This is a genomic window from Albibacillus kandeliae (genome assembly GCF_003116585.1).
Taxonomy (GTDB): Bacteria; Pseudomonadota; Alphaproteobacteria; order Rhodobacterales; family Rhodobacteraceae; genus Albibacillus; species Albibacillus kandeliae.
This window is the reverse complement of record NZ_QEHM01000007.1, coordinates 55,326-111,534: the sequence shown is the minus strand read 5'-3', so window position 1 is coordinate 111,534 and position 56,209 is coordinate 55,326. Positions and strand designations below refer to the sequence as shown.

At 66.4% G+C, this 56,209-nt stretch carries 52 protein-coding genes (2 of these 52 only partly in view); 24 read left to right on the top strand and 28 right to left on the bottom strand.

Annotated elements, in window-relative coordinates:
- Positions 1-793, top strand: partial view of a BKACE family enzyme gene (locus tag DDT93_RS16385; protein WP_109466948.1) — the 3' portion only. Its footprint begins 47 nt before the window's first position; the window shows 793 of its 840 coding nt (coding positions 48-840); the start codon falls outside the window, past its left edge; the stop codon is at positions 791-793.
- 6 nt (positions 794-799) lie between these two features.
- Here DDT93_RS16385 and DDT93_RS16380 read toward each other — a convergent pair whose 3' ends face one another.
- Together DDT93_RS16380 and DDT93_RS16375 are read right to left on the bottom strand one after the other, a co-directional pair.
- Entirely contained in the window at positions 800-1,696 is an 897-nt protein-coding gene (locus DDT93_RS16380; RefSeq protein ID WP_109466947.1) for an alpha/beta fold hydrolase, read from the bottom strand.
- A 74-nt stretch (positions 1,697-1,770) separates the two neighbouring features.
- A complete protein-coding gene (locus tag DDT93_RS16375; RefSeq protein ID WP_109466946.1) occupies positions 1,771-2,760 on the bottom strand; it encodes a LacI family DNA-binding transcriptional regulator in 990 nt (329 codons plus the stop codon).
- Positions 2,761-2,964: 204 nt separating this feature from the next.
- Here DDT93_RS16375 and DDT93_RS16370 point away from each other — a divergent pair, with 204 nt between their 5' ends.
- The 6 genes from DDT93_RS16370 to DDT93_RS16345 are packed head-to-tail and all read left to right on the top strand — an operon-like array spanning position 2,965 to position 8,811.
- A complete protein-coding gene (locus tag DDT93_RS16370) occupies positions 2,965-3,981 on the top strand; it encodes a TRAP transporter substrate-binding protein (RefSeq protein WP_109466945.1) in 1,017 nt (338 codons plus the stop codon).
- Positions 3,981-4,511 carry a TRAP transporter small permease gene (locus DDT93_RS16365; protein WP_109466944.1) on the top strand — a complete coding sequence of 177 codons (531 nt, stop codon included), beginning with the start codon at positions 3,981-3,983 and terminating at the stop codon, positions 4,509-4,511. Before DDT93_RS16370 ends, DDT93_RS16365 begins: the two co-directional genes overlap by 1 nt.
- Positions 4,508-5,785 (top strand): TRAP transporter large permease, encoded by a 1,278-nt coding sequence (locus DDT93_RS16360; RefSeq protein WP_109466943.1) that lies wholly within the window; start codon positions 4,508-4,510, stop codon positions 5,783-5,785. The genes DDT93_RS16365 and DDT93_RS16360 overlap by 4 nt, the downstream gene beginning before the upstream one ends.
- Positions 5,786-5,793: 8 nt before the next feature.
- Entirely contained in the window at positions 5,794-6,333 is a 540-nt protein-coding gene (locus tag DDT93_RS16355) for a VOC family protein (protein WP_109466942.1), read from the top strand.
- A 4-nt stretch (positions 6,334-6,337) separates the two neighbouring features.
- Positions 6,338-7,603 (top strand): ribulose-bisphosphate carboxylase large subunit family protein, encoded by a 1,266-nt coding sequence (locus DDT93_RS16350; protein ID WP_109466941.1) that lies wholly within the window; start codon positions 6,338-6,340, stop codon positions 7,601-7,603.
- Positions 7,603-8,811 carry a four-carbon acid sugar kinase family protein gene (locus DDT93_RS16345; RefSeq protein ID WP_232825480.1) on the top strand — a complete coding sequence of 403 codons (1,209 nt, stop codon included), beginning with the start codon at positions 7,603-7,605 and terminating at the stop codon, positions 8,809-8,811. Before DDT93_RS16350 ends, DDT93_RS16345 begins: the two co-directional genes overlap by 1 nt.
- Position 8,812: 1 nt before the next feature.
- Here the strand turns inward: DDT93_RS16345 and DDT93_RS16340 are convergent, their stop codons facing one another.
- Positions 8,813-10,090 (bottom strand): flavin-dependent oxidoreductase, encoded by a 1,278-nt coding sequence (locus tag DDT93_RS16340; RefSeq protein ID WP_109466940.1) that lies wholly within the window; start codon positions 10,088-10,090, stop codon positions 8,813-8,815.
- A 160-nt stretch (positions 10,091-10,250) separates the two neighbouring features.
- Here DDT93_RS16340 and DDT93_RS16335 point away from each other — a divergent pair, with 160 nt between their 5' ends.
- Both DDT93_RS16335 and DDT93_RS16330 read left to right on the top strand, forming a co-directional pair.
- Entirely contained in the window at positions 10,251-11,057 is an 807-nt protein-coding gene (locus tag DDT93_RS16335) for a polysaccharide pyruvyl transferase family protein (RefSeq protein WP_109466939.1), read from the top strand.
- Positions 11,058-11,173: 116 nt separating this feature from the next.
- Positions 11,174-13,150 (top strand): 2Fe-2S iron-sulfur cluster-binding protein, encoded by a 1,977-nt coding sequence (locus DDT93_RS16330; RefSeq protein ID WP_109466938.1) that lies wholly within the window; start codon positions 11,174-11,176, stop codon positions 13,148-13,150.
- A gap of 4 nt (positions 13,151-13,154) precedes the next feature.
- Here DDT93_RS16330 and DDT93_RS16325 read toward each other — a convergent pair whose 3' ends face one another.
- The 7 genes from DDT93_RS16325 to DDT93_RS16295 form a co-directional block, all read right to left on the bottom strand.
- The gene (locus DDT93_RS16325) at positions 13,155-13,985 is read right to left on the bottom strand and encodes an AraC family transcriptional regulator (RefSeq protein ID WP_109466937.1); all 831 of its coding nucleotides are present in this window, start codon (positions 13,983-13,985) and stop codon (positions 13,155-13,157) included.
- Positions 13,986-14,005: 20 nt separating this feature from the next.
- Positions 14,006-14,875, bottom strand: a complete 870-nt coding sequence (locus DDT93_RS16320; RefSeq protein ID WP_198654875.1) for an AraC family transcriptional regulator — start codon at positions 14,873-14,875, stop codon at positions 14,006-14,008.
- Positions 14,876-14,961: 86 nt separating this feature from the next.
- Entirely contained in the window at positions 14,962-16,374 is a 1,413-nt protein-coding gene (locus DDT93_RS16315) for an amidase (RefSeq protein ID WP_232825479.1), read from the bottom strand.
- Positions 16,375-16,417: 43 nt separating this feature from the next.
- Positions 16,418-18,061 (bottom strand): ABC transporter ATP-binding protein, encoded by a 1,644-nt coding sequence (locus DDT93_RS16310; RefSeq protein WP_109466934.1) that lies wholly within the window; start codon positions 18,059-18,061, stop codon positions 16,418-16,420.
- Entirely contained in the window at positions 18,058-18,888 is an 831-nt protein-coding gene (locus DDT93_RS16305) for an ABC transporter permease (protein ID WP_109466933.1), read from the bottom strand. Before DDT93_RS16305 ends, DDT93_RS16310 begins: the two co-directional genes overlap by 4 nt.
- The gene (locus tag DDT93_RS16300) at positions 18,885-19,862 is read right to left on the bottom strand and encodes an ABC transporter permease (protein ID WP_109466932.1); all 978 of its coding nucleotides are present in this window, start codon (positions 19,860-19,862) and stop codon (positions 18,885-18,887) included. Before DDT93_RS16300 ends, DDT93_RS16305 begins: the two co-directional genes overlap by 4 nt.
- Positions 19,859-21,457, bottom strand: coding sequence for an ABC transporter substrate-binding protein (locus tag DDT93_RS16295; RefSeq protein ID WP_109466931.1), 1,599 nt, complete (start codon positions 21,455-21,457; stop codon positions 19,859-19,861). Before DDT93_RS16295 ends, DDT93_RS16300 begins: the two co-directional genes overlap by 4 nt.
- 242 nt (positions 21,458-21,699) lie before the next feature.
- On the opposite strand from DDT93_RS16295, the gene DDT93_RS16290 reads away from it, so the two are divergent.
- On the top strand, positions 21,700-22,623 hold the full coding sequence (locus DDT93_RS16290; RefSeq protein ID WP_109466930.1) for a 2-hydroxyacid dehydrogenase: 924 nt from the start codon (positions 21,700-21,702) through the stop codon (positions 22,621-22,623).
- A gap of 71 nt (positions 22,624-22,694) precedes the next feature.
- Here the strand turns inward: DDT93_RS16290 and DDT93_RS16285 are convergent, their stop codons facing one another.
- From DDT93_RS16285 to DDT93_RS16260, 6 genes are all read right to left on the bottom strand, one after another.
- Positions 22,695-23,825: a C4-dicarboxylate TRAP transporter substrate-binding protein gene (locus tag DDT93_RS16285; RefSeq protein ID WP_157960198.1), complete on the bottom strand. Its 1,131-nt coding sequence runs from the start codon at positions 23,823-23,825 to the stop codon at positions 22,695-22,697.
- Positions 23,826-23,852: 27 nt separating this feature from the next.
- Positions 23,853-25,160, bottom strand: a complete 1,308-nt coding sequence (locus DDT93_RS16280; protein WP_109466928.1) for a TRAP transporter large permease — start codon at positions 25,158-25,160, stop codon at positions 23,853-23,855.
- Between the two features lies 1 nt (position 25,161).
- Positions 25,162-25,650 carry a TRAP transporter small permease subunit gene (locus DDT93_RS16275; protein WP_109466927.1) on the bottom strand — a complete coding sequence of 163 codons (489 nt, stop codon included), beginning with the start codon at positions 25,648-25,650 and terminating at the stop codon, positions 25,162-25,164.
- Between the two features lie 191 nt (positions 25,651-25,841).
- Positions 25,842-26,615: an enoyl-CoA hydratase/isomerase family protein gene (locus DDT93_RS16270; protein ID WP_109466926.1), complete on the bottom strand. Its 774-nt coding sequence runs from the start codon at positions 26,613-26,615 to the stop codon at positions 25,842-25,844.
- Position 26,616: 1 nt separating this feature from the next.
- Positions 26,617-27,861, bottom strand: a complete 1,245-nt coding sequence (locus tag DDT93_RS16265; RefSeq protein ID WP_109466925.1) for a CaiB/BaiF CoA transferase family protein — start codon at positions 27,859-27,861, stop codon at positions 26,617-26,619.
- Positions 27,862-28,120: 259 nt separating this feature from the next.
- On the bottom strand, positions 28,121-29,500 hold the full coding sequence (locus DDT93_RS16260; protein WP_109466924.1) for an aminotransferase-like domain-containing protein: 1,380 nt from the start codon (positions 29,498-29,500) through the stop codon (positions 28,121-28,123).
- Between the two features lie 126 nt (positions 29,501-29,626).
- Here DDT93_RS16260 and DDT93_RS16255 point away from each other — a divergent pair, with 126 nt between their 5' ends.
- From DDT93_RS16255 to DDT93_RS16200, 12 genes are all read left to right on the top strand, one after another.
- Positions 29,627-30,928, top strand: coding sequence for a hydroxymethylglutaryl-CoA reductase, degradative (locus tag DDT93_RS16255; RefSeq protein ID WP_109466923.1), 1,302 nt, complete (start codon positions 29,627-29,629; stop codon positions 30,926-30,928).
- Positions 30,929-31,283: 355 nt separating this feature from the next.
- Positions 31,284-31,463 (top strand): Flp family type IVb pilin, encoded by a 180-nt coding sequence (locus DDT93_RS16250; RefSeq protein ID WP_109466922.1) that lies wholly within the window; start codon positions 31,284-31,286, stop codon positions 31,461-31,463.
- A gap of 107 nt (positions 31,464-31,570) precedes the next feature.
- Complete coding sequence (gene cpaB / locus DDT93_RS16245) at positions 31,571-32,374, top strand: Flp pilus assembly protein CpaB (RefSeq protein ID WP_109466921.1); 804 nt, start codon at positions 31,571-31,573, stop codon at positions 32,372-32,374.
- A 30-nt stretch (positions 32,375-32,404) separates the two neighbouring features.
- Complete coding sequence (locus DDT93_RS16240) at positions 32,405-33,850, top strand: TadE/TadG family type IV pilus assembly protein (protein WP_109466920.1); 1,446 nt, start codon at positions 32,405-32,407, stop codon at positions 33,848-33,850.
- Between the two features lie 5 nt (positions 33,851-33,855).
- Positions 33,856-34,359 (top strand): TadE/TadG family type IV pilus assembly protein, encoded by a 504-nt coding sequence (locus tag DDT93_RS16235; RefSeq protein ID WP_109467209.1) that lies wholly within the window; start codon positions 33,856-33,858, stop codon positions 34,357-34,359.
- Positions 34,356-35,009 (top strand): TadE/TadG family type IV pilus assembly protein, encoded by a 654-nt coding sequence (locus tag DDT93_RS16230; RefSeq protein ID WP_109466919.1) that lies wholly within the window; start codon positions 34,356-34,358, stop codon positions 35,007-35,009. Before DDT93_RS16235 ends, DDT93_RS16230 begins: the two co-directional genes overlap by 4 nt.
- Before the next feature lie 18 nt (positions 35,010-35,027).
- Positions 35,028-36,236: an AAA family ATPase gene (locus DDT93_RS16225; protein WP_109466918.1), complete on the top strand. Its 1,209-nt coding sequence runs from the start codon at positions 35,028-35,030 to the stop codon at positions 36,234-36,236.
- 11 nt (positions 36,237-36,247) lie between these two features.
- Positions 36,248-37,648 carry a CpaF family protein gene (locus DDT93_RS16220; protein WP_109466917.1) on the top strand — a complete coding sequence of 467 codons (1,401 nt, stop codon included), beginning with the start codon at positions 36,248-36,250 and terminating at the stop codon, positions 37,646-37,648.
- Between the two features lie 3 nt (positions 37,649-37,651).
- Positions 37,652-38,623: a type II secretion system F family protein gene (locus DDT93_RS16215; RefSeq protein WP_109466916.1), complete on the top strand. Its 972-nt coding sequence runs from the start codon at positions 37,652-37,654 to the stop codon at positions 38,621-38,623.
- Between the two features lie 10 nt (positions 38,624-38,633).
- A complete protein-coding gene (locus tag DDT93_RS16210) occupies positions 38,634-39,638 on the top strand; it encodes a type II secretion system F family protein (protein ID WP_109466915.1) in 1,005 nt (334 codons plus the stop codon).
- Positions 39,639-39,887: 249 nt separating this feature from the next.
- Positions 39,888-40,664, top strand: coding sequence for a helix-turn-helix transcriptional regulator (locus DDT93_RS16205; RefSeq protein WP_109466914.1), 777 nt, complete (start codon positions 39,888-39,890; stop codon positions 40,662-40,664).
- Between the two features lie 9 nt (positions 40,665-40,673).
- Entirely contained in the window at positions 40,674-41,135 is a 462-nt protein-coding gene (locus DDT93_RS16200; protein WP_109466913.1) for a prepilin peptidase, read from the top strand.
- Between the two features lie 10 nt (positions 41,136-41,145).
- On the opposite strand, the gene DDT93_RS16195 is transcribed toward DDT93_RS16200, so the two are convergent.
- The 3 genes from DDT93_RS16195 to DDT93_RS16185 form a co-directional block, all read right to left on the bottom strand.
- Positions 41,146-42,213 carry a hypothetical protein gene (locus tag DDT93_RS16195; RefSeq protein ID WP_109466912.1) on the bottom strand — a complete coding sequence of 356 codons (1,068 nt, stop codon included), beginning with the start codon at positions 42,211-42,213 and terminating at the stop codon, positions 41,146-41,148.
- Positions 42,214-42,397: 184 nt separating this feature from the next.
- Positions 42,398-43,507: a ParB/RepB/Spo0J family partition protein gene (locus tag DDT93_RS16190; protein ID WP_109466911.1), complete on the bottom strand. Its 1,110-nt coding sequence runs from the start codon at positions 43,505-43,507 to the stop codon at positions 42,398-42,400.
- Positions 43,500-44,921 carry an AAA family ATPase gene (locus tag DDT93_RS16185; protein ID WP_109466910.1) on the bottom strand — a complete coding sequence of 474 codons (1,422 nt, stop codon included), beginning with the start codon at positions 44,919-44,921 and terminating at the stop codon, positions 43,500-43,502. Before DDT93_RS16185 ends, DDT93_RS16190 begins: the two co-directional genes overlap by 8 nt.
- Positions 44,922-45,451: 530 nt before the next feature.
- Here DDT93_RS16185 and DDT93_RS16180 point away from each other — a divergent pair.
- A complete protein-coding gene (locus DDT93_RS16180) occupies positions 45,452-46,636 on the top strand; it encodes a replication initiation protein (protein WP_109466909.1) in 1,185 nt (394 codons plus the stop codon).
- Here the strand turns inward: DDT93_RS16180 and DDT93_RS16175 are convergent.
- Genes DDT93_RS16175 through DDT93_RS16165 form a run of 3 tightly spaced genes read right to left on the bottom strand, consistent with a single transcriptional unit; the run spans position 46,627 to position 49,271 of the window.
- Positions 46,627-47,439: a site-specific integrase gene (locus tag DDT93_RS16175; protein WP_157960197.1), complete on the bottom strand. Its 813-nt coding sequence runs from the start codon at positions 47,437-47,439 to the stop codon at positions 46,627-46,629. The two genes, DDT93_RS16180 and DDT93_RS16175, sit on opposite strands and share 10 nt — an antisense overlap.
- Before the next feature lie 48 nt (positions 47,440-47,487).
- Positions 47,488-47,667, bottom strand: coding sequence for a DUF2783 domain-containing protein (locus tag DDT93_RS16170; RefSeq protein WP_109466907.1), 180 nt, complete (start codon positions 47,665-47,667; stop codon positions 47,488-47,490).
- Complete coding sequence (locus DDT93_RS16165) at positions 47,664-49,271, bottom strand: FAD-dependent monooxygenase (protein ID WP_109466906.1); 1,608 nt, start codon at positions 49,269-49,271, stop codon at positions 47,664-47,666. The genes DDT93_RS16170 and DDT93_RS16165 overlap by 4 nt, the downstream gene beginning before the upstream one ends.
- An 89-nt stretch (positions 49,272-49,360) precedes the next feature.
- Between DDT93_RS16165 and DDT93_RS16160 the strand changes: the two genes are divergently transcribed.
- The gene (locus DDT93_RS16160) at positions 49,361-50,056 is read left to right on the top strand and encodes a helix-turn-helix transcriptional regulator (RefSeq protein WP_109466905.1); all 696 of its coding nucleotides are present in this window, start codon (positions 49,361-49,363) and stop codon (positions 50,054-50,056) included.
- Between the two features lie 218 nt (positions 50,057-50,274).
- On the opposite strand, the gene DDT93_RS16155 is transcribed toward DDT93_RS16160, so the two are convergent.
- The 6 genes from DDT93_RS16155 to DDT93_RS16130 all read right to left on the bottom strand — a co-directional run.
- Positions 50,275-51,873 (bottom strand): acyl-CoA synthetase, encoded by a 1,599-nt coding sequence (locus tag DDT93_RS16155; protein ID WP_232825478.1) that lies wholly within the window; start codon positions 51,871-51,873, stop codon positions 50,275-50,277.
- Positions 51,874-51,914: 41 nt separating this feature from the next.
- Positions 51,915-53,222, bottom strand: coding sequence for a TRAP transporter large permease (locus DDT93_RS16150; RefSeq protein ID WP_109466904.1), 1,308 nt, complete (start codon positions 53,220-53,222; stop codon positions 51,915-51,917).
- Complete coding sequence (locus DDT93_RS16145; protein ID WP_109466903.1) at positions 53,215-53,751, bottom strand: TRAP transporter small permease; 537 nt, start codon at positions 53,749-53,751, stop codon at positions 53,215-53,217. The genes DDT93_RS16150 and DDT93_RS16145 overlap by 8 nt, the downstream gene beginning before the upstream one ends.
- 66 nt (positions 53,752-53,817) lie before the next feature.
- Positions 53,818-54,957: a C4-dicarboxylate TRAP transporter substrate-binding protein gene (locus tag DDT93_RS16140; RefSeq protein ID WP_109466902.1), complete on the bottom strand. Its 1,140-nt coding sequence runs from the start codon at positions 54,955-54,957 to the stop codon at positions 53,818-53,820.
- Between the two features lie 171 nt (positions 54,958-55,128).
- Positions 55,129-55,911: an enoyl-CoA hydratase-related protein gene (locus tag DDT93_RS16135; RefSeq protein ID WP_198654874.1), complete on the bottom strand. Its 783-nt coding sequence runs from the start codon at positions 55,909-55,911 to the stop codon at positions 55,129-55,131.
- A gap of 28 nt (positions 55,912-55,939) precedes the next feature.
- Positions 55,940-56,209: the 3' portion of a crotonase/enoyl-CoA hydratase family protein gene (locus tag DDT93_RS16130; protein ID WP_109466901.1), read on the bottom strand. The gene runs 615 nt beyond the window's last position; the window shows 270 of its 885 coding nt (coding positions 616-885); its start codon lies beyond the right edge, outside the window; the stop codon is at positions 55,940-55,942.

The following is a 56,209-nucleotide window of genomic DNA, read 5'->3' as shown; positions in this document are numbered from 1 at the left end:
GACCAAGGAAAACAACCCGGCAGTTCCGATCACCGTGGCCGAGCAGGTCGAAAGCACGCAGGAGGCCTTCGAGGCGGGCGCCACCATCGTCCACGCGCATGTCCGCAACGACGATCAGACGCCCTCCTCCGACCCGGAAAAGTTCGCCCGCCTCAAGGAAGGGCTGGAAAAGCACTGCCCCGGCATGATCATCCAGTTCTCCACCGGCGGGCGCTCGGGCGCGGGCAAGACGCGCGGCGGCATGCTACCGCTGGCGCCTGACATGGCCTCGCTCTCGGTCGGGTCCAACAACTTCCCGACGCGGGTTTACGAGAACCCGCCCGATCTGGTCGATTGGCTCGCCTCCGAGATGGTGGCGCATGGCGTGAAGCCCGAGATCGAGGCCTTCGATCTCAGCCACATCTTTCAGGCCGCCAAGCTCCATGCCGAGGGCAAGATCGCGGCAACGCCCTATGTCCAGTTCGTGATGGGGGTGAAGAACGCCATGCCGGTCGACCGCGAGGTCTTCGACTACTACATCCACACCGTCAAACGCCTGTTTGGCGAGGACACGCCGTGGTGCGCCGCAGGCATCGGTGCGCAGCAGCTCACCCTGAACGAATGGGCGGTCGCCTCGGGCGGCCATGCGCGCACCGGTCTGGAAGACAACGTGCGCCTCGACCGCGACCGGCTCGCCCCCTCCAACGCCGCACTGGTTCAGCGCGTGGTCGAGATCTGCGACCGCAACGAACGCCCGGTGGCCACCTGGCAGCAGGCGCGCGACATTCTCGGCTTGCGCCAGCCCGCCGCCTGAGCGGGGTCAGTCCCGCCCGGCGACAAAGCCGCTGACGGCATCCACGATCAGCGGCGCCAGCGCCGGGGTGATGATGTGCCCCATGCCCGCGACCGGCAGAAACCGGCTGCCCGGTACGGCATCGGCGATCTCCTGTCCGTGATCCAGCGGCAGCAGCGCATCGTTCTCGCCGTGAATGACAAGGCAGGGCAGGTCGGTTTCGGCCAGCCCCGGGCGCCGGTCCGGCGCGCCTGCCAGCGCGACGATCTGCCGGTTCATCCCATCCGCATCAACGCCGCGATCATAGGCGATGGCACCCATCGCCCGGATGTCGGCCTCGGGCATCGGGTAGCCCGGGCTGCCCCACATGGCATGTTCCCGCACCTGGTCGTCCAGGTATTCCTCGCGGCTGCGCGGCCGCACCAGCAGCCGTTCCGCCCGGTCGACCATCGCCGAAAGGTCGGACTCCTCCGCAGCGATGTTCGGGCGGCACGACGACATCACGATGATCGCCGACAGCAGCCGTCCGGGCGCATCCAGCATGATCTGCTGGGTGATCATCCCGCCCATCGAAATGCCAAAGACATGGGCCCGCGCGATCCCGAGCGCATCCATCAGCCCGGTGACGTCCTGCGCCATGTCCCCGATCAGGTAGGGAGGTTCCAGCAGCTTGCCGCGCTGCAGCCGTTCCAGAATCGCATCGGCATCCGCCGGGACACCCGGCTTGCCGCAACGCTGCGACAGGCCCACGTCGCGGTTGTCGAAGATCACCGTGCGGAACCCGGCAGCGACAAACCCGTCGATCAGCGAGGCGGGCCAGTGCGCCATCTGGCTCCCCTGCCCGCGCACTAGGATCAGCGGAACCCCGTCCGCTGGCCCGTGGTCTTCCACTTCGAGGGTGATCCCGTTCGCGTCGATCTGCATGTCTGCTCTCCGTTCTGAACCCCGTGACTCGCGCAGCGCGGGCCCGATTGCAACCGGCTTTCGATTGCATTCCCCTAAGGAAGGTTCTCGCGAAAGATGATCTCGAGCTTCATCGGCGCGACCGGCCGCCCGGGCTGGCCGATGGCGTCAATGGCCCGCTCCACCAGCGTCTCGGGATCGGTGTTGAACACTGCGTCCATGGTGCCGTCGACCAGCGCGTTGCGGGTGTCCCGCGTCAGCCCGTGCCCGATGAACACCACATCGGGCCGGTCCCGCTCCAGCAGCGCCCGCGCGATGCCGCCCGAGGACCCGCCGACGTTGTAGATGCCCAGAAGGTCCGGGTTCTGATCCAGCAGCGCGATGGTGTGGCGATAGTTCTGCGCGCTGTCGTCGTGCCCCTCGCGCATCCCGACCAGCCGCAGATGCGGAAACAACTCTTCCTGGATCGAGAGGAACCCCGCCTCGCGTTCGCTGTGCGCCCGGTAATGGCGCGATCCGGCTACCAGCGCCACCGAGCCCTCGCGTCCGGCGACGAACCGTCCGATCAGCAGGCCCGCCGTACGCCCCACCGAGCGGTTCTCGTGCCCCACGTAGGCGTCGCAGTCCGCATGGCCGAGGTCCGACACGATGGTCACCAGCCGGACTCCACGCTGGGCCACCTCCGCCACGGCCTCGCGCACCTCGGGGTGGTCGATGGCAAAAAAGGCGATCCCGTCCGCCCAGTCCGCGTTGCGCCGGATCGCCTCGGCCAGCGCCCGCGCGTTGAACCCTTCGATAAAGAAACAGCGGATGCGCGGCCCGCTGTCCTCGCGCTCGGCGACCCGCGCGCGCAGGTGCTCGCCCAGATCCCGCAGGTAGGGGTTGGTCCCGGCGGGCAGCAGGAAGACGATCTTGTCTTGTTGCCCCGCGTTGAACCTGCCCATCTCGGCCGTGCCCAGAAACCCCAGCTCGACCGCCGCGTCCAGCACCTGCTGACGCGTCCTTTCCTTCACGCCCTTGCGGCGGTTGATCACCCGGTCAACCGTCGCCAGCGACACGCCCGCGCGCTCGGCAACGTCGGTCATCTGCACCCGGGTCCCGGAGGACGTTTTTTCACTACACATCAAAACACCTCAAAACCCATCATGAGTTTTGTTTTGACTCAGCATGAAGTGGAAACCTAATTTGGTCAACAATTGTGGTGTTTTTGATAAAATGCATTTCAGAACACCTGGAGGAGATGGCATATTGCCATCAAAACACATCAGAATTCTGAGGGAGGAATTCACATGACCCACGCTTCGACTCGGCTTGGCCGCCGTTCTGTCCTCGCCCTTGGCGGGGCCGCCGCCGTCAGCGCCGCGCTGCCCATGCGCGCCCGCGCCCAGACCACTCTGCGCTATGGCCACAACAACGAGCCCGCCTCGGTCGCCGGTGCGCAGGCCGACTGGTTCGCCGAGGCACTCGGCGCGGCATCCGGTGGTGACATCAAGGTTGACGTCTACCCGGCAAGCCAGCTCGGCAAGCTGCAGGAACTGGCCGAGGCCGTCTCGCTCGGCACCATCGCCTTCTCGCACAACACCGCCGGCGCGCTCGGGTCGCTCTACGAACCCTTCGCCGCGCTCGACACGCCCTACCTCTACCGCGACATCGACCACCTGATGGCGGTGACCGATGTGAACTCGCCGGTGATGCAGGAACTGAACGAGGGCCTGATTGCAGCCGCCAACGTGCGGGTGATCTATGCCCACTACTTCGGCCGCCGGAACCTGACCTGCAACAAGGCCGTGATGTCGCCCGCCGACCTCGCAGGCGTGAAAATCCGCGCCGTGCCCTTCCCGATCTACACCACCGCCGTCGAGGGCATGGGCGCTGTCGCCGTGCCGGTCGATTGGTCCGAGGTGCCGACCGCGCTCGCCACCGGCGTCGTGCAGGGTCAGGAGAACCCGGTGAACGTGGTCCTCAAGGTCAAGCTGTTCGAAGTCCAGTCGCACCTCATGCTGACCGGCCACATGTCGAACGCCGAGGTCGTCGTGATGAACGAAGACGTCTGGCAGGGCATGAGCGACGAACAGAAGGCCGCCGTCGAAAAGGCTGCCAGCGAGACCCGCGAAAAGGCGACCAAGGCGATCCTCGACAACGAGGAAGCGGAAACCCAGCAACTGCGCGACGCGGGCATGACCGTGATCGGCGAAGAAGACGGGCTCGACCTCGCCGCCTTCCGCGAGAGCGTGAACAAGCTGGTGCAGGAACGCTTCGGCGAGAAGTTCGGCGACCTCTACGAAAAGATCGCGGCAGTCTCCTGATGACATCCGAAAGCAAGGGCCGCGCGATTCTCGCGCGGCTTTCCCTCGTCGGCATCTGGCTCGGCATGGCGCTTCTGGCGCTCATGGCCGGGCTGGTGGTCCTGCAGGTCGGCGCACGCAACTTCGCCGACTTGGGCCTGCCCTGGGCCGACGAACTGGCGCGCTTCTGCTCCATCGGCCTCGTCTTTGTCGGCATCCCCGCGCTCGCCGGTCGGCAGGCGCTGGTCTCGGTCTCGATCCTGCCCGACATGCTGGGCGGGCGCGGAAAGACCGGCCTCACGCTGGTCTCGGACCTCGCCACACTGGCGTTCTGCATCCTCCTGCTCTGGGGCTTTGCCGAATTCCTGCCCCGCGCGGGCAAGTTCCTGACACCGGCGATGCGCCTGCCCAACTACTTCTACTACTCCCTCGCCCTGCTCGGCTCGGCCTTCCTTGCCCTCGTCACGCTCTATCGCCTGGCGAACCTCGCCCGGGGCCGCGCGCCCTCTGCCGGTTTCCCCGACGACGCCGAGATCGGACCCATCGAATGACCGCCCTCCTTCTCGCCATCTTCATCGTGCTGCTGATCTGCGGTGCGCCCATCGCGGTCTGCCTCGGGCTGTCCTCGGCCATCGTGATCGTGACCCAGGGCCTGCCCGTCTCGGTCCTCGCCCAACGCAGCCTGAACGCGCTCGACAGTTCTCCGCTGCTCGCCGTGCCGCTGTTCATCCTCGCGGCCAGCCTGCTCAACGCCATCGGCGTCACGACCCACCTCTTCGACCTCGTGCGCATGCTCTTCGGCCGCATCCGGGGCGCAGTGGCGCAGGTCAGCATCTTTGTCTCGCTGATCTTCTCGGGCATCTCCGGCGCCGCGCTGGCCGATATCGGCGCGCTCGGCGCGGTGCAGATCAACCAGATGACCGCACAGGGCTACCGCAAGGAATTCGCCTCGGGCCTCACCATCGCCGCCGCCACAATCGGCCCGATCTTTCCGCCCTCGATCCCGATCATCATCTACGCCTCGGTCGCCAATGTCTCGACCGTGCAACTGCTGCTGGCGGGCATCGTCCCGGCGCTCGTCATCACCGCGCTTCTGATGATCCAGGTCGCGATCATCGCCCGCGTCTCGAACCTGCCGCGCGACGACATCCGCCCGCAGGCCGCCGACGTGGCCAAGAAATTCGTGGTCTCCTTCCCGGCCCTGCTCGCCCCCGTGCTGCTGATCGGCGGGCTGATGTCCGGCTGGTTCGGCCCGACCGAGGTCGCGGGCATGACCGTGGCCTATGCCCTGCTGATCGGCGTCTTCGTCTATCGGAGCCTCTCCTTCCGCGCGACCCTGCTGGCCCTGCGCGAGACGGTCGAGGCAACCGCCAACATCCTGTTCATCGTCTCCGCCGCCGCGCTCTTCGCCTGGGTTCTGACGCTCGACCAGGTGCCGATGAAGGCCTCGGCCTTCCTGCTGTCGCTGTCCGACAACCCGCTGGTCCTGCTGCTGCTGGTCAACATCCTGCTGCTGATCGTCGGCATGGTGCTGGAGAGCATCGCGGCCATCCTCATCATCGCCCCGATCATCGCACCGGCCCTCACCGCCGCCGGGGTGGACCCGCTGCAACTCGGCATCGTCTTTGTCCTCAACCTGATGATCGGCCTGCTGACCCCGCCCGTCGGCATGAGTCTCTACATGGTCTCGATCATCACGCGGATGCCGATCACCCGTGTCATCGCCGGGGTGATGCCCTTCTTCATCCCGCTGTTCCTGTCGCTGCTGGCCGTCTCCGCCGTTCCGGCGATCTCGACCTGGCTGCCCAACCTCCTAATGAAGTGAGCCCTATCATGAGTACCTTTCTCGGCCCCATCCGCCAGCTCGGCTATGTCGTCGACGATATCGAAGCCGGTATGAAGCACTGGTCCGAGGTCATGGGCGTCGGCCCGTGGTTCTACAACCCGCAGGTCCCCATCGAGGACTACCAGTACGACGGCCAGAGCTATCAGCCGCACAACTCCGTGGCGCTGGCCAACTCCGGCCCGATGCAGGTGGAACTGATCCAGACCCGCAACGACGTGCCCTCGATGTATCGCGACTTCAAGGAAAAGGGCCTGCGCGGGCTCCAGCATGTCGCCTTCTGGACGACGCAATATGACGAGGATCTGGCAATGATGCTGGGCCGGGGCTTCACCCTCAGGATGTCCGGCTGCGTCGGCGTGAACGGGCGGTTCGCCTATTTCGCCGAGGAACATCATCCGGGCACCGTCATCGAACTCTCCGAGGTCATGGGGCCGAAGGGCAAGATGTTCGACATGATCCGCGCCGCCTCCGAAGGCTGGGACGGGTCCGACCCGATCCGCCCCTTCCCCGACCTCAGCAAGCTCTGATCCGATGACCCGCGTCACTGCCGAATACCTGCTGGAAACCCCCTTCCCGCCCGAAGAGGTCGCCGCCACCATGGCTGGCGAACAGTCGAGCGGCACCTTCGTCCGCGTCGCGGGCGAGACGGATGAACTGCGCGCCCGTTCCGCCGCCGAAGTGCTCTCGGTCGAGGCCCTTGGCGATGGCGACACGCCGACGCTCGCCTCGGCCTACCTTGAGCGCAAGAAGATCGGCGGGCCCTACCACCTCGCCCGCGTGCGCATCGCCTACCCGACCGGCAACATAGGCAAGAACCTCGCGACTCTGGCCTCCACCGTCTCGGGCAACCTCTACGACATCGGCGAGGTGACCGGGCTCAAGCTGATGTCGCTCTCGATCCCGGCCGAGTACCGCAACCGCTACGCCCTGCCGACGCAGGGCATCGTAGGCTCGCGCGCGACGATGGGGGTCGAGGGGCGGCCTGTCTTCGGCACCATCATCAAGCCCAACGTCGGCATGACACCCGAGGACATCGCCGCGCTGGTCGACAGGCTCTGCGCGGCGGGCGTCGACTTCATCAAGGATGATGAGGTCTGCGCCAACCCCGATATCGCGCCTATCGCGGAACGCGTGCCCGCCGTCATGGCCGTGATCCGCAAGTGGCAGGAGAAAACCGGTCGGCAGGTGATGATGGCCTTCAACATCACCGACGAGACCGACGCCATGCGCCGCCATGCCGACCTTGTTGCGGCGGAAGGTGGCTCCTGCGTCATGGCCAGCCTCAACTGGTGCGGTCTCTCTGGCATGGAAACCCTGCGCGCCCACACACCGCTCGCCATCCACGCCCACCGCAACGGGTTCGGCGCGATGAGCCGCCACCCCCGCCTCGGCATGGGGTTTCAGGCCTACCACGCGCTCTACCGCCTCGCCGGGATCGACCACATGCACGTCCACGGCATCGGCGGCAAGTTCGTCGACAGCGCCGAGGAAGTGACCGAAGCCGCCCGCGACTGCCTCGCCCCGCTGTCCGAGGGCGGCCCGGACGACCGCGTCATGCCCGCGTTCTCCTCCGGTCAGTGGGCAGGCACCCTGCCCTCCACGCTGGAAGCCGCCCAGGGCCCCGACCTCATGTTCATGTGCGGTGGCGGCATCCTTGCCCACCCGCAGGGGCCGGAGGCCGGGATCGCCTCGCTGCGCGAAGCCTACGAGGCGCTGACGGCGGGCGAGACACTGGCGGAGGCGGCGAGAACCCGTCCGGCCCTCGCCGCGGCCATCGACTTCTTCGGCAAACGCTGATGGTTCGCGCCGTCTTCATCGGCGACGATTTCACCGGGGCGTCCGACACGCTGGCGACCTTCGCCAGCGCGGGCTGGCGCACGCGGTTGTTCCTGCGCGCGCCCACGCCAGCCGAATGCGAGGGCCTCGATGCGGTCGGCATCGCCACCGCCCTGCGCGCCCTGTCCCCGGAGGCCGCGCTGCAGGTGATTGAAGACCTCTGGCCCGCCATCGCGGTGCTCGATCCGCAGACGGTCCACTACAAGGTCTGCTCCACCTTCGACTCCTCGCCCACAATCGGCTCCATCGGGGCAGTCACCAACGACCTCGCCCGCCGGTTCTCCCCCGAGCATCTGGCGGTGATCGGTGGGCAACCGAACCTCGGGCGCCACTGCGTCTATGGTAACCTGTTTGCCCGCGCGGCCGATGGCGTCACCTATCGCATCGACCGTCACCCGGTCATGGCGCAGCATCCGGTCACCCCGATGACCGAGGCCGACCTGCGCCTCCTGCTGTCCGCGCAGGGCCTCGACGATCTCGCGCTGGTGACCTGCGCCGGCACACCGACCCTCCCGCTGCGCGCCCTCTTCGACGTGCTCGATGGCAACGATATCACCCGCATCGCGCGCGGAGTCGGCCCCCTGTCCGGTCGCCGCCTGCTGGTCGGTGCCAGCTCGGTCGCTCAGGTTCTCACCGCAGCCGACCCCGGCTCCGGAACCCCGGAGCCCGCCGCGCCGCCCGCCAATCGCCGGGTTCTGGTCTTTGCCGGCAGCCGGTCCTCGGTGACCCGCGCACAGGTCGAGGCCGCCGACGGCTTCAGCAAGATCCGCATCCTGCCCTCCGATCTCGCGAACAGCTGGCAGACCATCGCCACCGCCGCCGCGGCACTGGCCTCGGACACGCCCGTCCTGCTGCACACCGATCCGGAACTCGACTACAACATGTCGCCCGACCACCTCGCGCTGGCCTCTGGCGAGCTGCTGGCCAAGATCGTCACGACCTCCCCCGTCGGCTGGCTGGGGATCGCGGGCGGCGACACATCGAGCCGCATCTGCGGGCTTCTCGGCTTCACCGCCATCGACTACCTCGAGGCCTTCTCGCCCGGCGTCGGACTGTGCCGCGCGCGCCATGACACGCCCGACCTTGACGGAATGCGTCTGATCCTGAAGGGCGGACAAATGGGCGAGGCCGACCTCTTCACCCGGTTCCGGGCCGCCGCGCGATCCTGACTCAGGCCGCCTTTGCCCCCGGCGCGATGGTCGGCGGCGCCTCGTTCAGCGCCTCGATCGCGAAGCCTGCGGCGGCCTTGTAGCCCGCCATGAAGGCCGCGCGTTCCTCCGCCGGGATCACGTCGTCGATGGACTCGAATTCCCCGCCACAGCGTTCGTCGACCATGTTCAGCAGCCCGAAGGGCCCCGCGCCCCGGTTGCGCAGCACCAGTTGCGACACCGGCCCGCACAGCGCCTCGTCGTAGGCCGCCAGCGCCTCGGGCGTCACGCCCAGCTCGACCATCCGGGCGCCCAGCGTCCGCGCATCGATCACCGCCTGGCTCGCCCCGTTCGACCCGGTCGGGTACATCGCATGGGCCGCATCGCCCATCAGCGCGACGCGCCCGTCCTGCCACGTCGGGATCGGGTCGCGGTCGATCATCGGATTCTCATAGGTAACATCGGCCCCGCGCAGCAGCGCGGGCACATCCAGCCAATCCCATGTCCAGCCATCGAAATGATGCGCGAAATCGTCGATGCCCACCGGCTTGAACCAGCCCGTAGGCCGGTCGGGCGGCGAGTCATAGGTCACCTCGGCAATCCAGTTGATCATCGCCATGCCCTCCGCGTCCGGCTGCGAGATCGGATAGATCACCATCCGCTGCCGGTGCGTTCCCAGCCCGACAAAGGACGAACCAGACCGGATCGGCTTCGCCCGGGTCGTGCCACGCCACATCACCGCGCCGCCCCAGTGGATCGGCGGCTGATCGGGATGCATCTGCGCCCGGATGTTGGAATGGATCCCGTCCGCCCCGATCAGCAGCGTGCCGGTCTCTTCCGTGTTGCTGCCATCGGCCTGTGCGATGATCGCGGTCACCGTGCCGTCGTCGTTGTTGCGATAGCCGGTCACCCGGGCACCCAGCCGCACCGCGTCCGCCCCCGCGCGCTCCACGAACTTGCGGTGCAGCAGCATGTGGAACTGCCCGCGATGCACGGCATACTGCGGCCAGTTGTAGCCCGCCAGCAGCCCGCGCGGCTCGGCATAGATATCGTTGCCGTTCAGCCCGACCAGGGCCCACTCCTTCGCGGGCAGGCCGACGCCATCGAGGTCTTCGCGGGTGATCCCGAGGTCCAGCAGTTCGCGCACCGCGTTCGGCTGGATGTTGATCCCGACGCCCAGCGGTCGCAGCTCCTGCACCGCCTCGAACACGACACAGTCCACGCCGATCTGCTCAAGCGTCAGGGCCAGCGCCAGCCCGCCGATTCCGCCGCCCGCAATAAGGACCTTCCGCTCGCTCATTCCCTGCTCCCCAGCATTCCGGTGCGACTTGATAGATCCGTTCCGCCGCCTTGCCCAGAGCGGCGCGCAAAACAGGCACTGGACACCCCGCGCGCTGGTATCCAGACTGGACCCTCGAAAGCGGGCCGCCCCGCGTTGCAACTTCGGGTCCGACCACGTCATGTCAGGTGAAATCAAGCTCTTCTACAGCAGACGTCGGAACCGAGAGGTCAACTTCGGCGACGACATCTCGCCCATGCTGGTGGCCGAACTCACCGGCCGCAAGGTGGTGCACGCCCGCGTTTCCGGCTGCGACATGGCGGCGATCGGCAGCATCATCGAGATGATCGCGGAACGGCGGATGAAGCGCGTCCTGCATGGCCGGTTCGACCCTGTCCTCGTCTGGGGCTCCGGCTGCCTGATGCCGGGCAAGCCGATCTCGCGGCTCTACATGAAGCCCCTCGCCCTGCGCGGGCCGCGCACCGCACAGCGGCTCGGCAACCCTGCCGTGCCCTTCGGCGACCCCGGCCTGCTGTTCGACCGGCTCGTTCAGCCAGGGCCGGAAAAGAAGTACCGCTGGGGTGTCATCGCCCATTACACCGATGCCGATGCGCCGGGCCTCGCCAAGGTGCTGGAGAACACGCCCCGCGCGGTAAACATTCCCGTCAACGCGCCGCCGCTCGAAACCCTGCAGCGGATCGGCGAATGCGATTTCATCGCTTCCTCCAGCCTGCACGGACTCATCGCCGCCGACTGCTACGGCATCCCGAACCTCCGGCTCAAGTTCAGCGCGAACCTCGAAGCGACGGATGGCAAGTTCCACGACTACGCCGACCCCATCGGGCGCAGCCACATCGCCGAGGTCGCCATATCGGACTCGGGGAACCTCGACGACCTGCTGCCGGGGCTCGAGGATCCGCTCTCCTACCACGCCAACATCGCCCCGGTGGCCGATGCGCTGGAAAAGGCCCTGCGCGACGCGCTCTAACCGGTCTGTCGCCATCGCAGCCACATCTGACGGGTTCGCGGCCAAGGCCGCGCTTCTGACCCACCGGCATCCGATCTAAGCTCGATCGGGTATTCCAAGTGTCCACGAGGGCCGACATGGCGCCAGAGCAGCTCGACTTCATCTCCCGGTCCACCCTTCTGTTCATCGCCTCGCGCAATGCCGAGGGGCAGCTCGACGTCTCGCCGCGCGGTGGACAGCCGAGGGTGGTGGGGTTGAGCGATGCGGGCGACATCCTCCTGCCGGACTACCGGGGCAACCGCAGGCTCGACACCGTCGGCAACATCCTCGCGCGTCCCGACGTGGCGCTGCTCTTCGTGAACCACGAGGAAGACCGCTATCTCCGCGTCTCCGCCCGCGCCTCCTTCTCCCGCGCGCCCGAGCACATGCTCGCCTTTCCCGCCGACGAGAACCCGCCCATCGGCGTCCTCGTCCTGACCCCGACCGCCGCGACGATGGTCGAGACCACCGCCTTCGACGCCTCCGGCTTCTGGATCGACCCCGACGCGCGCAAGCAGCCCCTCGACGTGCTCGCCCTCGTGCGCGAAGACACCGGCGCGGTGGCCGAGGCGGGCAAGGGCCCGATCCTCAAGAACAACTCCGAGGAAGATCTGCTGCTCTCCAGCGGCATGCGCGATGTCTACGGGTTTCCCTCGCAACTGGTGCGCGAGAAGGTCGCCGATTTCGCCGGGCCCGGGGCCATGACCTTCCTGCGCGATGCCGGGCTGATCGCTCTGGCCCGCGAAGATGAAGCGGGCGAGATCGTGATGGACCTCGTCGGCGAAGCGCCCCTGCAACCAGTACCCGGCAGCAACTCGATCGCCTATCGCCTCGCCCTGCCCGCCGGTTTCTCCATCCTCGACACGGGCGAGATCGCCCTGCTGACACTGGCCCCCGGTCGCCACGAACTGGTCCGCATGAACGGCCGCTACGAGCGTGCGCCGGAACCTGCAACCGCAAGCGACAGTCTCCGCATCCGGCCCGACGAAGTCTTCTTCCACTGCTCGGCCGCAATGGGCCGGGCCCGCATCTGGAACGATGACGAGCGGACCTACTGGTCCGGCCAGCGGCGCTTTGTCTGCACCCGTCGGATCGACGAGGCCCCCGGCGTGGTCTCCTTCGTGGTCGAGCCGCAGGACGCCGCGCCGGTCGGCACGGTGAAGCCCGGCCAGTACATCTCGGTCTCGCTTCCGACCGATCCCACGCCGCTGCCCCGCCGGCGCAGCTATTCCGTCTCCGGCCGGCCTGACGACCGCGCCCTGCGCTTCACCGTGCGCCGCATCGGCAAGGGCGGCGTGTCGGACCTGCTGCACGACAGCCTGCAGCTCGGCGACGACGTCAGCATCGGCCCCCCGAACGGCCATTTCGTGCTGCAAAGCCCCGCCGGGCGGCCCGTCGTCCTGATCAGCGCGGGCGTCGGGATCACCCCGCTCCTGCCGATGCTCGAAACGCTCGCCGCCGAATCTGGCGCGCGGGATGTCTGGTTCGTGCACGGCGCGGCGAACAGCGGACATCACCTCTTTGCCGCCGAGGTCGCGCGCATATCCGCTGGAGCAAAAGGACCGCGCATTCGCCCCTTCACCGCCTACTCCCGCCCGCACGAGGATGACCACGCCGACCACACCGGCCGCATCGACGCCGAGGTAATCGCCGCGCTGGTCCCTCCCGCCGACGCCGATTTCTACATCTGCGGTCCTGGCGATTTCATGACCGGCCTGCGGGACGGTCTGGTGGCGCGCGGTGCCGCGCCCGACAGCGTCCGATTCGAGGCCTTCGAGTCCGCCGATCCCACCGCGCTCTTTGCCGCCAAGGGCCCGGCCAGCGCCGCGGTCCGCTTTGCCAAAACCGGCAAGGAGGCCGTCTGGACCCCGGAGTCCGGCACCCTGCTGGATCTCGCCCTCGTCAACGGGGTCGACGTGGCCTACTCCTGCCGCATGGGCGACTGCCAGTCCTGCCTGCAGCGCGTGCTCGAGGGCGGCGTCACCCACCCGGCGCTCGAAGGGCCGCAACCCGGCCGGGGCCAGGCCCTGCTGTGTCAGGCGATCCCGTCGGGCGATGTCACACTGCAGTGCTGAGGGGTTAGCGTCCGGGCCGGAACGAGGCGGGCAACAGGCCCGTCACCCGGCGGAACATGGCGGCAAAGGCGCTCTGGCTGTCATAGCCGCACATCCACGCGACCCGCTGCACCGGCAGATCGGCCTCCAGCAGCGGTATGGCCGCCAGCGCCCGGCAGGTCTGCCGCCAGGCCACGAAGGTCATACCCGTCTCCTCGCGGAACAACCGTTCCAGCGTCCGCCCACTGGCCCCGATGTCCCGCGCCCATGCGGCCAGCGTCCGCCGGTCGCCGGGCCGGTCCACAAGTGACTGGCACAGGCGCAGCAGGCGTTCGTCCTGCGGCATCGGCAGGCAGTCCGAATGGACTGAACTGGTCGCCAGTTCACCAAAGATCAGCGCCACCAGATGCGGATAGGCTGCCGGATCCACACGGCCACGGTACAGCTGGGCCAGCTTGGCGATCAGTTCGCGCAGATAGGGCGAAATCTCCATCGCGCCGCAACGCACCGGCAGACGCGCGGCAAGGTCGGGCCGTACGTAGATCGAACAGAACACCGGGTCCGCCTGCGCCGACACGCGGTGCTTCTGCCCGCCGGGCAGCCACATGCCCTGCCCCGCGCGCATGGTCCAGTTGCGCTGTCCGGTCTCGACGGCGGCAGGCATCTCGGTGGCAAAGATCAGCTGGCCCCGGCTGTGGCTGTGAAAGCTGCTGCGCACCGGGCCCGCGTAACGATCGGCCCAGGCAATCACCGGATCGCTGGATTCCTGCAATTCCTGAAACGAACGGCTCGACGCGGCCAGCAGTGCGGGCGGCACGGCAACCGGCAGCTCAGGAAATCTCGCGTCGTTCTGCATCACCGTCCCAGCTCGGCCCTCTATCTCGCCGCGGCGGCCTTGCGCGGGGTCAGCTCCGACGGGCAGATCCCGAACCGCCTGCGGAACATGGCCGAAAAGGCGCTCGGGCTGCCGTAGCCCAGGCTCGACGCGACCTTCGACACGCTTTCGCCGCGCGACAGGCGACCGATGGCCGAAAAGGCCAGCGTCAGCTGCACCCAGTCGGAATACGTCAGCCCCAGCTCGGACCGGAACAGCCGCGTCATGGTGCGGCAGCTCATGTTGCCGATCTCGGCCAGCTGCTCCTTGCCGGTCCCGATCGTCGGGTCCTTGAGGATCGCCTCGCAGACCCGGCGCAGCCGCTTGTCCTGCGGCATCGGTGCCACCGCGTTCAGCGGCCGGCTGGTGCGCAGCTCCTCGTAGAGCAGCACCACCATGGCGTCAAAGATCTCGTCCCGGCTGCGCGTGACCTGCCGGGTGATCAGCTTCTTCAGCAGCGGCTCGAACAGGTCCGAGACATGCAGAACGCAGGCCCGGTCGGGCAGCGGCGGCAGGTGGCAGGCATCGGCATAGGTGCTCAGAACCGTCACCTCGCCGCCACCGGTGGCGCTGTGCATGTGCCCCGGCGGGATCCATACGGCGTGCCCGGCGGGCACCACCAGCGAATAGGTTTCGCCGGTGATCGTCATCCCGCCGTTCTGCACAAAGCTCACCTGCCCCCGGTCGTGGCAGTGCCAGCGCGAGTTGAACCCGTCCGGATAGGTCGCCTCGATCAGAAAGACCTCGTCCTCCCCTTCCGCCAGAGTCGAGACCATCGAGCACGTCGCATTGATCACATCGGTGAAATAGCGGTGCGTGCCGTGAACGGTCAGGACTTCCGAAGGAAGCGAAGAGCGCAAAGCCTTGGTCATCGAAGACCCTGTCGAAGAGTTGAACCTGACGTTGATGATCTGGTTTCCCATCGACATTGCAAGGCCTTTCAGACAGGTTTCGGGACTCAGGCCGCCGGGGTCACCGGCGCGATCTTCCCGATTGCGCGTTCGAGGACGAACCCGGCCTCCATCAGCCTGCGGTCCTGATTGCGACCGGCAAGCAGTTGCACGCCAAGCGGCTTGCCCGGCTGCGAGCCGACCGGAACGGTCAGCCCCGGCAGACCCAGCGTCGGCGTGCCGCTCATCGGAGCGGTGGCGCGGCGGAACCATTCCGGGTCCAGCCCCTCGGAGACATCGTGATCGTCCGGCATCGGGCGGGTCCATGTCACCGCGGTCAGGACCAGCGGGTAGTCTTCGAGGAACAGCTGCCACTTGCGCAGCAGGGCCGAGCGCACGGCGTACATCTTGAGGAACCCGTCGCGATCCTCGACCTTCTCGATCCCGTCGACCAGCACCTTGTAGGCCTGCTTCATCTTCCAGTCGCCATTGGCTTCCATGAGCAGACCCAGCCCGGCCCGCATCTCGTTGCCAAGCGCCAGCAGCCAGAACTCCATCGCTTCCCACAGCGAGGGCGGTGCCGTCTCGACCACCTCGTAGCCTGCATCCGAAAGCATGTCGCCCGCCTGCCGGATGGCGGCGCTGACCTCGGGGTGCACCTCGGACTCGTCGGTCTCGGCATGGAGGGCAACCCGGCAGGGCTTGTGCCCGACCGGCGCGAACATGTCGCCCGCGGGGAACTGCCAGATGTCGCGGGGGTCGGGCGCCTGCAGCGCCAGCATGGCCAGCCGGATGTCTTCCATCGATCGCGCCAGCGGCCCCTGCACCGCCGCCATCTGCGAGACGATGAACCGCTCGGCCAGCTGGCTCGGGTTGTAGGCCGGGACCACGCCAGTGGTCGGGCGCAGACCGTAGATGCCGTTGCAGAAGGCCGGATGCCGCACCGAACCGCCGATGTCGTTGCCATGCCCCATGGCACCGATCCCGGCGGCAGTCGCCGCGCCTGCCCCGCCCGAGGAACCGCCCGGGGTGATCGCCCGGTCATGCGGGTTGTAGGTATGGCCGTGCAGGTCATTGCTGGTGAAACCGCGCATCGAGTAGCAGGGCGTATTGGTGCGCCCGATGATCACCGCGCCCGAGCCCTTCAGGTTGCGCACGACCGAACCGTCCTCGGGCGCGATCAGGTCCTTGTAGGCCACGACGCCGTTGGTCGTCGCCCGCCCGCCGTAGTCGACGTTGATCTTCACCGTCACCGGCACACCGTGCAGCGGGCCCAGCGGACCGGTCTTGCGCAGCGTCGCGTCGGCGGTCCGTGCGGCGGCCATCGCGTCCTCGTGCAGCGTATCGACCACCGCATTGATCGCCGGGTTCACCGCATCCATGCGGGTCAGCGCACTCTCCGTCGCCTCCACGCTGGTGATCTGCCCCGCCGCGATCCCCGCGGCCTGCTCGGCGGCAGTCCAACTCCACAACTCTGACATCACTTCTCTTTCCTGTAGGTGGTTTGTGTCTTGCGGCCCGGCATCAGGCCTTGGCCTCTCGCGCGCCTGCCGCTGCGGCTTCGGCACGGGCGAAGAAGGCCCTCCCCGGCACCGCATCCAGAAGGCTGCGCGTGTAATCGCTCGTGGGCGCATCGAAGAGCGTCGCCGCATCGCTCATCTCGACGATCCGTCCGCGCTGCATCACGATGATCCGGTCGGCGATCTCGCGCGCGACGCGCAGATCGTGGGTGATGAACAGCATCGACAGCCCCATCTGCGCCTTCAGATCCGCCAGCAGGTCCAGCACCTGGCTTTGCACCGATACATCCAGCGCCGACACCGCCTCGTCCGCGATCAGCAGTTCGGGCTCCAGCGCCAGCGCGCGGGCGATGCAGATCCTCTGCCGCTGCCCGCCCGAGAACTCATGCGGAAAACGGTCGAAGGCCGAGGCGTCCAGCCCGACCCGGTCCAGCCAGGCGCGCGCGATCTTTTCCGACTCGGAGCGGGAGGTTCCGAAGGCCATCGGGCCGCGCACGACGCTCTCTCCCACCTGCAGGCGCGGATCGAGCGAGGAATAGGGATCCTGAAACACGATTTGCGCCCGCCGCCGGTACTGCCGCAGCCCTTCGCGCCGCTTGCCGCGCACGTTCTCGCCGCGCCAAAGGATCGCACCGCCGTCCGGCTCGATCAGGCGCAGCACCATCCGTGCAAGCGTCGACTTGCCCGAGCCGCTCTCGCCGACCACGGCCAGCGTCTCGCCGGTGGCAAGGCTCAGGTTGACGTTCTCCGCCGCCGTGACCCGCCGTGGCGGGGCCAGCATTCCCTGCCGGGTGACAAAGGCCTTCTCCAGCGCCTTCACCTCCAGCAACGGCGCCGCCTCGACATGACGGGTGCGCGGCGCGCCCCGGCCCGGCACCGCGTCCAGCAGCATCCGGGTGTAGTCCTGCGTCGGGTGCTCCAGCAGCGGCGCCGCCTCTCCCTGCTCGACCACCTTCCCGTGCTTCAGCACGACGACCTTGTCGGCGATATCCGCTACCACCCCGATATCGTGGGTGATGAACAGGATCCCCATGCCCATGCGCGCCTGCAGTTCCTTGATCAGGTCGAGGATCTGGCGCTGCGTCGTCACATCCAGCGCCGTGGTCGGCTCGTCCGCGATCAGCAGCTTGGGGTTGTTGCTCAGCGCCATGGCGATCATCACCCGCTGGCGCTGCCCCCCCGACATCTGGAACGGAAACGCCTTGCGGATCCGTGCAGGCTCGGGCAGCCCGACCTGCGCGAACAGCTCCTCGACCCGCGCAACGGTCTGGCCCGGCGTCATCTTCGGGTCATGCACGCGGATCGACTCCGCCACCTGCTCGCCCACCTTCTTCAGCGGGTTCAGCGCTGTCAGCGGCTCCTGAAAGATCATCGCCACGTCGGCCCCGCGCAGCGCCTTCATCTCGGTCGGCGGCAGCGCCAGCAGATCGTTCCCGCCAAAGCGGAGCGCGCCCGAGACCGGCCTGATCTTGGGCGGCAGCAGGCCGAGGATCGAATGCGCGATCATCGACTTGCCCGAACCGGACTCGCCCACGAGGCACGCGATCTCGCCCGGTTCGATGTCAAAGCTCACATCGTTCACGGCCAGATCGCGGTCGGCCCCGGACGGAAGCGCAATGGAAAGGTTCTGCACCTGCAAAAGGGTCATGAGCGGGAAATCCTCGGGTTCAGGGCATCGTTCAGCGCTTCGCCCACAAGGTTGATGGCCACCACCGTCAGCAGGATGGCAAGCCCCGGAAACACGCTCATCCACCAGGCCTGCCGGATCACCGTGCGCCCGGCCCCGATCATGTAGCCCCAGCTCATGTGGTTGGGATCACCGAGCCCCATGAAGCTCAGCGCGGCCTCGATCAGGATCGCGGCGGCAACGGTCAGCGAGCCGGTAACGATGATCGGCGAGATCGCGTTCGGCAGCACGTGCCGGACCAGCACCGAAGCGGCCGACTGGCCCTGACACCGCGCGGCCTGCACGAACTCGCGCTGCGCCACCGACTGCACCTGCGACCGCGTGAGCCGCGCCAGCGGCGGCCAGCTGACCAGACCGATGGAAAAGATGATGGTGGACAGCGTGGGAGTCAGGATCGCCACCAGCAGGATCGCCAGAACGAAGTTCGGAATGGTCTGGAAGATCTCGGTGATCCGGACGATGACCCGGTCGGTCATCCCGCCGGCAAAGCCCGCCACGGCGCCCAGCGTCACGCCGATGGCCAGCGCCGCGATGGTCGATGTCACACCGATGATCAGCGAGACGCGCGCGCCGTGGACGACCCCGGCGGCAATGTCGCGGCCGAGCGTGTCCGAGCCGAACACCATGCCGTCCTCGCCCGGACGGGCAAAGGGCATCCCCGCGATGTCCCAGGGGCTGGCGGGGTAGAGCAGTGGCGCCAGCACCGCCACAAGGCAGACCAGCCCAAGCAGGGTCAGCCCCACGATGCCCGCCGGGCGACGCAGGAAAGTTCGCAATGTCTTGTTCATCGGACGGCAATCCTCGGGTCGATCAGGCGCTGCAACAGGTCGGTCAGGATGTTCACGACGATCACCAGAACCGACATCACCAGGAAGATCCCCAGCAGCACGGGATAGTCACGGGCGGTTACCGCGTCGAAGGTCAGACGGCCAAGGCCGGGCCACGAGAACACCGTCTCGACAACCACCGCGCCCCCGACCAGAGCGCCGACCTGAAGACCGGCGAATGTCACCACCGGAAGCGCCGCGTTGCGCAGCATGTGCCCCCGCAAGATCGCCCCCTCGCCCAGTCCCTTGGCGCGCGCGGTCTTGACGTGATCCTCGGCGGCAACCTCGATCAGCGAGGCGCGCATCAGCCGGGTGTAGACGGCCATGTAGATCGCCCCCAGCGTGATCGCCGGCAGGAACAGGTGCCGCAGCACGTCCCACGCGTATTCAAGTCGGCCAAAGCTCGACGCGCGCATGTCGACGTAACCGAAGGCCGGCAGCCACTCGAGCTGGATCGAGAAGATCAGCACCAGCATCAGCCCCAGCCAGAACACCGGCGTCGCGTAAAGCAGCAGCGCGACCAGCGAGATCGCAAGATCCGACCACTTCCCGTGCCTCAATCCCGCCAGCGTGCCAAAGACGACACCGCCGATCAGCGAGAGGAAGAAGGCCGAGAGGGTCAACAGCAGGGTCGGCCCCAGCCGGTCGAGGATCAGCTCGTTCACGGGGCGGCGCTGGCGGTAGGAATAGCCGAGGTCCAGCGTCACCACCTTTTTCAGGTAGGTGCCCAGCTGGACCATGAAGGGCTTGTCCAGCCCGTATTCCGCCCGCAGTTCCTCGAGGAACTTCTCGTCGGTGGCCCCGGATTGCCCGGCCATCACGCTTGCCGGGTCCCCCGGCGCGGAATGGACGAGGGTAAAGTTGATTGTCGCGATGACGAGGATCGCAAGAACGATCCCCGCCAGTTTTGTCACGATGCCTCGCAGCAGCCTCATTTGACGTAATGGGCCTTGGCAAAGTTCGCGTTCACCCCGGTTGCCGTGACGATCAGGTCGGCGATCCGGTTGTCGTAGAGCGTGGCGAACTTCTGTTCGGTCATCCACAGCACCGGCAGCTCGTCGCAGAGGATCTGCTGTGCCTTGCTGTAGCGCTCCTGCCGCGCCTCTTCCGAGGTCTGCACCGCCGCCTCGGCGAACAGCGTGTCCACCTCCGCGTTCTCGTAGCCCTGGGTGTTGGTGAACATCACGCCCTTGCGGATGTTCGAGCTGATATAGGACCGCGCCACGCCAAGCGCCGGATCACCGAACTGGTAGAGCATGTTGCAGGTGGTGTCGTAATCCCAGTTCGACACGGTCTCGGCAAAGCCGCCCGGATCGGTGCTGTCGAGAACGACCTCGATCCCGCCCGCCGACATCGCCTGCCGGAAGTACTCGGCCAGCCGCGTCCACATCTCGCCAAAGGGCACCACGAGGTGATGGATGGTGATGCGCTTGCCGTCGGCGTCCTTGGCCAGACCCATCTCGTCCAGCAGCGCATTGGCTTTCTCGACGTCCTGCTCGTAGGTCGTGACGTTCGCGTCATAGAACTTGGTGGTCGAGGCGATCGGACCGGTGGCGGGCTGGGCCAGGCCGAACATGATCCGCTCGACGATGAAGTTCGGGTCCAGCAGCAGGCGCATGGCCTTGCGGAACCGCACGTCGTTGAACGGTTCGCGGCGCAGGTTCGGTTCGTACCACAGCACGGGCGAGAAGAACTCGTAGCCCTTGGTGGTCAGGTCGAGGTGCGGCATGTCCGCAAGGCGCTGAACGTCGAAGGTCTCGATATCGCTGAACTGCGACAGCTGCGCCTCGCCGGTTTCCATCGCGACCGAGCGAGAGGCACCGTCGGGAACCACCCGGTAGAAGATCTCGGTCAGCCCCGGTTCGCCCTCGTGGTAATAGTCCGCGTTCGCCTCCAGACGGATGTGCGAACCGCGCACCCACTCGGCCAGCTTGAACGGGCCGGTGCCAACGGGCGTGTCGTTGGCCGGGTTGTTGCGATAGTCGGTACCCTCGTAGAGGTGCTTCGGCATGATCGGGGCCGAGGAGGTCTCGAAGGCCAGCAGGAAGGGCGCAAAGGGCTCTTTCAGCTTGAACACGACCGTGTGGTCGCCCTCGGCGGTGATGCTCTCGCAACGGTCAAAGTTCGCACGGGCGCGCGGGTGCACCTCTTTCAGCATCACGTCGCACGAGAACACCACGTCGGCGGCGGTGAACGGTGTCCCGTCATGCCACTTGGCATTGTCGACCAGCTCGAAGGTATAGGTCAGGCCATCCTCGGACACGGTCCAGCTCTTGGCCAGTTGAGGCCGCGGCGACAGGTCGAAATCGTAGGACAGCAGGCTCTCGTACAGCTTGCCCCCGATGATCCCCACCGGGATCTGCTGGTTCAGCGCCACCACCAGAAGCGGCGGTTCCGGCTGGATGATCGCGGTCAGCCCGCCCTCGCCATTCTGGGCGTAGGCGACCATGTCGCCGAACAGCCCGGTCTGCGCCGCAACCCCGGTGGTACCGGTGGCGAGCAACAGTTTCGAAAATTCGCGCCTATTCATCGTCCTCTCCTGTGAGCTTTGTCGTTGGTGCGGGCCTGCGCCCTTCTATTGCTGGAATCGATCCTACCGCCCCCCGCGCGACCCGATCGCCTCGAACAGGCCAACCACTGCCGGACTTGGGCCAACCCGCGCGCGGCCCGGCCGGAGGTTGGCCCATTCGCGATGATCAACTGCCCGCGCGCGACGGGTGGCCTCGGGGCGGCGCCGCATACTGCCAACAACTGGAAGAGGAGAGCCGACCCATGCGCCTTGCGCTGATCAACCGAACCGGCGGACTGGAGTTTCTCGAAGACCACATTCGCGCCGCCTGCCCCGGGGCGCGGCTGGAGTACTGGCCCTCGGATGCGGCGCGCGAGGCCGAGGTCGCCATCTGCTGGGACCCGCCGGACGGCACGCTCGCCGATATGCCCAACCTGCGCCTTGTCCACTCCATCGGCGCCGGGGTGGACCGGATCCTTGCCGACCCGACCCTGCCCGACGTTCCGGTCTGCCGCATCCGCGACGACGATCTGGCCGTGGCGATGGGCGAGTACTGTCACTGGGCCACGCTCTGGTTTCATCGCGGTCTCGATGCCGTCACCCGCAATGCCACCGCCGGGCACTGGCACCGCTTCGAACAGCGCCCCGCCTCGCAGGTGCCTGTCTGCGTGCTGGGGCTCGGCGACACCGGTCGCCATGTCGCCTGCCGTCTGCGCGATGCCGGCTACCCGGTGCGCGGCTGGTCGCGCAGTCCGCACGACATTCCGGGCGTCCTCTGCCATGCGGGCCCCGGGGCCCTGCCTCTCGCGATTGCCGACGCCCAGGTGCTGATCTGCCTGCTGCCCCTCACGCCCGACACGACCGGCATTCTCGGCCACGCCACGCTCTCCGCCCTGCCGCCCGGCGCCGCCATTGTCCTCTGCAGCCGGGGCGAGCATCTCGACCGCGCCGCCGTCGTCACCCTCCTGCGCAGCGGCCACCTGCGCGGCGCGGTGCTCGATGTCTTCCCGCAAGAACCCCTGCCCGCCGACGATCCGCTCTGGCACGAACCCGGGGTGCTGGTCACGCCCCATATGTCCGCCCTCGCCAAGCCCCGACGCATCGTCGCGCAGATCGCCGAGAACCTGCGCCGCCTCGACCGGGGCGACCCCCTGCTCAACCGCGTGGACCGGGCGCGCGGTTACTGAGCCAGTAACGAAAGGCACCCCGGACGCCGCGCGCCGGGGTGCTTCGAGCCCGCTCGGGAGCGATCGGCGGATCAGTCCGCCATGCCGTAGCTGTCGACGTCGATCTTCGAGAAGATGAACTCGTCCAGCAGCCCGAGGATCGCGTCCTGATCCTGGATATCAACCTGTGCGAGGCGCTCCTTCCACGCCTCCTGACGCGCGATGAAGTCCTGAAGCAGCGCGTCAGGCTGGTCGATCTTGAACCGCTCGGCCGCAGCCGCCGGCAGATCGCCCAGGAAGGTCGCGTTGAACTTGGTCAGCGCATTGGCAAGGTCGGCCTCCGGTTCGGCAACGGTCACGCCCTGCGCCTTGGCCCCGTCGAAGCCCTCGTTGCCCTGCACCTCGTAACCGATCTCCATCCGCGCCAGCGCCAGCTTCATTTGCTCCATCAGCGTGCGCCGCTGTTCCACCGGCAGCCCGCGCCAGAACGACTTGTTGTAGACCCAGCTCGCCCCGATGATGATCCCCACCGGGATCTGCGTAACGTCACTGGCGACCTCGGCCAGCTTGGGCCCGACGGTCAGCGTGGTCGGATCGACCAGCGCGCAGTCCAGCGAACCACGCTGCATCCCGGTGTAGACGTCCGAGAACGGCACGCTCACGGCGATCCCGCCGATGCTCTCGACCCAGTCCACCTGCGCCGCCCCGGCGGTGCGGAACTTTTTGCCCTTGGCCTGCTCCAGCGAATAGACCGGGCTGGCGCAGACGAAGTTGTAGATCGCGGTGGCAAACCCCGGCCCGACGACAACCCCGTTTTCCGACCACTCGGCGTAGACCGTCGGATCGGTCATGATCATCTCGGTGTAGGCAAAGGCCGCCGCGTAGTGGTTGTCCGACACGAAGGAGGCGTCGATCAGCACGTTGTTCAGCGGCAGCTCGGCCGGCTGATACCCGGGATAGACGATCCCGACCTGCGCCACGCCATCCGCAACGCCCGACATCGTCGCCTTGGGCGGCAGCAGCGTGCCGCCATTGTAGATCTCGAAGCTGATCGCGCCATCGGTCGCCTTCTCCACGGCCTCCTGCCATTCCATGTAGGGAAAGTGCGACAACAGGTGGGTCGGCGCGAACCATGTCGACGCCGTGTAGCGCTCGGCCTTGGCCGCCACCGGCGCCAGTCCCGCAAGGCAGACGGCCATCCCGCCCGCGATAATTCCGTTCATTCTCATATCAGTACCTCCATTTGATTGTCATTTTGAAAGCATCGGCAGCAGCAGGCTGATCGTCGGAAAGGCGATCAGCAGCGCCAGCGTCACCAGGTCCGCCGCAAGGAACCACGCGGTGCCGCGAAAGATCTCGCCCAGGTTCACCCGGTCGCCCAAGGCGCCCTTGATGACGTAGACGTTCAGCCCCACAGGCGGCGTCACCAGCCCGATCTCGAGCAGCTTGACGCAGATCACCCCGAACCAGATCAGGTCGATCCCGGCGACGTTGTAGAGCGGCAGCAGCAGCGGCAGGGTCAGCAGCATCAGCGACACGCTCTCGAGGAACATGCCGAGGAAGATGTAGATCACGCTGGTCAGCACGATCAGCAGCACGGGCCGCTCGATGGCAAAGGCCAGCAGGTCGGTCAGCGCCCCGGCCATCCCACTGAGCGCCACGAAGCGCGCAAAGACCGAGGCCCCCACGATCACCACGAAGATGCTCGCCGTCCCGGCAATCGTATCGGTCACCGCCCGCGAGAAGATGCGCAGCGTCAGCGCCCGGCGGAACAACGCGATGATCATGGCGATCAACGCCCCGAGCGCGCCCGCCTCGGTCGGCGTCACGATCCCGAGGAAGATGCTGCCGATCACCAGCAGGATCAGCAGCGGCAGCGGCCAGATGTCGAGGATCGCCTCGATCCGTTCCTCGCGGGTCACGGTCAGCGTTGTGCGCGGCGCAAGATCGGGGTTCAGCCAGACACGCACCGTGATCAGCAGGATGAAGACCAGCGCCGACAGCAGTCCGGGCAGCACCCCCGCAAGGAACAGCTTGCCGATCGAAACCTCGGCGAAGATGCCGAACAGGATCATCAGGATGCTCGGCGGGATCAGCGCGCCCAGCGTCCCCGACACCGCCACGCTGCCGCAGGCCAGCCCCCGGTCATACTTGGCATCCAGCATCTCGGGAATGGCGATCCGCGAGAAGGACGCGGCGGTCGCAACCGAAGACCCCGACGCCGCCGCGAACAGCGCCGAGGCCACCACGGTTGCCGAGGCCAGCCCGCCCGGGATCCGCCCGAGAAAGATGCGTGCGGCCTTGAACAATCCCCGTGTCAGCCCCGCCTCGGAGGCGAGAAAGCCCATCAGCAGGAACATGGGCACCGCGCTCAGGTTCCAGTCCCCGATCAGTTCGAACGGCACGTTGGCGGCAATCGACCACGAGGCCTTGAGGCTGGTCAGAAGGGCGATCCCGACGAAACCGACGGTGGCCAGGACGATGCCCACGGGAATGCGGAAGAGGATCAGGGCGATGGTGATCGCGACCCCGATGAATCCAATATCGACACGATCCATCTCAGGCCGCCCCGATGCTGTCATGGGCGGTGTCCTCGACCGGCACGAACTGCCGCAGGATCACCACCACTGCCGCCAGCACACAGCCCGCGGGCAGAAAGAACCGGCTCGGCCAGACAAGGAACTCGCGGCTCCCGATGATCACCTCGCGGATCGCCATCGACTTCATCGCGATCCCGAAGGTGATCCAGGCGAAAGCGAGGTAGAAGACCAGCGTGAAGACCAGCGCCGCAATCCGGCAGACCCGCTGCAACCGCGGCCCGAACCGTTCGTAGAGCAGGTCGACCACGATGGCGTCCTGCCGCTTTTCGATCAGCGGCAGCGCCATGAACACCAGCGCGATCATGTAGTAGGAGGCCACCACCTCGGCCGTCCCCGGCACCGGGGTGCCGAACAGGAACTTGCCCAGAATGTCGAGGCTGACCTGAAACAGCATCAGCACGGCGGCAAGCCACGAAAAGCAGGTCGCCGCACCCGCAATGAAACTCATTGTTGGTCCTTTCAGAAATCCGTGTGGCCAGCGCTAATGCACGGCCGCGTACATGATGGTCTTCTCGGTCCGACACCGCCGGTCGCGCGTCGCGTAGGATGGCGATCCGGCCGGAGCACCCCGGCGCCGACTACGCCGCGCGGTCGATGGAGATGATCACTCTCGCCTCCTGGTGGACTGCCCGCGCGAGCTCATTCCACCGCCTCCCTGCGCTTGCGCCCGCGTTCGACGAACCGGGCCAGCCCGGCCTTGGCGTCGTCGCAGGTAAAGGCGCGCTGTCCCAGAACCGCCTCCTTGGCAAAGGCCTCGTCCAGCGGATCGGACTGCGTGGTCAGCGCCGCCTCCTTGATCGTCTGCACCGCGATCGGCCCCAGCGAGGCGATCCGCTCGGCAACCGAGATTGCGCGCTCCAGTACCTGACCGGCGGGCAGCACCTCGTTCACGATGCCCATGCGATAGAGATCGGCGGCGCTCATCCGTTCGGCCATCAGCATGATCTGCATGGCATGCGCGTAGGACGCCTGCCGCACCAGCCGCACCAAGGTCCCGCCCGCGGGCACGAACCCGTGTTCGGGCTCGGGCAGCTGGAACACCGCGTCCTCGGCGACGATGCGGATGTCGGTCGACAGCATGAACTCCATGCCGCCGCCGATGCAGGCGCCCCGCACCGCCGCGATCACCGGCTTGAAAAGCCCGATGCCCTTGGCATGCGCCGCGTCCCATTCGCTGATGTCGAAGCGGTCCTCCGCCAGCGCCGGGATCGATTCCAGCAGGTCCGCCCCAACCGAAAAGGCGCGCTCGCCCGCCCCGGTCAGCACGATGGCATGCACCGCGTCATCGTCCCGCGCCCGGCAATAGGCCGCGCCAAGGTCATCGTACATCGCCAGCGACATGGCGTTCAGCTTGTCCGGCCGGTCCAGCGTGATGATCGCCACCGCGCCGCGCGTCTCGTACCCGATCCCCATCCTACAACGCTCCTGCCGCGCGAAGCCGTTCGACCTCGTCGTCGTCGAGCCCCAGCAGGGCGCGAAAGATCTCGGCGTTGTCCGCCCCGACGTCCGGCGCCGGTCCCATCTCGGGCAGCCCGAGCGCCGACAGCTTCACCGGGTTGCCGAACATCCGCACCATCCGGTCATCGACCGGCACATCGACGATCATGTCCCGCGCCGCGATATGCGGGTCCTCGACCACCTCGGCGATGGTCTTGACCGCCGTCAGCGGCACCCTGTCACCGGCCATCTCTTCCAGCTCGGCCTTAGTATGGCCCATGAACCAGCCATCGAGGATCGGCAGGATACGCCGCTCGTAGACCCCCTGGTCGAACCGCTTCTCCATGGTGTCGATCTCGGGGTCCGACGCCAGCTCGGGCGTGCCGAAGATCTCGCAGGAAATGCGCCAGAACTTGTCAGTATAGCCGCCGAAGAACACGTGCCCGTCCTTGCAGGCGAACTGACCATAGGGCCGCACGAAGGGATGATCGTTGCCAAGCGGCGTGGCGACATCCTGCTCCAGCGTGTAGCGCACCACCGCGTTCTCGGTCAGGCTCAGCACCGAGTCCTGCTGCGACACGTCCACGACCTGCCCCTTGCCGGTCCGCTCTGCCTCGCGCAGCGCCGCGACCGTGCCGAGCGCCGCGTAGAGCGATGCGGCAAGGTCGCCGATGATGGTCCCGACCCGCACCGGCGGCTGGTCGGCATAGCCGTTCATCGACCAGAGACCGCCCGCCGCCTGCCCGGTGTTGTCATAGGCAGGGCGCGAGGAATTGGGCCCGGTCCGCCCGAAGCCGCTGATCGCGGTATAGACAAGCGCCGGGTTCGCCTTGCACAGCTCCTCATAGCCGACGCCCAGCTTTTCCATCGTGCCGGGGCGGAAGTTCTCGATCAGCACATCGGCCTTGGCCACCAACGCCCGCAGCAATGACCGGCCCTCCTCGGACTTCAGGTCCAGGGTGATGCCCTTCTTGTTGCGATTGTACTGGGTGAAGAAGGCGCTCTTGCGGTTGTCGCCCGCGAAGGGCGGAAAGGTCCGCGCGTAGTCCGGGTCCGAGGGATTCTCGACCTTGATCACGGTCGCACCGAGATCGGCCAGCAGCATGGCGCAATAAGGTCCGGCCACCACCCGCGTGATGTCCAGAACGACAACACCCGAGAGCGGCCCCCGCCGCGCAGCAAGATCTCCGGCACCAGGCAGTAGTGCCCTGTCAATATTCATCGGCTTACCTCCCACTTGAGTTTCCTAAGCACAGTCTTGGAACACATACAGGTACAGTGAACGCAAACATGCGGATACTGTACCTGTCAAAAATCCTATACACCGAGGTGTGCGCCTCCCTCACGGATCTCGCATCACCGGGTGTCTCCTAATCCGTCTCTTAACAGAGCGGATTAGAGATTTCCCACGTTTACTATTTTATTTGAGTTAGTTAAGTTACCTTAACCTGATGCCTCGGCATCCCACCGGCCCACATGCATCAGGCCGCCGACGCGACTTCCTTCTTGAGAAAGCTGTAGAATCTCGGATCGTCGGACCGTGTCAGGTTGATCCGGAACGACGGCAAACGACTCTGCTGATTCACGTAAAAGAACTTTCCGGACGCCAGAAATATCCCTTTCGCCAGCGCGCGGCGGGCAATCTGTGCCTCGTCCGACCCTTCGGGCAACTGCAGGAAGCTGTAATAACCGCCGCCCTCCGGATCGAAAACCGAAAGGCCCATGGCCTCTACCCGGGCCCGGAAGTCGTCGCGCCGTTCCTTCAGCCGCTGCGCCGTCTTCTTGAGGTGCCGCAGATACCGCCGGTTGGTGATCATGTCGCAGGTCAGCATCTCGGAAAACCGCGAACTGTTCACCACCGTGACCAGTTTCAGCTCGGCGATTTCCCTCGCGATCTGCGGCGCCGCGATCATGTAGCCGACCCGGAAACTCGCCGAGAGCAGCTTGGAGTAGCTCGAGATGGCGATGACGTTGTCGAACTGGTCCATCAGCGCCAGAGGCGTACCGCGCTGGTCCGGCAGATCGACAAAGGGGTCGCTGTCGACGATCCGCATCCCGTAGCTCGTGGCCGCCTGCAACACCCCATGTGCTGTCGGCAGGTCCATGGCAGAGCCGGTCGGGTTCTGACACCGGGATTGGGTAAAGAAGATCTTGGGCCGGTGCAGCCGGGCAAGGTTGCGCAGCTGGTCCAGATCCGGTCCGGTGACCGTCCTCGAAACGCCTATATAGTTGATCTTGTTGAATTTCAGCTTTGCAAACAGGGGGTAGTAGCCCGGCTCGTCCACCAGGACCGTGTCCCCCGGTTCAAGGTATCGCCGGATGATCAGGTCCAGCGCATGATTGGCACCGAAGGTCGTCACCACCTGCTCGGCCGAGGCCTGCATCCCCTCGCGCCGGTACTTCTGCGCGATCAACTCGCGCAGCGCGATGTTACCGAATGCGCTGCCATAGGCGGTCTGATCCCCTTCGAACCGCTGAAGGAAATTCCCCGAGAGCTTCTGCGGAAGGGCATCCTGCATCCACGAGAGCGGCGGCCGCCCATCCCCGACCCGCACCTGCAGATCCTGATTCAGCTGCGCGTTCAGCAGCGAGACCTGATCGAAGGCTTCCACCATGTGCTGTGGCTGGGGGGTGGCCTGCCCCACCTCGGTGCCCAGTTCGGCCACGTAGAATCCCGACCCGTGCACCGCCCGAACAAGGCCCTTCGAGGTCAGCCGGTCGTAGGCTTCGACAATAGTGTTCTTCGAAACCGAGAAGTCCTCGGCCGCGCGCCGGATCGAAGGCAGCCGCTGTCCCGGCGGCAGGATGCCTCCGGCGATATCGGCCGCGAGGTCTTCCACGATCTTGTCGACCTTGCTCATGCTGCCGGCAACCGTCCCAAAGTGTGTCAGTACAGATCTGGGTACAAAACAAAAATGATTTCCGCAAGTGTGCCTTAATTGGCCTTTGGCCATCCGGTATCAAGCCGTCAAGTCAAGGAGGAGCCCATGGACGCAACACCCAAGGATACACCCGTGCGCTCGCGCATCGAGAACATGCGCGGCATGGAACCGGCAGAGCGCCGGAGCGCCGTCTGCGCGGCGGCTGGGCTCGACCAGCAGGATGGCGCATTGCTCGCGGGCGCCGACGTGCTGCCCCTGCATGTCGCCAACGGCATGATCGAGAACGTGGTCGGCAAGTTCGAGCTCCCCCTCGGGGTGGCCACCAATTTCGTGGTGAACGGCAAGGAGTACCTCGTTCCGATGGCGGTCGAGGAACCCTCGGTCGTGGCCGCCGCCTCCTACATGGCCAAGCTCGCCGCGGTCGATGGCGGCTTTACCGCCCGCGCCGATACCCCGGTGATGCGCGCGCAGGTTCAGGTGCTGGGCCTGACCGATCCCTTCGGCGCCAAGCAGCGCCTGATCGAGAACCGCGACGCGCTGATCGCCAAGGCCAACTCGCGCGACAAGGTGCTGATCGGGCTCGGCGGCGGCTGCAAGGATATCGAGGTCCACATCTTCGAGGACACCCCCGTCGGCAAGATGCTCGTCATGCACCTGCTGGTCGACGTACGCGACGCGATGGGCGCCAACACGGTCAACACGATGGCCGAGATGCTGGCCCCCGATGTCGAGCGGATCACCGGCGGCGTCGTGCGGCTGCGCATCCTATCCAACCTCGCCGACCTCCGCGTCGTGCGCGCCAAGGTCGAACTGTCGCCCGCGACGTTCGATACCGCCAAGCTCAAGGGCGAGGATGTGTGCAAGGGCATCGTCGAGGCCTGCGCGCTGGCCATCGTCGACCCCTACCGCGCCGCGACCCACAACAAGGGCATCATGAACGGGATCGACCCGGTTGTCGTTGCCACCGGCAACGACTGGCGCGCGATCGAGGCCGGCGCCCACAGCTACGCCGCGCGCAGCGGTCGCTACACCTCGCTGACCCGGTGGGAAATGTCCTCGGCCGGCAAGCTGGTCGGAACCATCGAACTCCCGATGGCGCTCGGCCTCGTCGGCGGGGCGACCAAGACCCACCCGGCGGCACAGGCCGCGCTGCGCATGCTCAAGGTCGAGAGCGCAGGGGAACTCGCCGAGGTCACCGCATCGGTCGGGCTCGCACAGAACATGGCGGCCATCCGCGCCCTGGCGACCGAAGGCATCCAGCGCGGTCACATGACCCTGCACGCGCGCAACATCGCGATCACAGCCGGCGCCACCGGTCCGGATGTCGACCGCATCGCCCGCGCCCTCGCCGAGAGCGGCGATATCAGCGTCGACAACGCCCGGTCCCTGCTGACCGCCGACCAGTAACTCCCCCGGCCCACACGACGGGCCGGACATCTGCAGGGCCTGTCCCCCTTGGGTGGATGGGCCCTGCATCTTTTGCGGACATGCCATGCAATCCGCGCCGCAGGTCCGCAATACCCCCCGATTCGTGCGCCCCACCCCCGATTCCCCGGCCCGATTCCTTTCGCCTCGGCGAGTCTCCCGCACCATCAGCGCCCCCGACCCCGAATCCAGAAAAAGATTCACCCTATGAGCGAGTTCCTCATCTGAAACTTGGATGTGGGCCGCCCTGCAGATCCGGAATCATCGGTCCAACAGCGAAACAAACGCTGTGCCCGATCTCGGGGAAAACGGAACCTGCAGCCATAGGAGACATATCATGCGGGACTATCTTCTGAACCTCTACATCCGTCTGCGTCACAATGACGAGGGCGTCACCCTGGTGGAATACGGCATCGCCCTGTCGATCGCCCTCGGCGTTGGCGCCGGTGTCTACACCGCACTGTCCGGCGACATCAGCGGCGCTCTGGGTGCAGCCGGCACCGCGATGCCGAACTGATCCAAGACCTGACGCGGCCCAGCGATCTTCCCATGCCCATTTTCTGATCCCGGAAGATCGCTGGCGCCCGTCCCTTTCAAAGCAACCTACCGTCCGGGAGAGATGCAATGCGTATCGGTTCACTTCTTGTCACCGTCATCGGGGTCGGACTTGCCGGGGGTTCCGCGTATCTCGCCAAGGACCTTCTCGAAGCCCGCTCAGCCCAGGCCGCCGTCGATACCGACGAGGCACTGGTTTCGGTCATTGTGGCCGGCCGCGACATCAACTTCGGCCAGAGCATCGACGCCCAGCTGCTGACGACAATCGCTTGGCCGCGCGACGCCGTGCCCGCCGGGATCTTCGCGGACTACCGCGACCTTCTGCCCGAGCCCGGCGGCCAGCCGCGCCGGGCCAAGCGCGCCATCGCGCAGGGAGAGCTGATCCTGCTCTCCAAGATTTCCGATTTCGGTGAGAAGGTCACCATCACCCAGACCCTCGGCCCCAACGGTCGCGCGATGGCCATCAAGGTCGACGCCGAGACCGCGGTCGGCGGCTTCGTGACCCCCGGTGACTTCGTCGATGTCGTGCTGACCCAGGGCCGTGACGAAGGCCTGCGCGCGGTCACCATCCTTCAGAACATCCGCGTGATCGGCGTCGACCAGCAGTCCGACGAACAGATCGACACGCCCGAGGTGGCGCGCACCGTGACCGTCGAGGTCAGCCCTGAACAGGGCCAGCGCCTCGCGCTGGCGCAGAAGGCCGGCACACTGAGCCTGACCCTGCGCACCCTCGAAGCCACCGACGACACCCCGCTCGAGTCGATCCGGCTCAGCGACCTGATGCGCGACGTGTCGCCCGTGCCCGAAGAGGCCCCGGTGCGCACCGTCAAGGTCCGCCGCGCCAATGTCGTAACCGAACAGGAGGTCGACTGAGACGCCTTCGGGCGGCTCGGTCGTGATCCCATGCAACGGTTCACCACCTCCGAAGAAGGCGGAATCCTCGTCTTCTGGGTGCTCTCCCTGACCGCCTTCCTCGGCCTGGTGGCCCTGTCCTTCGACATTGGCCGCGTCGGGATCGCCCGGTCCGAGCTGCAATCCTTCGCCGACAGCGTGGCCCTGGCCGCAGCGGGCGAACTGGACGGCAACGACGACTCGATCACCCGCGCCCGGGCCGCCGCCGCGAACCTCGTCAGCGATCTCAAGACCTACGGCAGCCGCGACGCCGCCCTCGCCGGGGACAGCGACTACACCCTTACCTTCTTCTCGGCCCTTCCCGCCAGCGATACCACCGCGCCAAGCGCGACGACCACCAATGGCCGGGCCGCCGCCTATGTCCGCGCGACCGTCACCCCCAGCACGGTGGACCAGACCTTCGCTGCGGCCTTCTTCACCCTTTCCGGGCAAACGCCGATCGACACCACCGCGACCGCCTCGGCCATCGCGGGCTTCACCCAGTACGCCTGCGACGTCACCCCGCTCATGTTCTGCATTCCCGACAGCGACTGGGACGCCGACCTGAACATCGGGTCGATGGTCAACCTGCGCTCGGGCGGAAACGGATCGGCCTGGGGCCCCGGCGATTTCGGGTTTCTCGACCCGGCCAAACTCAAGGTCGACGGCAGCGGCCCCTGCGCGGGCAAGACGGGTGTGAACCTCGATGCCTGCCTGCTCGGCGCGGTCGGCAGCATCACCCAGTGCTTCGTCCAGCGCGGGGTCGATATCGAGCCCGGCCAGAAGGTCGGCATCGCCGACGCGATCTTCAATGTGCGCTTCGACATCTACAAGGCGATCATGAACGGCGAGAAGAACGACCCCGATTACGCGCCGGCTCCGAACGTGATCAAGGGCATCGTCCCAAAGGGCGGCGGCGCCTGCATCGGCAACAACGAGGTCACGTCGCCCAACACCAAGGGCATGCCGCGCGACGACTGCCTTGCCGCTGGCACCTGCGGGCGCTTCGGCAACGGCAACTGGAGCGCTGGCCGCACCGAGTACGTGAACTACAATTATGCCGGGACCGACCCGCACCTCTCCGCCAGCACGCGCTATGACTATTACCTGGCCGAGATCGCGGCAGCAGGCGGCGGCGGCTCCAGCACGGCGATCCTCTCCGGGCTTGCCGAAACGGGCCGCCCGCAGTGCTCCAGCAACCAGTCCCCCGATCCCGAACGCCGGGTGATCATCGCCGCCGGCATCGACTGCGGCGCGAACAGCATCGGCGGCGCCGCCAAGAACGTGCCGGTCAAGCAGTTCGTCAAGATGTTCCTGACCGAGCCGGTCGGCGACGACGGCACCTCGCCCCCGACCGTGGACATCTGGGCCGAGATCATCGGCCGTGCCGATAACGGTGGCGCGGGCGCCGGTGGCACCGGCGGTGTCTTCCACGACGTCGTGCAGCTGTACCGGTGATGGCGATGGCACCTCTCTCCCATATCGCGCAACGCCTCCGCCGCTTCGGGCGGGACGAAAGCGGCGCCGCCCTGGTGGAACTGGCAATCGTCCTGCCGATCACCTGCCTGGTCTTCGCCGTCATCGTCGAGGGCGGGCGGATGCTCTGGTCGTACCAGTCGGCCATCGCGGGCGTCCGGGATGCCGCACGCTACGTCGCACGGATCGCGCCGAACGACATCTGCGACGGAACCGCCGCCATCGGCAGCTACACCGCCGCGGTCGAGGACATCGTCCGCAACACCATCGACGGGCAGGCGCTGTTCCCGACCGGGATCACCATCGCCTCGGTCACCCCCACCCTGCGCTGCGTCAGCGGCAGCTACCGCATCGACACGGTCCCCGTGGTGCGCGTGTCGGCCACGCTGAACATCACCTTCCCCTTCGCCGACCTGCTGGCGTTCGGGGGACACACCCAGTCTGCCATCACCACCTCGATCGCCGACGAGCACAGGATCTTCGGAACATGATCGCGCGGGTTCTTCATAAGCTGCGCACTCAGGCCGCACGGTTCGCACGGTCCGAGGACGGCGCGTTCCTGGTCGAGTACGTCATCGCGCTGATGTTCTTCCTGCTGCTGCTCTTCGCGGTGATCGACTTTGCCCGCTATGCCTTCCACAACGTCGCGGCGAACCGGGCGATGCACGTGGCCGCCCGTGTCGCGGCCGTGCGCCCCCCCGCCTGCCCCGGAGTCCCCGCCTTCAACGCCCGCGGCCCGGTCGCGCAGAACGAAGTGCCGCCGCGCTTTGGCACCCGCTGCAACGCCGGGGCCAACATCTGCTCGAACGTCGGCGTCATCAGCTGCGCGGGGTCGTCCTCGAACGCCACCAGCGCCGAGATCTGGGCGCTGGTCTCGGGCACCCTGCCCAACGGCTCGACGCAGGCCAACCTGCGGTTCAGCTATACCTACGACAGCGACCTCGGCTTCCTCGGCGGACCCTACTCCCCGCTCGTGACCGTCGAGCTGCAGAACGTCGACTTCCAGTTCCTATCCCCGCTCGCCGTGCTCGTCGCACTCGCAGGCGGTCCCACCGACGCCGATGTCGGCGCCACCATCTCGCTCGCATCCATGAGCGTCACCATGCCCGGCGAGGATCTCGCGCAGGGGGGTGGAAACTGAGTTTCCGGAGACAGTGCCATGACCATGCATAACAGCAATATCGTCTACTTCGCAGGGGCCGAGGGCGCTCCGCAACTCGGGTTCGACCTGCGCGACTATCCCGACCTGTCGCTGCAGGAATTCAAGAGCCCGCTCGGCAGGATGGATGCGGCCACCACGGCGCTCGCCCGCGAACACGGCGTCCTGCTGTTCCGCGCCCAGGGCAATACCGAGCGCGATGCCCAGGCCGTTGCCGCGATCCGGCGCTCGCTGGGGCCCGAGGCGATCATCCTCGCGCTGACCGACGCCTCCACCTCGCTGGCCGAGGCGCGCATGCTGAACGAGGCCGGCGTGAACGAGGTTCTCCCCGACACCATCGGGACCGAGGCGCTGGTGGCCCAGATCTACCGCCACTCGGGCCAGAACACGGCCGCCGCGGCACCGGCGGCAAAGCCCGCCGCGCAGGGCAAGATCATCACCGTCGCCCCGGCGCGCGGCGGCGTGGGCGCCACCACGCTCGCGATGAACCTCGCCAACAGCCTGCTGGACCGCCGCGGCTTCCGCACCCGGAAGGCGCGCAACAAGGTGGTCATCGTCGACCTCGACCTGCAGTTCGGGACCGTGGCAAGCGGCCTCGACGTCGATCCCCGTGACGGGTTCTACGCGATGGCCAGCGACGGCACCCTGCCCGACGATACCTTCCTCGCCCAGTCCCTGATCGACCTGCCCTCCGGCCTCTCGGTCTTCAGCGCCCCCTCGCGGATGATCCCGCTGGACGCGATCCGCCCCGAGCAGATCACCAGCCTGCTGACCGCGCTGCGCGCCCATTACGACTACGTTGTGGTCGACCTTCCCCGCACCCTCGTCGGCTGGGTTTCAGCCGTGCTGAGCGACACCGACAAGCTGCTGCTGGTCACCGACAGCTCGGTTCCAAGCGTGCGCCAGGCCCGGCGCCTTCTCGACCTCTACGAGGAAGACAACCTCGCCCTGCCCGTCGAGATCGTGGTGAGCGGCGAGTCAAAGCCGATGCTGCCCGGCGCCAACCACAAGGAGGCTGCCAGGCTGCTGGGCCGCCCGCTGGCGCACTGGCTGCCGCACGATCCCAAGGCCGCCCGCAACGCCATCGACCGCGGCATGCCGCTCGAAGAGGCCGCGCGCGGCTCTGCCCTGCGCAAGAAGATCTCCGCCATCGCCGCCGCGATGCACGCGGAGTTCGAAAACAAGTCCGCCAACAAAGACAAGCGTTGAGGAACCGAGGTATGTTCAAGCAATTCAACAAGACCCCCGTTCATGCCCCGGCCCCCAAGGTCGTCGACCTGCACGGAACCGCGGTGATCGCACCGGAACCGGCCGAGGCCGAGGAAAGCCAGTTCGTCCAGCCCGATCCCGAGCTTCTCGAACACCTCGAGCTCAAGTCGCGCCTGCATGACATGCTGCTCACCCGACTGAATCTCGCCGTCATCGAAAAGGTCGAACTGACCGAGCTGCGGCGCGAGGCCGCCGGCCTGATCGGCGAATTCCTCGCCGCCGAGAACCGCCCGATGCGGTCCGAAGACTTCAAGCGGATCGTCGACGAGCTGCTGAACGAGGTTCTGGGCCTCGGCCCGCTCGAACCGCTTCTTGCGGACCCGACGATCAACGACATCCTCGTCAACGGACACGAGACGGTCTATGTCGAACGCAGCGGCGTGCTGGAACTCAGCCGGGCGCGGTTCCGCGATGAAAAGCACCTGCTGCGGATCATCGAGAAGATCGTCAACCGCGTTGGCCGCCGGATCGACGAGAGCAACCCCTGGGTCGATGCCCGTCTCGAAGACGGCAGCCGCGTGAACGCCATCATCCGGCCCTGCGCCATCGACGGCCCCTCGATGTCGATCCGCAAGTTCTCACGCTCGCCGCTGACGATGAAGCGGCTGGTCGAGACCGGCTCGCTTTCGCCGCAGGCCGCGCAGCTGCTGCAGGGTCTGGTGAAGGCGCGGATGAACATCCTGATCTCGGGCGGCACCGGGTCGGGCAAGACCACGATGCTCAACGCCATGTCCGCCAGCATCAGCCCGCTGGAACGCATCGTCACCATCGAGGACGCCGCCGAACTCCAGCTTCAGCAGCCCCACGTGGTACGGCTCGAAACCCGCCCGGCAAACCCGCAGGGCAATGGTGCGGTGGCACAGCGCGACCTCGTGCGCAACGCGCTGCGGATGCGGCCCGACCGCATCATCGTCGGCGAGGTGCGCGGATCCGAGACCTTCGACATGCTGCAGGCGATGAACACCGGTCACGACGGCTCGATGACCACGGTGCACGCCAACTCCGCCCGCGATGCCCTCGGGCGTCTTGAACAGATGGTCAGCATGATGGGTGCCGACATGCCGCTGAGCGCAATCCGCGCCCAGATCGCATCGGGCATCCATTTCGTGATCCAGGTCGCCCGCCTCTCCGATGGCCGCCGCCACGTCCTCAGCGTGTCGGAACTCACCGGGATGGAGGGCGAGGTGATCACCATGCAGGACATCTTTGTCTTCCGCCGCACCGGCGTCGCGGACGACGGCCGCATCCTCGGCAACTTCGTCCCGACCGGCCTGCGCCCGCGCTGCGCCGAGGAACTCGCCCTCGCGGGCGTCACCCTCGGCACCCTGTCCCGCGATCCGGAAAAGGTTTGAGCCATGACCGACATGTTCACAGAACAGGAAATACTGTCGTTCTTCTACGTCGGCATCTTCCTTGGGCTTCTGGCGCTGGTCACCGGCGTTTCGGTCCTGCTGAACCCGAGGGAGAGCACCAGGGAAGCCCGCAACCGCCGGCTTCGCCTGATCGCCAGCGGCAAGTCGACCGAAGACATCCTCTCGATCCTCAAGCCCCCGGTCCGCAGCGGGCTGGCTGACAATCTGCCCCTGCTGTCCAAGCTCCCGGCCCGGCTCCACTTCGCGGCGGTCTCGCTGTCGCCGGTCGCCTTCATCACCGCCTGCATCGGTGCGGGTTTCGTCGCCGCACTGGTCGCCTTCATCCTGACGGGCATTCCGGCCCTCGCGGCATTGGCCTTCGTCGTCGCGATGCTCCTGCCCTTCGCCGTGCTGAACGCCCGGGTGGCCAGCCGCAAGGCCGCGATGGTGCAGCAGTTGCCCGATGCACTGGACCTGCTGGCACGGGGCCTGCGCGTCGGGCATCCGCTGAACACCTCGGTCCAGGCGGTCGCTGACGAGATGGAGGATCCGCTGGCGACCGAGTTCGGCATCATCTTCGACCAGGTCAGCTATGGTGACGAACTCACCGACGCCTTCAACGAGTTCGCCGAGCGGGTCGAGATCGAAGACGTGAGTTACCTCGCCGCCAGCATCGGCATCCAGCATGGCACCGGCGGCGACCTCGCCGAGGTTATCGACATCCTGTCGCGGGTCATCCGCGCCCGGATCGCGCTGCGCCGCAAGGTTCACTCGATCTCGGCCGAGGGCCGCCTGACCGCGTGGTTCCTCTCCGCGCTTCCGGTGATCATGTTCATTTTCACGATGGGCGTTTCGCCGGACTACTACGGCGGCGTCATGGATCACCCGTGGTTCATGCCGATGGCCGGGATCGTCATTGGTTTCACCGTCCTGAACGCGGTGATCCTGCGCAAGCTCGTCAACTTCAAGGTGTGAGGACAGAATGATGTTGCAGACATGGTTTGACCAGTTCGCCGCTCGGACCGGAATCCCGACAGACTTCCTTGCGATTGCCGGGGTACTTGGCGGTGCGACGATCCTCTTCATCGGACTGGTGATGCTCGTCAGCCGGCCCGACTACGCCGCGCAGCGCATCGCCGCGAGTTCTGACGTCAAACGGAAGGCGCGTCAGGACAAGGCCCTGCTGATCCGCCAGTCGGATGACGTGAACGGGCTGCTGAAGGCCTTTGTGCCCACCGACCGCAAGGGTCGCAGCGAGCTCCAGCTGAAGCTGCAGCAGGCCGGGTTCACCTCTCCCTCCGCGCTCTACATATTTACCATGTTAAGGATTGTGTTCGGCGTCTTGCTGCCCCTCACCTTCCTGTGCTTCGTCGTGGCAAGCCGGACCTCGGGCATCGAACTGCCCTATGTGATCAGCTCGCGCCTCCAGGGTCTGAGCATCCTCCACAGCTACATCATCCTGACCCTCCTCATCGGCCTCGGCTACTTCAGCCCCATGAAGGTCCTGAATGACCGGGTCGCGGAACGCCGCCAGAAGATCGAATACGCCTTTCCCAATGCGCTCGACCTGATGCGCATCGCGGTCGAGTCTGGGCTCGGGTTCGACGCGGCCATGACCCGCGTCGCCAACGAATTGGCCGAGGTCTCGCCCGAGGTCGCTTACGAGTTCCTGACCGTCCAGCGCCAGATCGCCGCCGGGCGTCCGCGTGACGAGGCGATGCACGACATGGCCGATCGCTGCGGGGTCGAGATGGTGCGGTCCTTCTCGACCGTGGTGCAGCAGTCGCTCCGCTTTGGCAGCAGCATTTCCGATGCGCTGACCAGCTACGCCGACGAACTGCGGGCCATGCGCGAGAACAAGGCGCAGGAGATGGCCAACAAGCTGCCGGTCAAGATGTCTGCCGTGCTGGGTCTGCTGATGCTGCCGGTGCTGATCATCCTCGCCGTCGGACCCACCCTGATCCGCTACACCGAGTTGTTCGGTCAGTAGCGAGGAGATTCGTTTATGGTCCGATCCGGAAACAATGGGAGCCCTGACGAAAAGACTGAACGATAGATTTCACATAGTTGGCGCGGAATATGTCGGAATCATGGCGCGCGTTTGACAAGTTCACCCGGCGTTAACGAATATTAAACCCAGCAAGTTTGAGTGCAACGACCTGCCGAATTTCGGGGCGGGCCAGCTTGAAGGTAGCTAGTATTGTTAGTTGAACGTAATGATCACTCCGCCCAGTTGGGCATGATTGAAACCATCGTCCTCTGGTGTGACGCCCTGAACGGACGCGCCCCGCTGCGCAAGGCCCTGAGACAGATCGCCATCAGTGTCGGAGCGGACGTCGCCCTGATTTCCCGCACCTCGCACAGCCCCGACGGCATCGCCAATGTCGTCGTCGCCAACACCCGCCCCAAGGAAATCGACGGGTCGGTCGAGGTCTCCTTCGCCCACGGACTGTTGCGCGAATACGCAACAAAGGCGCGCGTCGGCAGCGTCTGGAGTTCGCGCACGCTGAGCGATATCCTGAGCGACGAGCTACGCAGCTTTCAGAGCCGCCACCGGTTGCGCGAACTGATCGTCGTGCCGCTCTCGGCGGACAGCAAGGAACTGTACTTTCTCGAACTGCACTCGGCGAAGCCGGTGGACGGACACCAGCAGGCAGCTCTGAACATGCTGACGGAAAGCCTGGCGCAGACCTGGAAGAACCGGAACGCCGGCGTCTTCAGCGCCTCGTTGCCGCGCAATCCAAGCGCGCAGAAGGTCACCAAGCGCCACCATGAGCCGATCATCAGTTTTCATAATCCTGCCGGGCTGAGCCGGGCCGAGTACCGCGTCTGCCTGCATCTGAACCGCGGCCTGTCGCTGAGTGAAGTGCAGACCGAGCTGGAGATCGGCGAGGCCACGCTGCGCACCCATCTGCGGAACATCTATGCCAAGACCAACACCTCCGGGCTGCCGCAACTGCTCTACGCGCTGCTCTCTGTATCGCCCCTCGCGGGCGAACAACGCAGCGTTGGCTGAGGCCAAGCCGTGACCGCCCTGCTCCTGCCGCTGCTGGCCGTCGTCGCCTATTTCGACCTCCGCTACATGCGGATCCCTGACCGGCTGACGCTGGCGGCGCTGGCTCTGTTCCTGCTGCTGTTGCCGACGCTCTCCCTGCCCGAACTCGCCCCGCGTCTGCTCGTCGCCGGGACCGTGCTTGCGATCGGCATCGTTGCCTTCGCGCTCGGCCTCTTCGGCGGAGGTGATGTCAAGTTCCTGCCCGCGCTGCTGCTCTTCGTGCCGCCCGCGCAACTGGCCCTGTTCTCCCTCTGCCTGTCCGGGTCGATCCTGCTGGCGATTGCCAGCGTCACGCTGCTCCGCAGTCGCGCGCCGGCACAGGCAGCGCAATGGGCCTTTGTCGCGCGGCCAAGGGGTCTGCCGCTCGGCCTGTCCTTTGCCCTTGCCGGGTTCGCCTTCGCGGCCGTGACCCGGGTGAGGCTCGGCCTCTAGGGGGTAAACCCTATAGCTGCGCCCGCCACATCTTGAACCGTCCCTGCCCCGTCACCTCGTACAGAAGGCCACGGTTCTCCATCCACCCGAGGTTGCGCTGAACGGCGGCCCGGCTGGCCCCCGTCAGCGCCTCGGCCATCGGGGCCGAGACCAGTGGCCAATCCGCCAGCACCTTGCGCAAAGCTGGTGGCGTGCGGCCCGAGAGCACCGTCATGGTGGCCTCGGCCCGTATCGACCAGGCCTCGATATCGTCGAGGTGCCGCATCGCCCTGAGCGTGGCGCTCTCCATACCGCTCAGCCAGCGGGACAGGCGCTCGGAAGGCGTGCCATCGGCCCGCAGCGCCCAGGCTCCTCCCATCGCAAGGGGCGCAAAGAGCGCCCCTGCCCCGTCGCTCGCAGCGATGCGTACCGCGGTTACCGCGGCTTCGAGCGTGTCGCCGTGCTGGCCCAATCCGGCGATGTTCCACAAATGGAAGCCCATGCAGGCGCGGCTGATCGGATGCAGCGTGCGCCCTGCGTTCATCAGGTAGAGCCAGCTTGCAGCCCGATCCGAGAACAGGTCCTCCCCCGGCGTATCGGTCGCGGGGTCCTGTCGCCCGAGGAAATCGCCGAGACTGCTCTCTGGTCCGGGGCCGCCCGTGAGCCGGCGCACCGCCCAGCCCACGCGGGACAGAGCCTCGACATCCTCCTGCGCCCCTGCCAGTCGCAGGGCAATCCACAGCGCCAGCCGGTCCGGCCCGATCCTGTCTCCCGCCACCCAGCTCAGTTCCGCAGCCTCGATCAGGGCGAGACGATGCCGCCATCCCTCGGGGCCGCGCCCCAGCCGGTCGTCCAGTGCTCCGAGCCGCGCCGCGACCCGCGCCAGCAGCGCAGCCTGCCCGGCCTCGGCCTGCCGCCAGTCCTCGACCACGGCGGTCTCGCTCGGGTCGGACTTGGGCCCCGGAGGCAGGTAGTCGGGTTCATTCTCCACAGGGCCGGGTATGAACCACAGCTCTTCGTCCCGTGTCTGTTCGGGCCCCGAATGGGGCTTTTCGGGGTTCTGGGGAAGATCTGAGGGTTCAGCGAGTTCGCTCGTCATATTTGCAAAATATCGTAATAATGACGATTACCAAAGGATATTCGTAGAAGCGGTATTTTCAACCGCAACTGGCCCGCCCTTTGTCAGCGGGTTATGGGGAAGCAGGAGGGTCTGGATTGGAGGGTGCCCGTGCGTTGCACCGGGCGCGTGGAGGAGGTTTCGCGGCGAAACCTCCTCCCAGAAGTCAGGGCTTTTCGAGAAGGTTGCGAATCTCGGTCATCAGGCTCTTCATGATCTCGCTGTCGATGCCCCTGCCCTCGAACCGTAGGATGTGGCCCCTGCTGTCCTGCGCCCAGCGGATGGTGATGCCGCTGGAAAGTTGAAGCGTCTTGGCATTGGTCCAGCCCAGTTCCTTGGGCTTGCTCTTGGGGCGCCCCCCGCGCGAGGCGTCTCGCGGGCCGGATTCAAAGCCGACGATGATTGGCTCGAGAGCGGCCCATTCCTCGTCCGAGTCCTTGGCCGGACGCCCCGACAGCGCCTCGCGCAATTGCGCCTCGGCCCCGAGCCGCAGCGCGGCAGAGACCCGCAGCCCGCGCTTCTCGGTCAGGTCTTCGGGAAACTCCAGCATGTCGCCCAGTTCCTCGAAGATCAGCGCAAAGGACCGCACCTTGGACCGCTTGGCCTTGGAGCCGGTCGCATAGAGCCGGTTCACCGCTTCCTCGGTATTGGCAAAGGCCCCCTGCTGTGCGGCGATCACCGCGATGCGGCCCCGCTCAAAATGGCTGAGTTCGGCGCGGACCTCGTTCTCCTCGACCATCGCGGCAAAGGCTGCATCGGCCTCGGACCGGGGCCGGACGATGGCGCGGATGCGCTGGTACTTGGCCGCCTCGGTCAGTTCGAGCAAACCGCGGAATGCCAGCAGCCGCCGGTAGCCAGAGAGCAGACCGTAGCGTTTGCCGTGGCTGGGCGTCTCGAGTTCGAAGACCTCGATGGGCAGGCGCAGCCCGTTCGCAGCGATCGAGAGTCGAAGTTCGAGCATGTCGGACTCCAGCAGGACCATCCGGTCGCGGATCATAGCGCCTTCCTCGATCTCGTCGATCGGGAGTTCGGAGATCAGCAACCCCGCTGCCTCGGCCTGATGCAAGCGCTGCGCGTCGGCCTCGGTCTTGGCACGGGCCGCGCGCACCTCCGAGCTCTCGGCCTGGGTCAGCGCGGCCGTGTCTGCGGCAACCTGCGCGATGGGTGCGACCCCGCGCGAGAGGTTCGGACGGTCGGAGGTTTCGCTGCGAAACTCCTCCTCGATGCGGTCGAGATCTGCCGTGCTCGGCGCTTCCAGTCGTCTGCGCTTAACCATCCGCCTGCTCCTTCACATCGACGCCGTCTCCGGCCTGCCGTTCCGCCTGCTCCATCTGCTGGTCGCGCCACCAGGTGCCGAGGACCAGTTCCTTGACCTCGGCCCAGGTGCGGTCGAAGGTCTCGCGCCCGCGCACGTAGGTGTCGCGGTTGAACTCGCGGTAGTCCGCCTCGTAGATGCCGTTCACCTGTTCGCCGGCCTGACCGACCATCGCCGTCACCTCCTGCCGGTAAGTCGTCATGAAGTCGCCGAAATACGCTTGGATCACGTTGGCGAGGTCGGTCTGCTGCGCCGCGTCGAACCGGGTGACCAGCGCGCGCACCGCGTCCCATTCGAACCGCATCTCGGGCAAGCCATCCCGCCGACGCGCCGCGTTCTCGCCTTCTTCGACACTGGCGAAGGTGGAGTAGAGCATGTCGAAGAACCGCCCCGTGGAATCGAACTCGAGGAAGGACGCACCGAGCGGCACCAGCAGGATATCCGCTGCCGCCAGAGCGTTGATGGTCAGGTAGCCAAGCGCCGGGGGAGTATCGATCAGGATGATGTCGTAATCGTCAACGATGCGTTCGTTGACCAGCGCGTTCGACAGCGCATCCCACAACGGCCAGCTGCGCAGGCCCATGCGCCAGACCGGAACCTGAAACTCGGCCCAGTAGAGATTGAGCTGGGCGCCGAGCAGGTCGATGTTGGGCCAGTGCGTCGGCTGGATGATGTCGCGCGCCGAGGTGCGCAGCGCCTCGGTCAGGGTCTCGTCGAAGGGCAGGGGCGTCTGACCCGCCGCATCGCGCACCTTGTTCTCGTCCTGCAGGGCGAGGGCATAGTCCTTGGCCAGAAGCGGGAAGGCGGTGGACCATTCGTCCGGCACCTGGCCCCCCATGATCGACGTCATGGAGCCCTGCGAGTCGAGGTCGATGACCAGCACCTTGTAGCCGTCGAGCGCCGCCGACATGGCGAGATGCGCGGCGGTCGAGGTCTTGCCGACGCCGCCTTTGAAGTTCGCCACGGCGATGGTCTTGGCCGGCAGACCCTCCGGCCGCCAAGGACGGTACTCGCGTCGGGCCGCGCCCTCCGTCGCGAAGTGATCGCGCAGGCGCAGCACCTCATCGAGGGTGAACCACTTGGAGTTGCCCTCGCCGGTGCCCTGCGGCAGATCGGGATTGTTCCGCAGCACGCGGCGGAAGTGGCCCGTCGCGACGGGGATCAGGTAGCGACAGACTTCCCACGTCGAGAAGCGGCGCAGCCGCTTGCGGCCGTCGGGCGCATAGCCGCGTTTGGCGAGGTCCTCGCGACCCCGGGCCGCGAAGGCGGCGGCTTTAGCGAATCGCGCAGTATCGATAGGTTCGGAGAGACGCCGCGCCGCCGCCTCCGGGTCGATGTTGAAATACGGGGGAAGGGGGTCTTTGCCTGCGGACATCTCGAAGCCTCTGTGATGTTCTAGTGATTTGGTTGTTTTCCCAAAACTATCGCACATGAGATGCGGCAAGTGAATCGCGAAGGTGGAAAACACACGCAAAATCCGGATTTCGGATCAAGAAAGACAGCTACAAGCTTGTAGGATCTTTGAGTACTTTAAGATCTTTGCGTTCAGATTAATACGTATCATCAATGTCTTAGTGGCGCACGGGTACCCGGATACAGGTCTCGAGGGACCCGGATACAGGACGAACAGGACCCATTCCCGGGACCCGAGGTGCCGATTCGCGGGGGGAAGGGGCTCCGGCTGCAGGTTTGGCCGTTTAGAGCCTGTTTTAAGGGCTATCGCGCCTGCCTGACCGCTGACCGATCCTGTAAAAGGGTACCCAAAGGCCCGTACCCGGCAGGCGCATCAGACAAAGGGTACCTGTTTACGGGATCGCATCTGGTAGCCGGGAAGGAACCCTATCCGTTGTTGCCATGAGGTACCTGATCCTTCATACTGTGGATAATGATAAGAAGGGCAGGGCGATGGACGAGATTCCACGCGATCAGCTTCCGGGCGCATTGCGTCGGGGGGCGGTCAAGAAACACGTGGCAGCAATCCACGTTTCGGGCAAGCTGACTCTATTACAGCGAAAACTGTCAAACGTCCTGTTGCTGAACGCCTACGACACCCTGGTCAGTCGGCAGAAACACCAGATCGACGCGCGCACGCTGTGCCTGATGATCGGTTACAATTCCAACGATATGGAAACGCTCAAACAGTCTCTAAAGGGCCTCGCAGAGACTGTTGCCGAGTGGGATATGCTGGACGAGAAGGGCCAGCAGGAATGGGGGGTGTCCTCGCTGCTGAGCTATGCCAAGCTGAAGGGCGGGATTTGCGAGTATGCCTATTCGCCCGCGCTGGCGGAGAAGCTGCACGACCCCAAGGTCTTTGCGTTGATCAACCTGAATATCCAGCGGCGGTTCACCTCGGGCCATGCGCTGGCGCTCTACGAAAACTGCTATCGTTTCGTCCGGACCGGATCGACCGGGTGGTGGCCGCTGGACCTGTTCCGGCGGCTGATGGGGCTGGACGGGTCGAGTTATTACGAGACTTTCAAGCACCTGAACGCGAAGGTCATCAAACCGGCGGTGGCCGAGGTCAACAAGACCAGCAACATCATCGTGACGCCCGAAACCCGCAAGCAGGGCAGGGTGGTCACCGAGATCCGGTTTCGGATCAAGGAGAACCCGCAGCTGGCGATCCTCGACATCGACGACGGCGAGGGGATGCGGCACGGCGCGGTCTATTCGCGGCTGCGCGAGCATGGGGTCAGCGACCGGCTGGCGCGGCAGTGGCTCTCGGTGCATGGCGAGACCCAGGTGGCGGCCAAGCTCGACTATGTCGAAACCCGCAAGAACGTGCGCAGCAAGGTCGGGTATCTGAGTGCCGCCCTGGAGGGCGATTTCACCGAAGAGAGTGCCGAGGCGGCGCCCGCGGCACCGAGCGCGAACACCGAGCGGCTGAAGCGGGTCCTCGACATGGTCAAGCGCCGCACGCCGACGCAGCGGGACGCCGACAAGCGCATGTTCCTGGGGCAATTGCCGGACGAGGCGTCGCGGCAGGATTTCGAGAAGCACGGGTGGATGTCGCCGCTGAACGCCCGCCGCATCGATGCCTTCTGGGAAGAGATGGAACCGGGGCTGTTCGACGAGGCGGTTCAGTCCTGAAGCGATGGGCCGCCGCGCAGAGATTCCCCTGCGTAGAGTCTAGTTCTCTCGCGTTCCGGCAGGTCGGGGCGTAAACCGGCTTCCAGCGCCGTTCGCTTGACCAGTCGCGCGACGTGCTTGTCGCTCAGCCGCGCGGCGAGGGCGCGTTTTCCGTCGCGCGAGATGCGGACGAAGATCGGCCCGGAGGTGATCCCGGCGAACCGCAGCCAGCTTTCGAGGGCGGCTACGGGACAGCTGCGTTCGGACGTGGCGCGGGGGATTTCGAGGGGGCGGTCACCGAGGCGAAGCTGTGCCCCGGCCGGGGTGATCCTGTCTGGTCCGTCGAGGTCAAGACTGACGATCTCGCTCCGGCGTAGGGCTGCGGCATGTCCTATCAGCAGGATCGCGCGGTCGCGCAGGCCGCGCAGGTCGTGCGGGAGGGTGGCGGCCATCGCGCGCATCTCTTCCGTGCCGATGGTATCCTTGCGCGCGGGTGGCCGGGTCATGCGTTCGCGGATCGTGGTCAGTTCAGCGGCAATGAGCGGTGCCTGCCTGTCGAGGACAAAGCCGCGCTGTGCGTAGTTCCAGACCAGACCGGAAAGCCGCCGTTCGATGCTGGCCAGTGAGAGCGGCCGACCGTCGCCCTGCGATCCGGCCAAATGGCCAAGGTAGAGACTGATCGCCTCGGGCGAGGGGGGCAGGGGGGTGGCGCCATTCAGGCGGCACCAGCGGGTGAACCCGGTCCAATCGGCACTGTAGGCCCGCCGCGTGTTGTCGGAGAGCACCTTCGGGGAAGGGGGTACGGGGCGGGATCGGTCCTGCATCAGAACAGACCCTAACCCGAGGCAATGGCGGCGCGCAATCGCGCCGCGTCAGGCGTCGAGGGATTGGGCGGCCTCGGCGACGAGGTGTGTGACGCGCGTCGCGTCGCCCAGTTCGTGGGCCAGCAGCAGGGCCAGTTTGGCGAGGAACAACTCGCGCCGGTTCGGTGGGGTGGCGTCGATCTGGCGGGCGAGGGCTTCGTAGACGGTTTCCACGTCGGTCGGGGTCATGCGGGCTCTCCGGTGAGGGCAAGGCGCAGTGCATCGCGGACGAGCGCCGGGGTGGGGTGGCGCCAGCGCGCGGCGATATGGGTGTCGGGGCGCAGGAGGTAGGCGCTGGAGCGGTCGGCGGCGAGAAGGCGCGCGGCCTCGGACGCGGCGGGGACCGTTGCGACGGTCAGGCCGAGGTCGGCATAGGCCTCGGTGGCGGTCTCGTCGAACAGCAGCAGGGTGAACCCGGGGCCGGCGAGGTCGGAGAGGAAGCCGTCGCCCACCCGGGCCTCGGGCAGGAAGGCACCGGGAACCGGGCCGCCCTCGAACCCGGGGCTGTCGGGCTGGATCGCCGGGCTGTCGGCGTAGGTATAGGCAGCCATCTGGCGCGGGTTGGCGAGTTCGCCCGCGAAGGGATGGGTCAGGGCCAGGTTCAAAGCCGCGTCGCGCATCAGCTGCCAGCCAGGGCTCGGCGGGGTCATGAAGCGGGCGGATTTCGACGCGTTTGCAAAGACATCGAGGGTCGCGCCGCGCCGTTCGGGGGTGTAGCTGTCGAGCAGGGTCTCGGGTGCATCTCCCCGCAGGACCCAGCCGAGTTTCCAGCCGATGTTGTCGGCGTCGGCCAGCCCGTTGTTCAGCCCGCGCACACCGAAGATCGGGACGATGTGGGCGCTGTCGCCGATGAAGAAGATGCGGCCGTCGCGGTAGTCGTCGAGGGCGAGCGTGTTGGCGGAGTAGATGCTCCACCACTCCAGTTCCCAGTCGCCGCTGTGCCCGATCTCACCAAGGACGGCGGCGACCGAGGCCCGCACGGTGTCTTCGCGGATCGCTTCCGACTCGTCCTCGCCATCGCGGAGCTGGTAGTCGATCCGCCAGATGTCGTCGGGCTGGCGGTGGACGAGGACCGTGCCGCCGCGGCGGCAGTCGGGGTCGAAGAGCGCGCGGCGGATGGTGGGGTAGTCGTGACGCATCCGGACATCGGCGATGACGTAGCGGCCTTCGTAGTTCTCGCCCCTAAGGCGCAGCCCGCGCAGGCCCCGGAGGGTGCTGCGGGCGCCGTCGGCAGCAAGGACCCAGGCGGCAGGCAGATCATAGCTCCCCTTCGGATCGCTCACCTGAAGCGTGACGCCGGAGGGCGTGTCGGTGGCACCGGTGACGCGGCTCTGCCAGCGGGCGTCGATCAGCGGTTCGCGCGTGACTGCATCCCAGAGGTACTGTTCGATGAACTGCTGCTGGATGTTGTACATCGGGCGGAACTTCTCTCCCGGCCCGTCCGGCATGTCGAACTCGAGGATCTGCTGGCCGCGATAGAAGCTGCGCCCGGTGGTCCATGGCAGGGCCTTGTCGAGGAAGGGCCCCAGCGCGCCGATGCGTTCGAGGATACGGAAGCTGGAGCGCGAGACGCAGATGGCGCGGCTGCCGTCGTTGAAGGTGGATTTCGCGTCGAGCAGAACCGAGGCCACCCCCTCGCGGGCGAGCGCGAGGGCCGCGGTCATGCCGACAGGACCGGTCCCGACGATGGCGACGGGGCAGGGGGCCGAGAGCCCCTCGCGCGCCGAGGGCGGCGGGAAGTGGGGGTAGTCGAAATAGAGCGAGTCGGTCTCGCCACGTCCTGCAGGTCTCATCTGCGCGTCCTCCTGGTCTCGGGCGTGGTTCTAGCCGCGACGCCGGGTGGGGTCTGTCCTCTTTCGGGGGGGACATGCTAGGGGAAGGCATGACGACCTTCGCGGAACATGTCGAGCTGTGTCTTGCCCGGATCGGGTCGGACGGGTTTGCCCCGGCGTTTGCGGATTTCGTCGAGACGCTGGCGGTCGAGCAGATCATGGTCTTTGCCATCGAGGAGACGCGGGCGCGCTGCCTGCTGTCCCGCCATTTCAGCAAGGGCGCGCTGGCCGGGACGCTGGCGGCGAGCTACCTCGACGGCTGGTTCCTGCAGGACCCGCTGCTGCCGGAACTGCGGTCCTTGGTCCCCGGGGCGGTAACCGTGCGGCACCTGGATCAGATCGCCGAAGGAATGAGTCCGGACTACCGGCGGATCTTTTTCGACGAGGTGGGGCTGAGGGCCAAGACGACGCTCTTGGCGGCGGGCGAGCGGTTGCGGCTTTTTGTGAGCCTGTATCAGGCGAATCCGGGCGCCGGGGCCCCGGCCGAGGATGTGGCGCGCCTGCTGGGGCGGCTGGTGCTGGTGCATTTCGAACGGTCGGGGGAGACATCGGGCCCGCCGGCCCTTGCCGTGCTGAGCGAGCGTGAGCGGGCGGTTTGCGAGGGCATCCTGTCGGGGAGGAAGGCCGAGGCGATCGCGGCGGACCTCGACATCGCGGCTTCGACCGTGGTGACCTACCGCAAGCGGGCCTATGCCAAGCTGGGGGTCACCTCGCGGGCCGGGCTTTTCGCGATATGCCGGGAGTGATGGGAGCTGGGATTATCGGACGTTACCTGACCCTTCACAGGGCGGCGGTTTGCTAGTCCATTTTGAAGTGAAAGCGCCGCGCAAACTGGTGTCGCTTCTGCCCCGGCGTTTGAACCAGACTAGCACAAGGCCGAAGGCCTGTCGCCGGGCCGGCAGTGGGAACGCCCTGCGAATGTGGTGTTTTTGCCGGACGCCCGAAGGCGCCCGGCATGGATGGATCAGCTGCCGAAGACCGAGGCGAACTCGATGCGCAGCTCACGCTTGAGGATCTTGCCGCTGGCGTTCTTGGGCAGGGCTGCGCGGATCGCCACATGCTTGGGCGACTTGAAGTGGCTGAGGGTCTCGCGGCAGTAGGCCTCGATCTCTTCCACCGTCAGATCCTCACCCTCCTTGGGCACCACGACGGCGGTGACCGCCTCGATCCACTTGGGATGGGGGATGCCGAAGACCGAGACCTCGGCGATCTTGGGGTGCCGGAAGATCGCTTCCTCGACCTCGCGGCTCGCCACGTTCTCGCCGCCGCTCTTGATCATGTCCTTCTTGCGGTCGACGACATAGAGATAGCCCTCGTCGTCGAACCGTCCGAGGTCGCCGCTGTGGAACCAGCCGCCCTTGAAGGCTTCGGCGGTCTTCTCGGGGTCGTTGTAATAGCCGAGGATCAGGTGCGGGCTGCGGTGCACGATCTCGCCGACTTCGCCCACCGCCACGTCGTTGCCCTCATCATCCACCACGCGGGTCTCGACGTTGAGGCCGGGCCGCCCGGCAGAGCCGAGCTTGGTCAGCTGTTCCTCGGGGCGCAGGATGGTGGCGCAGGGGGCCATCTCGGTCTGGCCATAGAAGTTGTAGAGGCGCATGTCGGGCAGGCGGCGCGACAGTTCCTCGATCACCGCAGTCGGCATGATCGAAGCGCCGTAATAGCCCTGCCGCAGGCTGGTCAGGTCGCGCTTGTCGAAATCGGGGTGGCGCAGCAGCGCGATCCAGACCGTCGGCGGGCAGAACAGCTTGGTCACCTTTTCGCGCTCGATGGTTTCCAGCATGGCAGCCGGGTTGGCGCCGTCATGCAGGATGCTGGTGGCGCCGAGGTAGAGGTCGATGGTGAGGAAGCAGTCGAGCTGAGCGCAGTGGAACAGCGGCAGGCAGTGCAGTTCGATGGCGTCCGGGCGCATTTCGCCGTCGGAGATCACCGTGACGTACTGGGCATAGAGCGCGCCCGAGGTCAGCAGCGCGCCCTTGGGGCGGGACTCGGTGCCGCTGGTATACATCATCTGGATCGGGTCGTCGGGGCTCATGTCGACCCAGGGTTCCGAGGCGTCGGGATGGTCGAACAGGGCCTCGACCGGGGACCAGAGCGCGGAGACCGCCGCGCCGGAATGGTCGATGGCGTAGAGCAGACGCGGGCGGGACTTGACCAGATCGAGGGCTGCCTCGGCGGTGGGGCAGAGCGAGTCCTCGCAGATCAGGGCGCAGGCGCCGGAATGGTCGAGGATATAGGCCACGTCCTCGGCGTTCAGCATGAAGTTGACCGGGGTGGTGACGGCGCCGATCCGGGCGATGGCAAAGCGCAGGATCACGAAGGCGCGGCTGTTGCGCGAGAGGAGCGCGACACGCTCGCCCTTGGTGATGCCCGCCGCGGCCAGTGCGTTCGCGGTCCGGTTCACCGCCTCGTCGAGATCGCGGAAGGTATCGCGATGATCACGGAAGGCGAGGGCGAGCTTGTTCGGGGTCCGCGACGCACTGCGGCGCAGCAGGTCACCGAGCTGCTGGCCGCGTGCGCGGCGTATGCCCGTGGTGACATTGTCGTTGGTCTGCATGTTCATGTTATCCTCCATCCCGGGATCTCCTCCGATCCCGGCGAACCTCAGCCAAAGTGGGTCGGCAGAAACAGTATCAGTTGCGGGGCCGCCGACAATAGGAGCAGCACCAGCAGGTCCATCAGGATGAACCACATGACGCCACGGAAGATCGCGCTGGTCTTTACGAGGTCCCCGACAACGCCCTTGATGACAAAGACGTTCATGCCGATGGGCGGCGTGATCATCCCGATCTCGAGCAGCTTGGTCAGCACCACGCCGAACCACAGCAGGCTCCAACCCGTCTGGTCCACCACCGGAAGGATGATGGGCAAGGTGAGCAGCATCGAGCCGATGGGTTCGAGGAACATGCCGAGCACGAGATAGACGAGGATGATGCCTGCGAGCAGCAGGACCGGGTTGGCCCCGATGGCGATGATCGCTTCGGACAGGTAGTCGCCCGCGCCCGAGAGCACGAGGAAGCGGGTGAGCAGGCTGGCCCCGACGGCGATGATGATGAGCGAGGCGGTGGTGGTCATCGTTTCGCGCGCGGCCTGCATGAAGCGCGAGAGGGTCATCTCGCCCCGCAGGGTGGCCACGATGCAGGCGAGGAAGGCGCCGACGGCCCCGGCCTCGGTCGGGGTGAAGATGCCGCTGAAGAGACCGCCGAAGATGCCGAGCATGACCATCAGGATCGGCCAGGTGTCCTTGAGCGCGTAGAAGCGTTCGGCCATCGTCACCGGCTCGTCGCGCATCGGCGCGAGCTCGGGGTTGAGCCGCACCCGGATCAGCACCACGGCCACGTAGCCGATTGCCGTCAGGACCCCCGCGGCGATGCCGCCAAGGAAGAGCTGGGCGACCGAGACCTGCGCGATGACGCCGTAGAGGATGAGGATGATCGAGGGCGGGATCATCGCCCCGATGGTGCCCGCGACGGCGACCGTGCCGGTCGCGAGTTCGGGGTGATACTTGTGCTTCATCATCTCGGGGACGGCGATGCGCCCCATCGCGGCCGAACAGGCCAGCGACGACCCCGAGACGGCGGCGAACCCCGCCGAGCCGAAAATCGCGGCGATGGCGAGGCCGCCCGGCAGCACCGACATCCACGCCCGCGCGGCGCGGAACAGGCCGGCGGTGAGGTTGGTGTGAAAGCTGATGAACCCGAGGAACAGGAACATCGGAATCGAACTGAGCACCCAGTTCGCGGCGAACTGGTAGGGGATGACCCCGAGCGAGCCCCAGGCGACGTTCCAGTTCTTGAGGATCCAGAGGCCCACGAAGGAGACCGCGATCAGCGCGACGCCGATCTGGATCCGCATGGCGATCAGCACGAAGAGCGCGCCGAGGCCGGTCAGGCCGATGGCCACATCACTCATGAAGCATCTCCAGGTCGTCGAGGGGATGGGTCAGGGCGCTTTTCACCCCGAAGACTTCGGTCACCAGCTTGTAGAGCGCGACCAGCGCGATAAGCCCGGCGCCGATGGGGATGGCCCAGTAGCTCTGCCAGACCGGGATCATGTCCGAGCCCTGTTCGATGGAGGCGCGGATCTTGGTCTTGCCCATGGCGATCTCGAAGCCGCGCCAGGCCAGCAGCGTGAAGACCGCCGAGGTGAGGACGAAGGACAGCCAGCCAAGTAGCCGCTGCGCGAAGGGGGGCAACATGTCGGCGACGATCTCGACGGTGATATGCGCCTCCTGCTTCTCGGCGACCGCGAGGGCGACGAAGGTCACGATGATCATGTAGTAGTGGGCGACGATGGTCAGCGTGCCCGGCAATGGCTGGTTCAGGAGATACCTGCATGTGACGTCCGCCGTGACGTGCAGCATCATCAGCACGATGCTGATCGTGCTGATGAAGGACGCCATGCTGACCAGACCCGCCAGGGCCCTGCCGATGAGTTTCATGTTTCAAACGCCTGTCTGGACTGGAAGGCGTGGCGCGCGGATGTCACCGCGCGCCACCTTGTCGGATCACATCCCGTAGGTCGCGATGTCGATCTTGGAATAGATTTCATTCCAGTAGAGATCGGCGAGCTGGTCAACGTTCTCGACGCCGTCGATCAGCTTGGTCCAGCGGGCGGCAAGTTCGCGCATCCCGGCGATGGCGTCCTCGCCGTTCTCGACGCCGAACTTTTCGCGGTAGCTGTCGACGATCGCCGCGAGGTCTTCCTCGATGAACTTCTGGTTCATCGTGTTCAGCTCGTCGGATGCCGCTGCGACCTCGATGCCCTTGGCGCGCGAGTCGTTCATGCCCTTGTTGGCTTCTTCGAGGTAGACCCAGGTCATTTCGGCCGCGAGGCGGGCGTTGGACTTCATCAGCGCCGCCTTGTCCTCGTCGCCTAGGCCCTGCCAGCGGTCGAGGTTCATCATGGTCGGAACGGTGAACTGGCCGCCCGGCAGACCGGTATAGACGTGCTTGACCACGTCGATGAACGAGAAGTTCACCAGTTCGGCGGGGTTGGAGGCGGTGCAGTCCAGCACCCCCTGGCTCAGGGCCTCGAAGGTCTCGTTGATCGAGATCGAGACCGGCACGGCGCCCATCGCCTCGGCCCAGCGGGCCCAGTAGGCGCCACCGGCGCGGATGCGCTTGCCCTTGAGTTCGGCAGGCGAGGTCACCGGGACGACGCATTGCAGCGCGTAGGAGGTGGTCGATCCCGCCCCCATGTAGACCTGGTTCTGGGCCGCGACCTCTTCCTTGCAGGAGGGGCAGTTCAGCAGCACGTATTCCGACACCGCCCCGGCAAAGGCCAGCGAGCTGCGCTCGCCAGACAGGCCGTCGAGTTCCATCAGGGTCGAGAATTCCGAGATCATGTTGAGCGTCGGGAACTCAGCCGAGAAGTAGGGCGTCAGGATGGTCGAGAGGTCGGCCAGCCCGTCCTTGAGGCCCGCGTTGCTTTCGGCAAAGCTGAGCAGGCTGAGCGGGTAGACCTTCATGGTCAGGTTGCCGCCCGAGTTTTCCTCGACCGATTTGGCGTAGTTCTCGAGGGCGCCCGTGGGCCCCGAGTTCGGCGGCCAGCCGCCGGCATAGCTGAGTTGGTCCGCCGCGTGGGCAGAAGTGGCCAGGGCGATCATCGCTCCGCCGGCCATCAGGGCGCGTCTGGTGTAATGCATTCTGTGTTCTCCTCCAGTTGGGTCTAGCTGTCGCTATGAAAATCGAACCCGGTCTCCTGCCCTCGGGCAGCTCCTCCATTGGCCGGGCATCGCCGGCCGACCGGGTTCAGGAAATTGATGAAAGTCGGGTGGGTCTCCTTTCGTGAACGGCCGGGCAACCGGGTTTTTGGGTCAGCCGCGACCGGAAAAATCGGGCGGGCGCTTGGCGCGGAAGGCGGCGACCCCCTCGGCGAAATCGGGGTGTTCGCCGGCCTCGCGCTGAAGCTTGCGCTCGGTGCGCAGGGCAGCGAGGAAGTCCTCGTCGGCGGCGCTCCAGCAGGCCTTGCGGATGAGGCCGAGCGCGCGCGACGGTCCGGCGGCGAGCTTCTGCGCGATTTCCATCGCGCTGGCTTCGACCTCGGCATCGTCGATGACGCGGGTGATCAGGCCCCAGTCCAGAGCCTGCTGCGCCGGGATCTTCTCGGCCAGCAGCATCATCTCCATCGCGCGGACCCGGCCCACGGCACGTGTCAGCAGCCAGGTAGCGCCGCCGTCGGGCACGAGGCCGATGCGCGCGAAGGCTTCGAGGAAGTAGGCCGAGCGGCCCGCGCAGATGATGTCTGCCGCCAGCGCGATGGAAGCGCCGACACCGGCCGCCGCCCCGCGCACCGCCGAGACGACAGGCACCGGCAGGTCGCGGATGGTTTCCATCAGCGGGTTGTATTCCTCTTCGAGCGTTGCCCCGACGTCGAAACCTTCGAGCGTGTCGGGGATCGACCCGCCGAGGTTCGCGCCGGTCGAGAAGGCGCGCTCGCTGCCGGCAAGGACGATGGCGCGGGCAGTCCGGGCTTCTTCCTTGAGGTGCCGGCGCAGGCCCGCCGCCATGTCGCCGGTGAGCGCGTTCATGGTGGCCGGGTCGTTGAAGCGGATGACCGAGACAGGCCCGGTACGTTCGATAAGCAGGGTCTGGGTCACGCTCTTCTCTCCTCTGCGCTGTTCGGGGTCAGGCCCATTGCGGTTCCTCCCACCACGGGAAGAAGCCCGGCATGTCGCTGCCAACCCGGTCGGGGAACTGGGCGTCGCGCTTTTCAAGGAAGCTCGCGACGCCCTCGGCGGCATCTCCCGAGGCGCTGCGGGCGGCGATGGCCCGGCTCTCGATCTGGTGGGCGGCCATCGGGTGGTCTGCGCCCAGCATCCGCCACATCATCTGGCGCGTGATCGCGACCGAGACCGGGGCGGTGGGGGCCGAGACCTGCTCGGCCAGCGCACGGGC

Bases quoted from the DNA above. Each gene is read 5' to 3' on its own strand.
- DDT93_RS16280 (WP_109466928.1), bottom strand. From the start codon at position 25,160: ATGGATCGTGTCGATATTGGATTCATCGGGGTCGCGATCACCATCGCC.
- DDT93_RS16260 (WP_109466924.1), bottom strand. From the start codon at position 29,500: ATGAGCAAGGTCGACAAGATCGTGGAAGACCTCGCGGCCGATATCGCC.
- DDT93_RS16290 (WP_109466930.1), top strand. From the start codon at position 21,700: ATGCGCCTTGCGCTGATCAACCGAACCGGCGGACTGGAGTTTCTCGAA.
- DDT93_RS16140 (WP_109466902.1), bottom strand. From the start codon at position 54,957: ATGCATTACACCAGACGCGCCCTGATGGCCGGCGGAGCGATGATCGCC.
- DDT93_RS16320 (WP_198654875.1), bottom strand. From the start codon at position 14,875: ATGACCAAGGCTTTGCGCTCTTCGCTTCCTTCGGAAGTCCTGACCGTT.
- DDT93_RS16275 (WP_109466927.1), bottom strand. From the start codon at position 25,650: ATGAGTTTCATTGCGGGTGCGGCGACCTGCTTTTCGTGGCTTGCCGCC.
- DDT93_RS16360 (WP_109466943.1), top strand. From the start codon at position 4,508: ATGACCGCCCTCCTTCTCGCCATCTTCATCGTGCTGCTGATCTGCGGT.
- DDT93_RS16250 (WP_109466922.1), top strand. From the start codon at position 31,284: ATGCGGGACTATCTTCTGAACCTCTACATCCGTCTGCGTCACAATGAC.
- DDT93_RS16225 (WP_109466918.1), top strand. From the start codon at position 35,028: ATGACCATGCATAACAGCAATATCGTCTACTTCGCAGGGGCCGAGGGC.
- DDT93_RS16180 (WP_109466909.1), top strand. From the start codon at position 45,452: ATGGACGAGATTCCACGCGATCAGCTTCCGGGCGCATTGCGTCGGGGG.
- DDT93_RS16340 (WP_109466940.1), bottom strand. From the start codon at position 10,090: ATGAGCGAGCGGAAGGTCCTTATTGCGGGCGGCGGAATCGGCGGGCTG.
- DDT93_RS16380 (WP_109466947.1), bottom strand. From the start codon at position 1,696: ATGCAGATCGACGCGAACGGGATCACCCTCGAAGTGGAAGACCACGGG.
- DDT93_RS16190 (WP_109466911.1), bottom strand. From the start codon at position 43,507: ATGGTTAAGCGCAGACGACTGGAAGCGCCGAGCACGGCAGATCTCGAC.
- DDT93_RS16345 (WP_232825480.1), top strand. From the start codon at position 7,603: ATGGTTCGCGCCGTCTTCATCGGCGACGATTTCACCGGGGCGTCCGAC.
- DDT93_RS16315 (WP_232825479.1), bottom strand. From the start codon at position 16,374: ATGTCAGAGTTGTGGAGTTGGACTGCCGCCGAGCAGGCCGCGGGGATC.
- DDT93_RS16220 (WP_109466917.1), top strand. From the start codon at position 36,248: ATGTTCAAGCAATTCAACAAGACCCCCGTTCATGCCCCGGCCCCCAAG.
- DDT93_RS16370 (WP_109466945.1), top strand. From the start codon at position 2,965: ATGACCCACGCTTCGACTCGGCTTGGCCGCCGTTCTGTCCTCGCCCTT.
- DDT93_RS16295 (WP_109466931.1), bottom strand. From the start codon at position 21,457: ATGAATAGGCGCGAATTTTCGAAACTGTTGCTCGCCACCGGTACCACC.
- DDT93_RS16175 (WP_157960197.1), bottom strand. From the start codon at position 47,439: ATGCAGGACCGATCCCGCCCCGTACCCCCTTCCCCGAAGGTGCTCTCC.
- DDT93_RS16170 (WP_109466907.1), bottom strand. From the start codon at position 47,667: ATGACCCCGACCGACGTGGAAACCGTCTACGAAGCCCTCGCCCGCCAG.
- DDT93_RS16300 (WP_109466932.1), bottom strand. From the start codon at position 19,862: ATGAGGCTGCTGCGAGGCATCGTGACAAAACTGGCGGGGATCGTTCTT.
- DDT93_RS16285 (WP_157960198.1), bottom strand. From the start codon at position 23,825: ATGAACGGAATTATCGCGGGCGGGATGGCCGTCTGCCTTGCGGGACTG.
- DDT93_RS16330 (WP_109466938.1), top strand. From the start codon at position 11,174: ATGGCGCCAGAGCAGCTCGACTTCATCTCCCGGTCCACCCTTCTGTTC.
- DDT93_RS16230 (WP_109466919.1), top strand. From the start codon at position 34,356: ATGATCGCGCGGGTTCTTCATAAGCTGCGCACTCAGGCCGCACGGTTC.
- DDT93_RS16265 (WP_109466925.1), bottom strand. From the start codon at position 27,861: ATGAATATTGACAGGGCACTACTGCCTGGTGCCGGAGATCTTGCTGCG.
- DDT93_RS16325 (WP_109466937.1), bottom strand. From the start codon at position 13,985: ATGCAGAACGACGCGAGATTTCCTGAGCTGCCGGTTGCCGTGCCGCCC.
- DDT93_RS16195 (WP_109466912.1), bottom strand. From the start codon at position 42,213: ATGACGAGCGAACTCGCTGAACCCTCAGATCTTCCCCAGAACCCCGAA.
- DDT93_RS16215 (WP_109466916.1), top strand. From the start codon at position 37,652: ATGACCGACATGTTCACAGAACAGGAAATACTGTCGTTCTTCTACGTC.
- DDT93_RS16165 (WP_109466906.1), bottom strand. From the start codon at position 49,271: ATGAGACCTGCAGGACGTGGCGAGACCGACTCGCTCTATTTCGACTAC.
- DDT93_RS16185 (WP_109466910.1), bottom strand. From the start codon at position 44,921: ATGTCCGCAGGCAAAGACCCCCTTCCCCCGTATTTCAACATCGACCCG.
- DDT93_RS16355 (WP_109466942.1), top strand. From the start codon at position 5,794: ATGAGTACCTTTCTCGGCCCCATCCGCCAGCTCGGCTATGTCGTCGAC.
- DDT93_RS16205 (WP_109466914.1), top strand. From the start codon at position 39,888: ATGATTGAAACCATCGTCCTCTGGTGTGACGCCCTGAACGGACGCGCC.
- DDT93_RS16335 (WP_109466939.1), top strand. From the start codon at position 10,251: ATGTCAGGTGAAATCAAGCTCTTCTACAGCAGACGTCGGAACCGAGAG.
- DDT93_RS16150 (WP_109466904.1), bottom strand. From the start codon at position 53,222: ATGAGTGATGTGGCCATCGGCCTGACCGGCCTCGGCGCGCTCTTCGTG.
- DDT93_RS16210 (WP_109466915.1), top strand. From the start codon at position 38,634: ATGTTGCAGACATGGTTTGACCAGTTCGCCGCTCGGACCGGAATCCCG.
- DDT93_RS16350 (WP_109466941.1), top strand. From the start codon at position 6,338: ATGACCCGCGTCACTGCCGAATACCTGCTGGAAACCCCCTTCCCGCCC.
- DDT93_RS16255 (WP_109466923.1), top strand. From the start codon at position 29,627: ATGGACGCAACACCCAAGGATACACCCGTGCGCTCGCGCATCGAGAAC.
- DDT93_RS16375 (WP_109466946.1), bottom strand. From the start codon at position 2,760: ATGACCGACGTTGCCGAGCGCGCGGGCGTGTCGCTGGCGACGGTTGAC.
- DDT93_RS16240 (WP_109466920.1), top strand. From the start codon at position 32,405: ATGCAACGGTTCACCACCTCCGAAGAAGGCGGAATCCTCGTCTTCTGG.
- DDT93_RS16155 (WP_232825478.1), bottom strand. From the start codon at position 51,873: ATGAACATGCAGACCAACGACAATGTCACCACGGGCATACGCCGCGCA.
- DDT93_RS16145 (WP_109466903.1), bottom strand. From the start codon at position 53,751: ATGAAACTCATCGGCAGGGCCCTGGCGGGTCTGGTCAGCATGGCGTCC.
- DDT93_RS16160 (WP_109466905.1), top strand. From the start codon at position 49,361: ATGACGACCTTCGCGGAACATGTCGAGCTGTGTCTTGCCCGGATCGGG.
- DDT93_RS16365 (WP_109466944.1), top strand. From the start codon at position 3,981: ATGACATCCGAAAGCAAGGGCCGCGCGATTCTCGCGCGGCTTTCCCTC.
- cpaB (WP_109466921.1), top strand. From the start codon at position 31,571: ATGCGTATCGGTTCACTTCTTGTCACCGTCATCGGGGTCGGACTTGCC.
- DDT93_RS16310 (WP_109466934.1), bottom strand. From the start codon at position 18,061: ATGACCCTTTTGCAGGTGCAGAACCTTTCCATTGCGCTTCCGTCCGGG.
- DDT93_RS16235 (WP_109467209.1), top strand. From the start codon at position 33,856: ATGGCACCTCTCTCCCATATCGCGCAACGCCTCCGCCGCTTCGGGCGG.
- DDT93_RS16305 (WP_109466933.1), bottom strand. From the start codon at position 18,888: ATGAACAAGACATTGCGAACTTTCCTGCGTCGCCCGGCGGGCATCGTG.
- DDT93_RS16270 (WP_109466926.1), bottom strand. From the start codon at position 26,615: ATGGGGATCGGGTACGAGACGCGCGGCGCGGTGGCGATCATCACGCTG.